Raw genomic sequence first — 57,531 nt, 5'->3', positions numbered from 1 at the left:
GCGTGCGCGCGAGCGCATCATGGCCTCGCCGCACCTGGACATGGACGCCGTCCGCCCCATCGTCCAGACCGACGGTTCGGACTCCATGAGCCTGGACAATATGCTGGAAGGCCTGCTGATGGGCGGCATTCCGCTGTTCCGTGCGCTGCGCCTGCTGGTGCCGCCGGCCTGGCAGAACGTGGACTCCACCGACAAGGACCTGCGCGCCTTCTACGAATACAACTCCATGCACATGGAGCCGTGGGACGGTCCGGCCGGCATCGTGCTGACTGATGGCCGCTACGCCGCCTGTATGCTGGACCGTAACGGCCTGCGTCCGGCGCGCTGGGTACTGACCAAGGACAATATCCTCACCATCGCCTCCGAAGTGGGCGTGTGGGACTACAAGCCGGAAGACGTGCTGCGCAAGGGCCGCGTGAAGCCGGGCCAGCTGTTTGCTGCCGACCTGGCTACCGGCGAGCTGCTGATGCCGGAAGACATCGACGCCATGCTCAAGAGCGCCAAGCCGTATCGCCAATGGATCAAGGACAGCGCCAAGTATCTGGAACTGTCGATCGAGGACGACGCCGGTATTGAAGCCATGGGCAAGGATGAGCTGACCCGCCTGCAAAAGCTGTACAACTTCAGCTATGAAGAGCGCGACCAGATCCTGCGCGTACTGGCGGAAGACGGCCAGGAAGCGGTCGGCTCCATGGGTGATGACACCCCGATGGCGGTGCTCAGCCAGAAAGTGCGTTCGCCGTTTGACTACCTGCGTCAGCAATTTGCCCAGGTGACCAACCCGCCGATCGACCCCATCCGCGAAGCGGTGGTGATGTCGCTCAACAGCGTGTTTGGCCCGGAACGCAATATGTTTGAAGAGAGCGCCGAACACGCCAAGCGTCTGGAAGTGCGCTCGCCGGTGCTGTCGCATGAAAAATTCGTGCGTGTCACTACCCGTCCGGAACCGTATCTGAAGGCCACCACCTTCGATCTGTGCTACGACCCGAGCGAAAGCTCCTTGCAGCAAGCCATCGAAAAACTGTGCCAGTACGTGATCGAAGCCGTTAACGAAGGCACGGTGATCGTGGTGCTGTCCGACCGCATCATTACCCAGGGTCGTTTGCCGATTCACGCCCTGTTTGCCACCGGTGCGGTACACCATGCGCTGATCGAAAGCGGCCTGCGCTGCAAGACCAACATCCTGCTGGAAACCGGCACCGTGCGCGACGCGCACCAGATGGCCTGTGTCATCGGTTATGGCGCGACGGCGGTTTATCCCTACCTGGCTTACCAGAGCATCATCGACCTGGTAAACAGCGGCGTGGTCAACTGCAAGATCAACGAAGCACTGCAGCACTACCGCAAGGGCATCAACAAGGGCCTGCTCAAAGTGCTGTCCAAGATGGGTATTTCCACCATCGCTTCCTATCGCGGCGCCCAGCTGTTTGAAGCCGTGGGCATCCACAAGGATGTGGTGGACCTGTGCCTGAAGGGCACGGTATCCCGCGTATCTGGTGCCAGCTTTGAAGATTTTGAAGACGACCAGCAACAACTGCTGCGCTTTGCCTTCAACCCGATGCGCCAGATTTCGCAAGGCGGCCTGCTCAAGTACGTGCACGGCGAGGAATACCACGCCTACAACCCAGACGTGGTGCAACTGCTGCAAAAGGCGGTACAGAACGACGACTACCAGGCCTACCAGCAATATGCCGACACGGTGAATACCCGTCCGGTGTCCATGCTGCGCGACCTGATGAAGGTAAAACTGGCCGACCAGCCTATCTCCGTCGACGAAGTCGAGCCGATCGAAGCCATCCTCAAGCGCTTTGACTCCGCTGGTATGTCGCTGGGCGCGCTGTCGCCGGAAGCCCACGAGGCACTGGCTACCGCCATGAACCGTCTGGGTGGCCGTTCCAACTCCGGTGAAGGTGGCGAAGATGCTTCCCGCTACGGCACCGAGAAGATGTCCAAGATCAAGCAGGTGGCCTCCGGCCGCTTTGGTGTCACCCCGCATTACCTGGTGAATGCCGAAGTGCTGCAGATCAAAGTAGCCCAGGGTGCCAAGCCGGGCGAAGGCGGCCAGCTGCCGGGCGACAAGGTCACCGGCCTGATTGCCCGTCTGCGTCACGCCAAGGAAGGCATCAGCCTGATTTCGCCGCCGCCGCACCACGACATCTACTCCATCGAAGACCTGGCGCAGCTGATTTTCGACCTGAAGCAGGTCAACCCGACCGCGCTGGTGTCGGTGAAACTGGTCGCCGAACCCGGCGTGGGCACCATTGCCGCCGGTGTGGCCAAGGCCTATGCCGACCTGATCACCATCTCCGGTTACGACGGTGGTACCGGTGCCTCGCCGCTGACCTCGGTGAAATACGCCGGCTCGCCGTGGGAACTGGGCCTGTCCGAAGCCCAACAGGTACTGCGTGCCAACGGCCTGCGTGGCCGGGTACGGGTGCAAACCGACGGTGGCCTGAAAACCGGCCTGGACGTGATCAAGGCAGCTATCCTGGGTGCGGAAAGCTTCGGCTTCGGTACTGGCCCGATGGTGGCGCTGGGCTGTAAATACCTGCGTATCTGCCACCTGAACAACTGCGCCACCGGCGTGGCCACCCAGGAAATCAAGCTGCGCTCCAAGTACTTCCTGGGCCTGCCGGAAATGGTGATGAACTACTTCCTGTTCATCGCCCGCGAAACCCGCGAATGGATGGCCAAGCTGGGTGTGCGCAGCATGGAAGAGCTGATCGGCCGCATGGACCTGATGGAACTGCTGGAAGGCGAAACAGCCAAGCAGAACAAGCTGGACCTGTCGCCGCTGTTGTCGCAAGGCACGGTGCCGGACGATGTGCCGCGCTTCTGCATCAGCGACAGCAACCCGTCCTTCGACAAGGGCGAGCTGGCCGAGCAGATTCTGGCTGATGCACTGCCTGCCATCCATAACAAGCAGATGCTGGAACTGTCCTACCCGATCGAGAACATCCATCGTTCCATCGGTGCCCGTCTGTCCGGCGAAATCGCCCGTGTACACGGCGCGGCTGGCCTGCCGTTTGGCTGCCTCAAGGTCAAGTTCAACGGCAGTGCCGGTCAGAGCTTTGGCGTATGGAACGCATCCGGCCTGCATCTGGAGCTGGAAGGCGATGCCAACGACTACGTCGGCAAGGGCATGGCCGGTGGCCGCGTCACCATCTACCCGCCGAAAAATGCGGCGTATGAAAGCGGCGAAGCCATCATCATCGGCAACACCTGCCTGTACGGCGCCACCGGTGGCCAGCTGTTTGCCGCTGGTGTGGCGGGCGAGCGTTTCGGCGTGCGTAATTCCGGCGCGCTGGCCGTGATCGAAGGCGCAGGCGACCACTGCTGCGAATACATGACCGGCGGTACCGTCATCGTGCTGGGCGAAACCGGCTACAACTTCGGTGCCGGCATGACCGGTGGCTTCGCCTTCGTCTACGACCCGGGCGAGCGCTTTGCCTACCGCTACAACAATGAACTGGTCGACATTCACCTGATCAACGGCGAAGCAATGGGCATGTACCGTGCCTTCCTGCTGGAGAAGATTGCCAAGCATGTCGAGCTGACCGGCTCCGAAACCGGTCGCGCCATGCTGCAAAACTTCGACGACTACGTGGACTACTTCTGGCTGGTGAAGCCAAAGGCCGCCACGTTGGACAGCCTGCTCAAGGATTGACGATCACGGGCGGGGCGTTTGCCCCGCCGCAATGGAAACAACAGGGTCTGCTGCCGTTTACAAGGCCGGGCCCGCAGTCAGGAAACGATCATGAGTGACGTATTCCAGTTCATGAAGCTCTCCCGCAACCCCGGCGAAAAAGTCGAAGCTGCGGTGCGCAAGATTGAGTTCAAGGAAATCTACCAGCCGCTGCATCAGGTGGATGCAGCCGAACAGGCCGGGCGCTGCCTGTCCTGTGGCAACCCTTATTGCGAATGGGAATGCCCGGTACACAATTACATTCCCAACTGGCTGAAACTGGTGGACGAAGGCAAGTTGTTTGAAGCGGCCGAAATGTCGCACAAGACCAACAGCCTGCCGGAAATCTGCGGCCGCGTTTGCCCGCAAGACCGCCTTTGCGAAGGTGCTTGCACGCTCAATCAGGGTGGTTTTGGTGCCGTCACCATTGGCAGCATCGAAAAATACATCACCGACGAAGCCTACAAGGCCGGCTGGCGTCCGGACATGTCCAAGGTGATCTGGAGCAACAAGAAAGTCGCCGTCATCGGTGCTGGCCCGGCTGGCCTTGCCTGTGCCGACGTGCTGGTACGCAACGGCGTGAAGCCGGTGGTCTACGACCGTTACGAAGAAATCGGCGGCCTGCTTACCTTCGGCATCCCGGAATTCAAGCTGGAAAAGTCCGTTGTTCAGCGCCGTCGCGAAATCATGCAAGGCATGGGCGTGGAATTCGTACTGAATACCGAAATCGGCAAGGACATCGAAATCGAAGCCCTGCTGGAACAGTACGACGCCGTATTCATGGGCATGGGTGCTTACAAGTACATGAAGGGTGGCTTTGCCGGAGAAGATCTGCCGGGCGTGCTGGAAGCGCTGCCGTATCTGGTCAACAACGTACGTCAGTGCATGGACACCCTGCCGGAAGGCGAAGCCGCTGTTTCCATGTCCGGCAAGCGCGTGGTGGTGCTGGGTGGTGGCGACACCGCCATGGACTGCAACCGCACCGCCATCCGTCAGGGTGCCAAGCGTGTCACCTGCGCCTACCGCCGTGACGAGGCAAACATGCCGGGTTCCAAGCGCGAAGTGGCCAATGCCAAGGAAGAGGGCGTGGAATTCCGCTGGAACAGCCAGCCGGTGGGCATTGAACAACTGCCCAATGGCGCGCTGGCCGTGATCCTGGCCGAAACCCGCCTGGGAGAGCCGGATGCCAAAGGACGTCGTAATGCCGAAATCGTACCGGGCAGCGAAGAGCGCATCGAGTGCGACCACGTCATCATCGCCTTCGGCTTCCAGGTGGAAGCTGCCAGCTGGTTTGACCGCGCTGGCATCAGCAGCCAGCCCAATGGCCGCACCATTGCCTCGGAAAAGTCCAAGTTCAAGTACCAGACCAGCCACGCCAAGATCTTCGCAGGCGGCGACCAGGTACGCGGCGCTGACCTCGTGGTGCGTGCCGTGTTCGAAGGCCGTCAGGCTGCAGAAGGCATGCTGAGCTACCTGCAGGTGTGGTAAGTAGGGATTGCCTGATTGCTTGAGTAATAAAGCCCGCCTACCGGCGGGCTTTTTCGTTACGCGTGCGGTAGGTGGCTGTAGCCAAGCCAGCTGTTACAATGTGTCGTTTTTGATTTTGATTTTGATTATGCAGACTGGTTTGAACACAATCTGCTCAGTCCGCGCGCATTTTGAAATGTGGCTGCCTGCAAGCCGTGTGTACACGGCGAGATGCATGACTGGCCATCATTGTTTGCCATGTATGAGGTATTCATGACTCGTTTTCTGTCGATGAGCGACGCGGCGGCCAGCAAAGGCTGGCACGCAATGGCGGTACTGTTGCTGTCCTTCATCTATGTTGCCGTATGCAGCGTGGGGCATACGGTGGCATTACGTTACGCCTTTCAAGGTGGTTTGCTGCTATTAGCACTGCCTTTGTTGCACCATAGCCTGCCCACCTTCAGGGCTGCCAGATATCCCATCATTCTGCTGGCCCTGTTCATGGCCTATGCCACAGTACATACCTTGCTGTTATCACGCTGGCCAGCCATTTCCATTGCGGAACTGCGCAGCCAACTGGGGATAGCCACCTTATGGTTCTTTATCGGCATGGTTCTGTATCGGGTATGGCGCAAGTTTTCCATTATCGACGTGGTGATTGCCGGTGGCGTAGCGCTGGCACTAGCCGAGTTCGGCCTGGAGGCCTACCAGTATTTCACCACCGGTACCTGGCCATACCGTGAAACCTTCTCGACACCCACGTATCTTGAATTCACCTTCCTGATCAACTTCGTGTTGGCCTTTGTCGTCGCCACCTTGTGCTTTGGGCATTGGGGTCGCAGCCAGGTCAGCCGCATCAGCAAACCATGGCTGCTGGCCATTCTGGCCTTGTTCGTCTTTGTCAGCCTGCATGCTGCCGCGCGTAACGGCATGATCGGCATGGTGTACCTCAGCATGTCCATGTTGCTGCTGTATTCCATTTTTCAGGGCGTGAAGCATGGTTGGGGCAAGTTATTGCTGATCTGGCTGGTGGTGCTTGGCACTCTGGGAGGGCTAGTGACCTATGCGATCAAGCAAGACAGTCGCAATCTGGCGTTTACCGAATCGGTAGCGGCTGGCTGGGACTACCAGCAGCATCCTAGCTGGACGCAGATCGGCCCCTTGCCGTTGATGTCAAACGGTGAACCGGTGGATGACTCGGCTTTCAAGCGCGTGGCCTGGATTCACAGCGGCCTGGACATGATAGCCAGCCATCCCCTTGGTTTTGGCTTCATGCGCGAAGTATTTGCCCAGGCGGCCACCAGCATGGGCATCAAGAATAATCTGGGGCATGCCCATAGTGGCTTCATCGATCTGGGGCTGGCACTGGGTGTCCCCGGCATTGTGCTGTGGCTGCTGTTCTGCGCCAGCTTGTTTGTCACTGGCTACCGGCGTTTCCGCTATCAGCAGGATGTACGCGGCCTGATGCTGATGTTGATGGTGTGCGGCTTTCTGGGGCGCATGCTCAATGAGAGCATCTTCCGCGACCATATGCTGCAGTTGTTCTTGTTTGTGGCAGGGGCTTTGCTAGCAGAGTTGAATGGCAACTTGACTAAACGTGTTGATGATTAAAACGTGGGTGTCCGTGTCATTTCCCGGACACCCGGTTCTATCCATGCATCAAGCGCGTCCGTATCTATCCTCCAGGCGCACGATATCATCTTCGCCAAGATAAGAGCCGGATTGAACTTCGATCAATTCCAGTGGAATTTTCCCCGGATTCTCCAATGCATGTACTTCGCCAACCGGAATATAGATCGATTGGTTTTCAGTAAGCAGTACCTCTTCCTTACCGCGTAACACTTTTGCTGTCCCAGAGACAACAATCCAGTGCTCTGCGCGATGGTGATGCATCTGTACTGACAGGCGTGCACCCGGCTTCACAGAAATACGTTTTACTTGATAGCGGCTGCCAGTATCCACACTGTGATAACTCCCCCAAGGACGATATACTTTGCAGTGTTGATCTGCTTCTTTCCTTGCGTGTAGTTTAAGTTCTTCAACTATCTTCTTTACATCCTGACTTTTGCCTCTACGCGTCACCAGTACAGCATCTGCCGTATTAACCACAATGAGATCATTGACCCCTTGTGTAGCCAATAACCGCCCTCCCTCACTGTATAAATAGCAGTTCTGGCTATCCTGGCTAATGACATCCCCACGTACCACATTTCCGGCAGTATCGTGTGCAGAAACTTCCCACAAGGCATCCCAGGAGCCGACATCGCTCCATCCTGCATCCAGGGGAGTAACTACTGCATTAGCTGTCTTCTCCATTACCGCATAGTCAATTGACTCTGCACGACAGGCTGTAAATGTGGCAGGATCAAGGCGCAAGAAATCATGGTCAACCGCTGCAGTGTCTATTGCCAAACGACATGCTTCTAGAATGTCGGGCGCATGCTTAGCAAGTTCATCCAGCAAAGCGGAAGCTTTGAACATGAACATGCCGCTATTCCATAAGTATGAACCACAATCCACATATTGTTGTGCTGTTGGTAAATCAGGCTTTTCAACAAAACGACTAATATTCATGCCTACTGAAGTTGCATCCAGAGGCTTGCCCATTTCAATATAGCCATAACCTGTTTCCGGATGAGTTGGGACAATTCCGAAAGTAATCAGGGTACCACTAGATGCTAAATGACGAGCATGATCAATGGCAAGTTGGAAAGCTGCGATATCCTGGATGGCATGATCTGCGGCAAGAACAAGCAATAAGGGGTCTTTACCTTGCTGTAGAGCTGCCATCGCAGCTACTGCCACCGCAGGAGCAGTATTACGGCCGACAGGTTCCAGAATGATTGAGGAGGCTTTAACATCTATCTGTCTCAATTGTTCTGCAACAATAAAGCGATGTTCTTCATTGCAAACAATAATTGGGCTTTGCAATTGGGGAACGCCAGTAAGGCGTTGCAAAGTACTCTGCAACATTGTTTTTTCGTCGCACAGGCTGAGGAATTGCTTGGGAAACAGTCCACGTGAAAGTGGCCATAGGCGGCTACCAGTACCGCCAGATAGTATAACTGGAATCATAGTAGCTCCATGCGTTTATTTTGACTTTTGCAAAATTTGATGATTCGTCTTTTTTCTATCAACATCAATAAACCAGCCCCACTTGTTAAAATATTTAATAGCGGAGCAGATATGAATGAAAAGTATTTTCTTGTTCTTGTAAGAAGATTTTGCAAATTCATGTATTATTTTGACGCTGGGGAAAAATAAAATATTCCCGGACTGTGAAATGCGTCGTGTCAAGTCTATATCTTCCATGTACATGAAGAATCGCGGATCAAAGCCTGCGTGCTGCTTTAATATATCAGTTTTAATCCCGATGAAACACCCGGATGCGCAAGGAAGGTGTATTTCACTTTCATAGTCAAACCAATGCATTTCATACTGATAATCTAATTTCTTTGCTGCCCATGGCATAAAGCGACGGAAGATCAGATTAGCAGGTGTTGGCAAAATTTTACAAAGACGCTGTATTTTTTTGTCAGGATAAATTATTTGTGGGGTTATTGCAGAAAGTTCTACTTCACCTAGTAAACGTGTTGCTAGTTGTTCTATTGCAGATGCATCGAATTCAATGTCTGGGTTTAATATAAAGTGGACGTCAGAATCTATGAGGGGGAGTGCCTTGTTATGCGCTATTCCAAATCCTGGATTGTCAGGGCTATGAATGTACAACGTATTATAAGATGAACATATCGAGGAAAGTACATCACAGGGGGAGTTATCAATGCAAATGGTTTTAATATCAATTGTTGATTTGGCAATGCACGCAAGTAGCTTGCTTACCATTTCAACTGGTGTCTTATAAAAAACAACGGATGCGGATATTTTCATGAGTATCTATCAATTTAATGAGTGGTTTGCCACATCCTGATGCGTCGGTATAAATATTTTATTTTTTCAAATGAGGATGCTAAGAAATACTCTATGCAAGATATCTTTTTATTTCTTTTTAATGTTTTGAAAACTTGCATGGCACCTTCATGCATGGCAGGGACATTTTTGCTAAGTCCAGATTCGCCAAGGGGCATTTTAAAACCACCTGCCAGTGAGGAGTTGATGAATAATCCCGGATAAGCCATGGTATTTTCAATCCAGCACTTATGATCTTCCATTCTACGCAGTGATTCGTCAAACAATATAAAATCTGACTTAAATGCCATTACTGTTGGTGTGGCAAAGTAATTTTTAAACAAAAGTTTCTTGTAATTTATTATCTTGTAGGTTGTTATTTTATCATTCAGACAATTACTTGTATTTAAATTTGGTATGTATTGATGAGCGCTAATTTTATATTTTAATTCAACTGTTAATGCATATTGAATTTCAATTTTATTTGGATGCCAGCAATCATCAGCATCAAGGAATGCAATATAATTGGATTCGGATTTTAAAATCCCAATATTCCTGGCGTGCGACACGCCCATATTTTTTTTTAACTTAATAATTTGTAATTTTGTCAGGCCACCAATTATGGTTTGAAGGTTATCTAAATAGGTTGTAGAGGTCGAGCCATCATCGACAACTACTATTTCATTAGGTAGCACTGTTTGCGAAATTACAGATTTTATTGCGCGAGAAAGAGTTTCTTCTGCATTAAAACAGGGCACTATCACCGATAGATCTGCCTTAACAACCATGATCAAATCCTTATGAAATTACTTCAATTTTAACTTGATCATGATTCTTGCAGGTATCATCATTCCAAAGAGATAGGATAGATTTTTTGTCAGGAAAAGTTCCCTTAATTTTAGACTGAGGTTATAAATTCGTATGGTATATAAATTCTTGGAAGAAGTCGCCTGATGTCGATGGCGGCGATATAAAAGAAGCTTCTTGTCAAGACGTTGGAATTTCACGTCAGGAAGTTCCCTTGCAATACGCATCCATAAGTCGTAGTCTTCTGAGAATCGGCCAAATGAATATCCACCCAACTGGTTAAGTATGTTCTTTCTTAGCATGACAGTGGGGTGTGCAATACAGCAAAAATAAGGCAGCAAATCTTTAATTTCATCATTTGATAGCCCACCGAATTCAGCCTCACTGAAAATAGTTCCACCCTCATCGATATAGGAATAGGAAGTAGATACAACGCCAATATCAGGATGATGGTCAAGGACTGCAACCTGATGCTTTAATCTTGACTTGTCAGCAATATCATCAGCATCCATCCTGGCAATGTAATTACCACGGGAAAGATGAGTGCCTAGGTTCAAGGCAAAGGGTAAGCCCTTGATCTCTGTTCGAATGATTGTGATAGCTGGGTTGTTTGAATAACGATTAATAATAATATTAAAATCATCATCACTACAGCCATTTGCAATAATTAACAGCTCAAAGTCCAGAAAGTCTTGTGCAAGAATGCTATCGACAGCCACTGGAAAATACTCATCCACCTTGTAGACAGGGAGCAGGACAGAAACATGTGGTTGCTTGTTATCAGTACTCATCTCAAGACTCATGATATTTGTTTAGTTTAATCCAGCTATCTGGTATCAAGTCCTCAGTATTAATGCTCTGATCATCAAACCATGGTTTTGGGCAGATCACGATATTATCTTGCCCATGGTCAGCTAGCCAAGCAGCCCACCAACTGAATGTACTATTTGCGATGACATGATTTTTTGCATTAGACATTAGCCAGAAATCTTCCTCTGCAGTGCCTCCTGTGACATAACTGCATTGATAACCTTGCAGTAAATCACCAAATTCAAGTTCGGTCCAGGTAATGTCATCGCTGAAAAAGAAAAACTCTGGTTCTATATATTTATTTTTAATTAATTCGATTGCTGCCTTGTAATAGTCAGTAGAGCATACGCCATGCTTGGCAAGGGCATGTGGGTTAGATAAGTAATCTCCACGGCGAATATGAATAGCTACCACGTCATCTTGTCTGATCTTTCGTAGATAGTCCTGGTAATTCTCATTCAATTCATTTTTAGGAGAGAATTCTATCTTTAATGATTCTCTGTACTTGGAGAAGTATGCAGCACTTTGCCAGTATCCAACAAGATTGACTATCTTGTTCTGTTTGATTGGTAATGCCTGGAAGGTGAATGCTTTTTCAAGCAACCAGTTGCCGAAGAAAAAGTTAAGTTTTGGAAATCGTGTCAGTAATTTAATTTGCCATAATGGGAAGTATGAATATTCTTCAATTTTTAATTCTCTTGCTGATATATTAAATCTGTCGAGTTTATACCCGCCATGTAAGGTATAGGAATCAAAAAAACGAATATCAAGAACCAGTTCCCTTCCTTGTTCTTTGGATAGTGCGTATGCTGTTGCATACTGAAAGAGCTGGTTTCCTAGTCCACCCATCAGCCTGGTAGAAATAATATTATGCATTGGATTTCTCTGTCGGCAACTGAATGTGTAGCATAAAGTCAATAGAGTCGTTATTTTTTTGTATGAGGTACAGTAGCCCAATAGCAAATAGTGCAATCATGCTGATGGAGGCAGCCTGAGAAATAAATGAATGATAATTGGGTAGTAGCTTTGAAAAAAGAAATATCAAAATACCACATGCGGTACTGATAACAATTGGTTTTGTCTGCATTTTAAAATCTAGACATTTTCCTACTCGGTAAAAGGCTGTTGTAGCAGCAATAGCCCAGGAAATGGCCATGATCCATGGTAAGCTTTGTACAGAATGGAAAAATGTATAGCAGAAAATGACCCCGACTATTCCGGATATGGCTGCTATCAAATAGGGAATTATCATCGATGATGTTTTTTTCTCTATCTGAGTTGCCTGCATTTGTACGTTTGTAAATACGCGCAAGAATTCAAAAATCATTGCAGTTTGACAGTATTCAACTGCATCACTATAACGACTATCAGTAAGCAATGTTATGAGTTTTGGTGCGACGGAAATGCCGAAAAACAACATGAAAAGATAGCTGGGAAGTAAAGCACTCTTCATGTGAAAAAATGCAAGCTTTGAATATTGCTTATTGTTCACGCTGAGCGCGTAGTAATATTTTGGATATATTACCTGGCTGCCAATTGTTTCAATAATAGCCCAAAATTGCCCTGATATGGCAAAGCCTACAATAAAGATTGCAAGTACACTTCCACCCCAAACGTAATCTACATAAAATCGATATCCGTTAGATAGAAACCACATTAAACCAGTGGATGCTGCAATAGGTAGGCAGTAATGAATGATTTCATTGCTACGTATAAATTTTTCTTTCAAATTTTGTTTTTGTGGGCGCAAATTTTTTCTAAGCAGGGACGCCGCAACCAATGCTCCAAGCAAAAGCCCGACTACTTGCCCTGCCAGCCAGGTTGAAACCTGTGCGCTGATATTCACCAGTATGACTGAGCATAGCAAGCTTGCTAGTGTAGTCAGCAGAGCGAGTGATGCGGATTGCTCCTGTTTGCCCAACATATTCATTAGCGGGATTAATGTGGCGTTCCAGGTTCCAGCCCATATCATTGTTGCAACGGCGGTGCTGACACCTGCAATCAAAAACCAGTCAGTCGCAGGATATATATGCCACCCATACCAGATAGCAGTACAAATTAACGATAGCAGTGTAAGAAAGGTAAGATATCTATTGTATTGGAACAATTTCTCCTGCAATACATTTTTCTGGTACCACTCATGAGTATGTCTATTTAGAAATTGCCCAATTGGGTTGATAAAAAAAAGACCGAAGAAAGTCGTTATGGATGTTAGCAAGCCAAGAAGACCAAACTGCTCCAGAGGAAGAAAATGTGTGGAGAGTCGAATGGTTGCCAGACCGATTAAAGCTTGACACAGTCTTGTGAAAGACAGCCAAAGGATAACAGTCTTGTTCTTAGTCAATCTAATCTTCCAATATCTTTCAGTATTTGGTTTGTGATGGTAGCGGCAAAATATTCAGCTGAAAATGGTGTGGATCTTTTACTTTTTAAGAATGATTTAATATTATCTTGGTATTTTTCAAGTTGTGTGTCGTTCAGGGAGCGCATATGTTCAAAGAGCTGCTGGTGGTTTTGGAATTTTCTCCGGTCAATATAGCAATCTTCGGGGATGTAATCCTGAATGTCCGGAGCTCCCCAGTAAACGGGTATGCAGCCTGCAAAAAAACAATCAAATATTTTCTCGGTAATATATGAGTTGTGATTTTTAAAATTTTCATAGCAAATGCAGAATTTGAAATCATTCAAAACTACTTGCTTGTTTTCTATTCGGCCATGGTATGACTTGAATGGATTTATTTTTAAAAAACTAGGTATTTTCCCATATATTTTAAATGCCTTTTTCAAAATATTGTTGCGTGGCATTGCTGGTTTATCCCAGCCAACTCCATATAATGAAAATAAATCTAAATGATTGGATTCAAACCATCTTATGGTCTTTAGTCGTTCGCTGTAAAGGTCATTTGCTTGGTGTGTAGCACTACTTTTGTTGCCAGCTATTAAACATGCGAAACCGGTTCTATTTCGAGATGGTATTACATCTTCCAGAATTATTTTGTTAGGGAAGAATATTTTCTTAATATTTTTTGATTTTATATCTGTGCGCCATGTAAAAATCATGTCTGCACCACTAGATACTAGATAATTCGCGGAATTATTTTTATGGATTTCAGGGGTTTCTAGCGCCAGTATATATTTTCGAACGTTCTTGTTATATAAAGTATTGTTAGGTCTATAGTCGTTATGGATTATAAATAATGGATCTTCGTTTTCAGGTGTCAGATAGTCTGATGTATGGATTTCGATATTATTTTCATTGAGTGTTTTTTTTAAAAGAAAATAGGGGTATGCTGCATTGTCCCTATTTATTTTGGTGTTCGATAATAAAAATAATTCATCATTGCTATGGCCTGAAATGATTAGCCCATATTTATTGCGGCCGGCAGTCGAATATTTTTCTTGCGTTACTTGGGTCATGTTCCCACCATTTGGCTTTAGAGAGATATTTTTGTGTTTCCTCATCAAGCCTATATTTGATAATCCGTGCAGGAACACCTGCGACAATTGCGTAGTCTGGTACATCTTTTGTTACAACCGAGTTCGCCCCTATCACTGCTCCGGTACCAATTTTCACACCTCTAAGTATTACCGCATCTACGCCGATCCATACATCAGGGCCGATTATGCAGATGCCCTGCGTAAGCTGGTTGTATGGATCATCGTAAAAAATTGAAGATGTGGATGGTTTTGATAAGTCGTGTTCACCTTGTCCAATAGATACATTATTGGCAATGGAAACATACTGAGCAATTTCAGATTTAGTAATGTTGCAGTTTTTTCCAATATATGTATTGGATTTTATTTTGGTGTGCTTGTCAATGCTTGTATGCTTCCCAATGGCGATGTGATTTCCATTGATTGCCCTCCAGTCGGTTTCAAATGATTGAAAGTTGACATGCTTCAATAGGCTGAAATATTGTTTCGCAATAATCCATATTAAATATTTAATGAAGGAAGTCATCACAAATCAATAGTTGTTTTTAGGAATTTAAGTTCATCATGGAGAGTGAAATGATGATTTCCTACGAATAGGCCATTTTTATCAATGTGGTCGGCATTTTCCAATGTGTCGTGAATGCTGTAATCAAACCACTTCATCACTTCATTTTTTGCGAAATTACCTGCAACGATTGGACGGACATCAATATTAGCGGCTGATAAGCGATTGACTAGCTCATTCCTGCTAATAGGTGCCTCCGGCTTCAAAGTCATTGCAAACCCAAACCAGCTGCTGCAGCCAGTTTCTTGCTGAATTTCGATCCATGGGTGATTGTGAAACAAGGACTGGAATATTTGAGCATTCTGACGACGCATGGCAATCATGCTATCCAGCTTTCTAATTTGTTCCTGACCGATGGCACCACTTAACTCCAGAGGGCGCAAATTGTATCCGGGAAGCACAAAGCGGAATGACTCTTCGAATGGATTATCGCTTTTTTCCCCGCAGACATGATTATGCTTTGGCAGATTACGCGTCCAGCCATGCGCACGCACACTTAATAGAATGTGGTACAGCTCCTCATCATCAGTGACGACAAGCCCTCCCTCCATTGTGGAAATGTGATGGCTAAAGAAACTGCTGAATGTCCCCATCAGTCCATAAGTACCTGCTTGCTTCCCTGCCAGGGTTGCCCCCATCGATTCACAGTTGTCTTCCAGCAGAATGATATTTTTGTCAGCAATGATTTTATTGATCTGAATAAAATCATTTGGGTTTCCGAGCAAGTTCACGGTCAAGATGGCTCTGGTCTTGCTGCTGATTGCGGACTCCAGCTTTTTGAGATCTATATTCAGTGTAGTCGGGTCGATATCAACAAATTTTACAGTCAGGCCATATTGTTGAAGTGGATAGTAGGTAGTGCTCCAGGAGACTGCCGGGACGATTACTTCATCACCAGCTTGCAGTGGATTTTCCTTACGGAACATCAGTGCCGCAATCATTGCCAGGTTAGCAGAGGAGCCAGAGTTAACCATTACTGCATAGCGACTACCTACCCATTCAGCAAATTGCTGTTCGAATTTGGCAACTTCTTTTCCCATGGAAAACATGCCAGAGCGAATGACTCGTTGCATGGCTTCATATTCGGCTTCATCCCAGGTTGTGCTGGCCAGTGGGTAATGCATGTTCAATTCCCTTGCTGTGTTCTTAAATAATATTGGTAGGTCTTTGACAGGCCATCGTGCAATGAAGTCTTTGCCTGCCAGCCCCAGCGATGTGCTTTGTCGACATTGGTGAGTTTGCGGTTCATACCAACCGGTTTACTCAAATCGTGTACGAAACTTCCTTGGTAGCCGACTACCGCAGCCGCAATTTGGTAATATTCATTTACGGTATGGTCATGACCCAAGCCAATGTTCATCAAGGCTGGAGATTCTTCTATACGTTCACAGAGTTGGATAAGTGCTTCTGCCAAGTCACCGGCATACATGAACTCGCGACGTGCATTACCATCCCCCCAAATTTCTACCGTCTTTTCACCTGTCAATTTTGCATGATGCAATTTGTGGAGAATGGCTGGTATCAGGTGAGACCAGCGTGGATCAAACTTGTCGAATGGTCCATATAGATTGCAGGGAATGATGGTTTTGTAATGCAATGTGCTGTCTTCTCGTGAAAGGTAGTCAGCCAGTCGCGCAACTGTTATCTTGGCAAGAGCATAGCCCTCATTGGTTGGCTCCAATTCGCCACCCAGCACATCCTCCTCAACCAGCGCTTCCATTCTGTTGCGAGGGTACATGCAAGAGCTGCCGATATTAATCAGTTTGCTTATGCCAAGTTCTGCTGCGGCCAGTAATAAATTACGGCCCATGTCCATATTTTCGACAAGAAATCGTACCGGCTCACGCATGTTTGCCTGTATACCACCAACTTTGCCTGCGGCATGAATGACGAGATCTGGTTTGTGTTGTTTCAGAAAACTCAAGGTGTCCGCATAATCAGTCAAGTCCAATTCGGCATGCCGTGGAGTCAACCATTCAAAGTCTTTAGCATTATCATGTCCCAGCAGATTGGAGCCAACCATACCGGACGAGCCAGTCAACAAAATTTTCATATCGAAATCTACTGTATATTTATCGTTCGCAACTGACTTTTACATCAAAGCCATGGTTTTTAAGTAGAGCATGTTGTCTGGCTTGTTCAAGGTCATAGTTGACCATTTCTTGGATCATTTCATCCAGAGTGGTTTCTGGAACCCACCCCAGCTTTTCTTTTGCTTTGCTTGGGTCGCCTAGCAGTGTTTCAACTTCTGCTGGACGGAAGTAGCGTCGATCTACTTCTACGATAACGTCACCAACCTTCAGTGCAGGGGCATTATTGCCTTCAATAGCAGTTACTTTTGCTATTTCATTTACACCTGTACCGATAAATTCCAGCTTGATGCCCAGCTGTGCTGCGGATTTTTGAATGAATTCACGGACGCTATACTGCAGGCCTGTAGCAATGACAAAGTCTTCTGGCTGATCTTGTTGTAGCATCATCCACTGCATTTTTACATAGTCGCGCGCATGACCCCAATCGCGCAGGGCATCCATATTGCCCATATACAGGCACTTTTCAAGCCCGTAAGCGATGTTGGCCAGGCCACGTGTGATTTTGCGAGTAACAAAGGTTTCACCACGGCGGAAGGATTCATGGTTGAACAGAATTCCGTTGCAGGCGTAAATGCCATATGCTTCGCGATAATTGATGGTTATCCAGTATGAGTACAATTTCGCAACTGCATAAGGGCTGCGTGGATAGAATGGTGTGGTTTCCTTCTGAGGAACCTCCTGTACCAAACCATATAGCTCTGACGTGGATGCCTGGTAAAAGCGAGTTTTCTTTTCAAGGCCGAGAAAGCGGATTGCTTCCAGCAGTCTCAATGTCCCCATCGCATCGACATCAGCGGTGTATTCAGGAGACTCAAAGCTGACTGCGACGTGCGATTGAGCACCCAGGTTGTAAACTTCATCAGGCTGCACTTCATTGATAATACGGATGAGGTTTGATGAGTCCGTCAGATCGCCGTAGTGCAGTTTTAGCTTCGGATTTTCTACATGCGGATCTTCAAAAATATGATCAATACGCTGGGTATTGAATAAAGAAGCACGTCGTTTTATCCCGTGAACTTCATAGCCCTTTTCGAGCAGAAACTCTGCCAAGTAAGAGCCATCTTGGCCGGTAATGCCTGTAATCAGTGCTTTTTTCGTCATTTTAAATTCTTTCCGTTATGTTCAATATCAGATTAGGGATAGGCATACATAACATGAGTTATACTGACAGTAAGTCTAGTACGTGTATTATCTGTTTTAAGCAAACAAATCAGCGTCCCATACTTCTTGTGCCTTTTCGTCTTTTCCCGAGAGGTGTGGCGTAACATGTAGTGGCCAGTTGATATTGATTTTTTGATCATTCCAGATAATGGAGCGATCAGATGCGGCATGCCAGTATTCATCAACCTTGTATTGCACTTCTGCGGTCTCGCTCAAGGTAAGGAATCCGTGGGCAAATCCTGCAGGTATCCACAGCTGCTTTTTGTTTTCTGCCGATAAGTGAATTGCAATCCACTGCAAAAATGTAGGGGAAGATTTTCTGATATCGACAGCAACATCAAAAATTTCACCTGCGGTACAGCGAACCAGTTTGGACTGGGCAAACGGTGGCAATTGATAGTGCAGGCCACGCAGCACGCCCTTGGCGGAGCGGCTGTGGTTGTCCTGAACAAATTCCACCTTGCGACCGATGGCTTCATCAAAGCGCTGCTGGTTGAAGCTTTCAAAGAAAAAACCGCGTTCATCACCAAATACGGCGGGTTCAATGATTTTGACATCCGCAATGGCGGTATCGATGATTTTCATGAATGACTTGCTTTCTTACTTCAGCAACTGCAGCAGGTACTGCCCGTAGGCATTTTTCTTTAGCGGTTGGGCCAGTTTTTCCAGCTGGGCGGCGTCTATCCAGTGTTGCACGTAGGCAATTTCTTCCAGACAGGCCACTTTCAGGCCTTGGCGGTTTTCTACGGTAGCAATGAACTGGCTGGCTTCCAGCATGGATTCGTGGGTGCCGGTATCCAGCCAGGCATAGCCACGGCCCATGGTTTGCACATCCAGCTGGCCTTGCTGCAGGTAGTGGTTGTTGACGTCGGTGATTTCCAGCTCGCCGCGCGGTGAGGGACGGATGGATTTGGCGATGTCGACCACCTGGCTGTCGTAGAAGTACAGGCCGGTGACTGCGTAATTGGATTCGGGGCTAAGCGGTTTTTCTTCGATGGACAGTGCTTTGCCCTGAGCATCGAATTCCACCACGCCATAGCGCTCCGGGTCCTGTACGTGGTAGGCGAATACGCTGGCACCGCTTTGCTTGGCATTGGCGGCTTTCAGCAGCTTGGGGAAGTCATGGCCGTGAAAGATGTTGTCGCCCAGCACCAGTGCTGAGGGGGCACCCGCCAGGAAGTCTTCACCAATGATAAAGGCCTGGGCCAGGCCGTCCGGGCTGGGTTGCACGGCGTATTGCAGCTTGATGCCCCACTGGCTGCCATCACCCAGTAGTTGTTCAAAGCGTGGCGTATCTTGCGGCGTGGAGATGATCAGAATGTCGCGAATCCCGGCCAGCATCAGGGTGCTGAGCGGGTAGTAGATCATCGGTTTGTCGTAGATGGGCAGCAATTGCTTGCTGACTGCCAGCGTGGCGGGATACAAGCGGGTGCCGCTGCCACCGGCCAGAATGATGCCTTTACGTTTCATCTGCATGCGCCCTGCATCAGGAATTGAAGATTTGCTGGAACACGTGTTCCACGCCGTTCTGCCATGCTGGCATGGTCAGGCCGAAATTGCGTTCGATTTTACTGCAATTTAGCCTGGAGTTGCCGGGGCGTTTTGCAGGGGTTGGGTAGGCGCTGCTGGGGATGGCATGCAGGTGTTCCGGCTGCAGTTGCAGTTCCACTCCGTAACGTGCTGCCAGTGTGAGCAAGTATTGGGTATAGCCATGCCAGCTGGTGCTGCCGCTGCTGGTCAGGTGGTAGGTGCCCAGCGGGGTTTTACCTGGTTCGGCTTGCCATTGCTTGATGATGTGGGCTGTGACATCGGCAATCAGCGCTGCGGGTGTGGGGGCGCCAATCTGGTCTGCCACTACATTCAGGCTGTCACGTTCGCGCGCCAGCCGCATGATGGTTTTGAGGAAGTTGCCGCCATGTGAACCCACTACCCAGCTGGTGCGCAGGATGATGTGCTGTGCACCACTGGCACGGATGGCTTGTTCGCCCTGCCATTTGCTTTGGCCGTATACCGATTGCGGGTTGCTGGCATCTTCTTCCAGATAAGCATCGGCCTTGTCGCCATCAAAAACATAGTCGGTAGAGTAATGCAGCAGCAGGGCCTGGTGTGCTGCCGACCAGTTGGCCATGGCTGCTGGTGCTGCGGCATTTACGGCATGGGCGAGCTGGGTTTCGTTCTCTGCCTTGTCTACTGCGGTATAGGCTGCCGGGTTGACGATGATGTCTGGCTGGGTTTGATCCAGTACAGTGGCAATCTCATCCGGGTGGGATAGGTCCAGTTGCTGGCGATCCAGGCAGATGCACTCACCTAGCATGGCCAGCGAGCGGCGCAGTTCGAAGCCTAGCTGGCCGTTGATGCCGGTAATCAGAATGCGGCTCATGCCTTATTCCCGTAGTGTTGCTCCAGCCATTGGCGATAATTGCCGCTGGTGACATTGCTGACCCAGTCTTGGTTGTCCAGATACCACTGTACGGTTTTGTGGATGCCGCTTTCAAAGGTTTCGGCCGGTTTCCAGCCCAGCTCGCGTTCCAACTTGCGTGCATCAATCGCGTAGCGGCGGTCGTGGCCCGGGCGATCTTGTACGTAGGTGATTTGCGCGGCATAACCGGTGCCATCGGCCTTGGGGCGCAGGGTGTCCAGAATGCTGCAGATGGTGTGGACAACCTCCAGATTGGCTTTTTCGTTCCAGCCGCCCACGTTATAGGTTTCACCCAGGCGTCCTTGTGCCAGCACGGTGCGGATGGCGCTGCAGTGGTCTTTGACATATAGCCAGTCGCGGATTTGCTGGCCATCACCGTAAATGGGCAAGGGCTTGCCAGCCAGTGCATTCAGGATGACCAGCGGAATCAGCTTTTCCGGAAAATGGTAGGGGCCGTAATTGTTGCTGCAGTTAGTGGTCAGGACTGGCAGGCCGTATGTGTGGTGCCAGGCACGGACCAGGTGATCCGATGCGGCCTTGCTGGCGGAGTAGGGGCTGTTGGGTTCGTAGCGGTTGGTTTCGCTAAACGGCGCGTCGCTGGCGGACAGGGTGCCGTACACCTCATCGGTGGAAACGTGCAGAAAACGGAAAGCAGTCTTGGTTTCGCCTTCCAGTCCATTCCAGTAGGCGCGTACCGACTCCAGCAGATTGAAGGTGCCCACTACATTGGTTTCGATGAAATCACCCGGACCGTGGATGGAGCGGTCGACATGGCTTTCTGCCGCAAAGTTGATCACCGCGCGTACCTGATGTTCCTGCAGCAGTCTGCCAACCAGCTCCCGATCGCCGATATCGCCTTGTACAAACAGGTGGCGCGGATCGTTTTCCAGGCTTGCCAAGGTTTGCAGATTGCCGGCATACGTCAGCTTGTCCAGATTGATGACTGGTTCACCATTGCCATTTAGCCAGTCGAGAACAAAGTTGGCTCCGATAAAGCCGGCACCGCCAGTGACGAGGATCATGTTTTATCTCTAATCTGGATAGGTTATGTTTTTTGCAGGCTACGACTCAACGGTAGCCATTTGGGTTTTGCTGCTGCCAGCGCCACGTATCGCGGCACATGTCTTCCAGGCTGCGGTTGGCACTCCAGCCCAAGCGCTGTGTTGCTTGCTCGGGTGATGCCCAGTACTCGGCAATATCACCGGCACGGCGCGGCGATACCTGGTACGGGACCTCCTGGCCGGTGCTGTTGATGAAGGCATTCACCATATCCAGTACCGAATAGCCTTTGCCGGTACCAAGATTGACCGTGAGCGAACCATTGTCCAGCGCTTCCAGCGCCTTTACATGGCCTTGCGCCAAGTCAACCACATGAATGTAGTCCCGAATGCCAGTCCCGTCTGGGGTGGGGTAGTCATCTCCAAAGACATTCAATTTGGGTAGTTTTCCGATGGCTACCTGGGAAATAAATGGCATCAGGTTGTTGGGAATGCCATTTGGGTCTTCGCCGATCAGGCCGCTTTCATGTGCACCTACCGGATTGAAATAGCGCAAAATGGCAATGCGCCAGTCTGGATCCGACTGTTCCAGATCACGTAGCATGTCCTCAACCATCAGTTTGCTACGGCCGTAAGGCTGCATCGGATTGAGCGGGAAATGCTCTTGTACCGGTACGGTATGAGGAATGCCGTAGACGGTTGCGGTTGAGCTGAAGATGAATTTTTTGCAGCCATGCTGTTTCATGGCTTGCAGCAGGCTGAGCGTGCCGTAGACGTTATTGTCGTAGTAGCGCAGCGGATCGGCTACGGATTCTCCTACGGCTTTAAGCCCGGCAAAGTGCATCACGGCCTTGATGGGGAAGGAAAAAGCCTGCGCAAGTGCCGCCGGATTGCGGATGTCGCCATGAATAAAGTGCAGTTTTTTCCCGGTCAGTGTTTCAATGCGCCGCAGGGCAGTTTCATGACTATTGCACAAATTATCCAATACGATTATTTCATGGTTGGCATTCAGTAGTTCTACGCAGGTATGCGAACCAATATAGCCGGCACCGCCAGTCACCAATATCATTTATCCATTCCAATAAGTAAGTGGTTTTTGCTTGGTGCAGGGCCATGGTAAAGTAGCCCACCGTGGGTAAGTACACTGTGCTCGCCTGCAAGGCCGACATTATAAAACAAAATTGCCCGGCTTCTCGTTGTACAGTCTTGCGACTGGAACGGGCAGGCCCGATTATTCCGTTTCCACGCCCATTCAGGCCTTGATGCCCCATGTTGCAGATTCTTTTGCTCGCACTGATTGCTTCTTTTACTACCGGGCTGTTGCTGATTCGGTATGCGCACTTGCACGCACGTTTCTCTACCGATGGTGACGTCACCGGCGTGCAGAAATTCCACGCCACGCCGGTGCCCCGTATTGGTGGCCTGCCCATCATGCTGGGGCTGGTCGCGGGCTGCGCACTTTCCGGCTATCTGAATACTTCGGTATGGGTATTGCTATTGTTGCTGTCTGCCTTCCCGGCATTTGCCGCAGGTTTTATTGAAGATCTCACCAAGAAAATCGGCCCCTTGCCACGTTTGTTGGCAACGTTTGTGGCGGCTGCATTGGGCTATTTTCTGCTCGGTGCCGGGCTGGCGCGGTTGGCCATTCCGGGTCTTGATCACTTGCTGGCCTCCTACTGGTGGTTATCACTGTTGCTTACCATGATTGCCGTAGGGGGCGTTGCTCATGCGGTCAACATCATCGACGGCTATAACGGTCTGTCGGGTATGGTGGCGGTATTCATCTTCCTGTCCATCATCTATGTCTGTTTCAAGGTGCATGACATCGTATTGATGAGTGTGTGCTTTGCCATGGTCGGCGCTGTGCTGGGCTTTCTGTTCTGGAACTTCCCGCGTGGACTGATGTTTGCCGGCGATGGTGGTGCCTACCTGATTGGCTTCATGATTGCCGAAATGTCGGTGCTGCTGGTGGCGCGCAATCCGGCGGTCTCGCCGTGGTTTCCCTTGCTGTGCGTGATTTACCCGGTGTTTGAAACCATCTTTTCCATTTATCGCCGCAAGTTTCTACAGGGCAGGGCGGTGGGCTACCCGGACGCTCTGCATCTGCACCAGATGATTTACAAGCGCATGGTGTTGTGGATGGTGGGCTCCAAGGAGGCACGTCACCTTACCCAGCGCAATAGCATGACCTCTCCCTATCTATGGCTGCTGACTTCCTTTTCGGTGATTCCGGCCATGCTGTTCTGGAACCATACCTGGGTGTTGATGCTGTTCTGCCTGTTGTTTGTACTGCTCTATCTTTATCTTTACCGCATGATTGTGCGCTTCAAGATCCCGCACTGGCTGGTGCTGCGCCGCCACGACTCCTGACTTTTCCTGCCGGTTTTGCCTGCCTGTAGGGGCAGGCAAAATTTCGGGCAGCCCACTTGAAACATATGCAAGCCGTCCCTATTATTAGCACTCGTCAGGGGTGAGTGCTAATTCCCGCCCCGCACTGCCATCCTGGCAGATCATTTTTGCTTTCAACAGCCAATTGTATTTAGGAGAGATCAATGGCAATTCGTCCGCTGCACGATCGTGTTGTTATCAAGCGCCTTGAGGCTGAAGAAAAAACCGCATCCGGCATCGTTCTGCCGGGCGCAGCAGCTGAAAAGCCCGACATGGGCGAGGTGCTGGCTGTCGGTAACGGCAAGGTACTGGACAATGGCGAGCGCCGTCCGCTGGAACTGAAGGTTGGCGACAAGGTCATCTTCGGCAAGTACTCCGGCCAGTCCGTCAAGGTTGACGGTGAAGAAGTCCTCGTGATGCGCGAGGAAGATGTCATGGGTATCGTCGAGTAATTCCGACCCATACACGCTTCTACGACCCTTTTATAGAATTTTGGAGATTTGAGCATGGCTGCAAAAGACGTAAAGTTTGGTGATTCCGCACGCGCCAAGATGGTGGTTGGTGTCAACATTCTGGCTGACGCCGTCAAGGTTACCCTGGGCCCGAAAGGCCGCAATGTTGTGCTGGATCGCTCCTTTGGCGCGCCGACCATCACCAAGGATGGTGTTTCCGTTGCCAAGGAAATCGAGCTGAAAGACAAGTTCGAAAACATGGGCGCGCAAATGGTGAAGGAAGTGGCTTCCAAGACTTCCGACGTAGCCGGTGACGGTACCACCACTGCGACCGTTCTGGCCCAGGCCATCGTTCAGGAAGGCATGAAGTACGTTGCTGCCGGCATGAACCCGATGGATCTGAAGCGCGGCATCGACAAGGCTGTGGTTTCTCTGGTAGGTGAAATCGCCAAGATCGCCAAGCCATGTGCCACCACCAAGGAAATCGCTCAGGTTGGCTCCATCTCCGCCAACTCCGATTCCGACATCGGTGAAATCATCGCCACCGCCATGGAAAAAGTGGGCAAGGAAGGCGTGATCACCGTTGAAGATGGCAAGAGCCTGAACAACGAGCTGGACGTGGTAGAAGGTATGCAGTTTGATCGCGGCTACCTGTCCCCGTACTTCATCAACAACCAGGAAAAGCAGATTGCCGCTCTGGACAATCCGTTCGTCCTGCTGTTCGACAAGAAGGTTTCCAACATCCGCGACCTGCTGCCGGTACTGGAGCAAGTGGCCAAGTCCGGTCGTCCGCTGCTGATCATCGCCGAAGACGTTGAAGGCGAAGCCCTGGCTACCCTGGTAGTCAACACCATCCGTGGCATCCTGAAGGTGGTTGCAGTCAAGGCTCCAGGCTTTGGCGACCGTCGCAAGGCCATGCTGCAAGATATCGCCATCCTGACCGGCGGTACCGTGATTGCTGAAGAACTGGGTCTGACCCTGGAAAAAGCCACCCTCGACATGCTGGGCCAAGCCAAGCGTATCGAAGTGGGCAAGGAAAACACCATCATCATCGACGGCGCTGGTCAGGCTGATGCCATCCAGGCTCGCGTTGGTGAAATCCGTCGCCAGATCGAAGAAGCTTCTTCCGATTACGACCGCGAAAAACTGCAAGAGCGCGTGGCCAAGCTGGCCGGCGGTGTTGCCGTGATCAAGGTTGGCGCTGCCACCGAAGTGGAAATGAAAGAGAAGAAGGCTCGCGTTGAAGACGCGCTGCACGCTACCCGCGCCGCTGTGGAAGAAGGCGTTGTGGCTGGCGGTGGCGTAGCCCTGCTGCGTGCCCGTTCTACCCTGGACAGCCTGAAAACCGACAACGTTGACCAAGATGCTGGCGTGAAGATCGTGCTGAAGGCTATCGAAGCCCCGCTGCGTCAGATCGTGAAGAACGCTGGCGACGAGCCGTCCGTTGTGGTGAACAAGGTACTGGAAGGCAAGGGTAACTTCGGTTACAACGCGGCTACCGGCGAATACGGCGACATGCTGGAAATGGGCGTGCTGGATCCGGCCAAGGTAACCCGCTCCGCTCTGCAACACGCTGCCTCCGTTGCTGGCCTGATGCTGACCACTGATTGCATGATCGCAGAACTGCCGGAAGACAAGCCGGCTGCTGGCGGCATGCCTGACATGGGCGGTATGGGTGGCATGGGCGGCATGATGTAAGCTGTCTCAGCCTCTCGCTGAACCTGAAAACCCCGCACTTGTGCGGGGTTTTTGTTTTCTGAGCATGACGGAGGTGACGCGGGCCATCTCTGGCACAATAAGACCATTCCGCTTCAGTAAGGACGCAAGATGCAATTACAGCAAATACTGGCCAGCCTGGATGAGTGGCTGGAACCATGGCGTTACAAGGACTATGCCCCCAACGGCTTGCAGGTGGAGGGGCGGGCAGAGGTACAGCGCATCGTCTGTGGCGTGACGGCTTCGCAGGCGCTGATTGATGTCGCGATTGAGCGCCAGGCAGATGCCATCCTGGTACACCACGGTTATTTCTGGAAAGGCGAAGATGCCCGCTTGGTTGGCATGAAACGCGCACGTGTGGCCAAATTGTTGCAGCATGATATCAGCCTGATCGCTTATCACCTGCCGTTGGATGCGCATCTGGAGCTAGGCAACAACGCCCGGCTGGCCGCCATGCTGGGGCTGGAAGTGGCGGGTCAGTGCGGCGACCAGGGCTTGTTGTGGCATGGCCGCTGGTCGCAGGCGGGCTCCGCCCGTGCCTTTGCCGATCATGTTGGCATGGTGTTGGGACGTGAAGCCTTGCTATTGGGCGATGAAAATCAAAGGGTAAGCCGTGTTGCCTGGTGCACAGGTGGTGCGCAGGGTTTCTTTGAAGAGGCCATTGGCCTGGGCGTCAATGCCTTTCTAACAGGCGAAGTATCCGAACAATGTTTCCATCTGGCTGCCGAATATGGCGTGGCGTTTATTGCCGCCGGTCACCACGCCACCGAGCGTTATGGCGTGCAGGCACTGGGCGAGAAGCTTTCTCATTTGCACGGCATAAGTGTTGAATTTGTCGATCTTTTCAATCCTGTTTAGACAAAACTACCCGACCTGGCTCAATTTATTTGCATAGGCGCTTCATGTCCCTACTGGTAATCAGGTAAAATCGCCTGGTTTGAAGTTTAAGCTCGGTTTCCACGTTTGAGGATGACTGTAATGAGTGAACAACAAGTCGATACGGGGCGCCGTCGGTTTCTGACGGTAGCAACCAGCGCTGTTGGGGGTGTGGCTGTTGCCGGGGTGGCGACGCCGTTTCTGATGAGTTTCTTCCCGTCTGAACGGGCAAAGGCCGCTGGTGCACCGGTTGAGGTGGATATCAGCAAGCTGGAGCCGGGCCAGAAGATCAACGTCGAGTGGCGCGGCAAGCCGGTATGGCTGCTGTCCCGCACCAAGCAGCAGCTTGCCGATCTGCCGAAGAACGACCCCAAGCTGGTGGACCCTAAGTCCGAAGAAGAGCAACAACCCAAGTACTGCCAAAACGAAGCCCGCTCCATCAAGCCGGAGCTGCTGGTTGCCGTGGGCATCTGTACCCACCTGGGCTGTTCGCCGACTTTCCGTCCTGATCTGGCTCCTGCCGATCTGGGTCCGGAATGGCTGGGTGGTTTCTACTGCCCGTGCCACGGTTCCAAGTTCGACCTGGCTGCCCGCGTGTTCAAGGGTGTGCCGGCTCCGAAGAACCTGGAAATTCCGCCGCATAAGTATCTGTCCGATACCCGCCTGCTGATTGGCGACGACAAATAAGCTGAGGGGGAAAAATGAGCAAAGGACAAAAGCTGCTGAACTGGATTGACGACCGCTTCCCGCTGTCGTCGATGCTGAAAGAGCACGTTACCGAGTATTACGCACCGAAGAACTTCAACTTCTGGTATTTCTTCGGCTCGCTGGCCATGCTGGTTCTGGTCATTCAGATCGTCACCGGCATCTTCCTCACCATGAACTACAAGCCGGATGGCACGCTGAACGGTGCCGGCATTCCGGTGGCATTCGCCTCGGTGGAATACATCATGCGTGATGTGGCAGGTGGCTGGATCATCCGCTACATGCACTCTACCGGTGCCTCCATGTTCTTCGTGGTGGTTTACCTGCACATGTTCCGTGGTTTGATCTACGGCTCGTACAAGCAGCCGCGCGAACTGGTATGGGTGTTTGGTTGCCTGATCTTCCTGTGCCTGATGGCTGAAGCCTTCATGGGTTATCTGCTGCCTTGGGGCCAGATGTCCTTCTGGGGCGCGCAGGTGATTGTGAACCTGTTCGGTTCCATCCCGGTCATCGGCCCGGACCTGTCGGTGTGGATTCGTGGTGACTTCGTGGTGTCCGATGCCACGCTGAACCGCTTCTTCGCCCTGCACGTGATTGCCGTTCCGTTGGTGCTGCTGGCACTGGTTGTAGCCCACCTGATCGCGCTGCACGAAGTGGGTTCCAACAACCCGGATGGCGTGGAAATCAAGAAACTGAAGGACGAGAAGGGCATCCCGCTGGATGGCATTCCTTTCCATCCCTACTACACCGTGAAGGATATCTTCGGTGTGGCTGTGTTCCTGATCGTGTTCTCCATCATCGTGTTCTTCCTGCCGGAAATGGGTGGCTACTTCCTGGAGCACCCGAACTTCGACCAGGCTGACCCGCTGAAGACGCCGCCGCATATCGCGCCGGTATGGTACTTCACCCCGTTCTACGCCATCTTGCGTGCCATTCCGTCCTTCCTGGGTACCCAGGTGTGGGGCGTGATCGGCATGGGTGCTGCCGTGGTGGTGATTGCCTTCCTGCCGTGGCTGGATCGCTCTCCGATCAAGTCCATCCGTTATCGCGGTCCCAAGTTCAAGTTCATGCTGGTCTTGTTCATCATCGCGTTCATTGGCCTGGGCATCTTGGGTGCCATGCCGCCGACGGCTGGTCGTACCTTGATCTCGCAGATTCTGTCCTTCGTTTACTTTGCCTTCTTCCTGGGCATGCCGTTCTACACCAAGAACGATGTTGGCACGGTGCCGGTTCCGACCCGCGTGACCGAAACCAATGGCAAGCGTCAGCTGCAGTTCCTGGTCTTGGTGGCAGTGACGGTGATCGCAGCCTATCTGTTCGCCACCAACGTGTAAGCAAGGGGAAAGGACTTATGAAAAGCAAAATCCGCCACCTGATCGCTGCAATGGCGCTGGTGTTGCCGGTAAGCGGCACGGTTTTGGCCAATGCAGGCCCAACGCTGGAAAAGGCTCCGATCGACATTCAGGACACTGAAAGTCTGCAGCGCGGCGCGCAGATCTTCAGCAACTACTGCCTGTCCTGCCATTCGGCCACCGCCATGCGTTACAACCGTCTGGAAGACATTGGCCTGACTGAAGAGCAAATCAAGGCCAATCTGTTGCCGGAAGGTGCCAAGATTGGTGATCAGATGAATGTTTCCATGGACAAGAAAGATGCCAAACTGTGGCTGGGTGCGGCTCCGCCGGATCTGTCACTGATTGCGCGTTCCCGTGGTGCAGACTATCTGTACGGCTATCTGCGCGGCTTCTACCGCGACCCGACCCGCCCGACTGGCTGGAACAACCTGCTGTTTGACAAGGTTGGCATGCCGCACGTGCTGTCGGAGATGCAGGGCGAGCAGGTTCTGAAGATCGAGAAGAATGCCGAAGGCCACGAAGAGCGCAAGCTCGAACTGGTGAAGGCAGGCAGCCTGACCAAGCTGGAAAACGGCAAGGCCAATACGGTTGAGTTTGACAAGCGCATGGCTGACCTGACCAACTATCTGGTCTTTATCGGCGAGCCGGCACAGGTCAAGCGTCATCAGATCGGTTACGTTGTACTGCTGTTCTTGGGCTTGCTGCTGCTGCCGCTGACCTACTTCCTGAAGAAGGAATACTGGAAAGACATTCACTGATTCAGTGAGCAAGGCTAAATGAAAAAGGCGGATATTTCCGCCTTTTTCCTTTTGTAATCATGGGTTTGTGATGTTGTTGTGGAAATTGCCATGCCGAAAATGGTAAAATGCCCGCTTCGATTGAAAACGATTGCCTCTGTCAAGGATATCCGCTAGCCATGATGACTCTTTATTCTGGAATTACCTGCCCCTTCAGCCAACGTTGCCGTATCGTGTTGTATGAAAAGGGAATGGATTTCGAGATCATCGATGTAGACATTCACAACAAGCCGGAAGATCTGGCTGTGATGAATCCCTACAACGAAGTGCCGGTACTGGTAGAGCGCGACCTGATCCTGCACGAGTCCAACATCATCAATGAATACATTGATGAACGTTTCCCGCATCCGCAATTGATGCCGGCTGATCCGGTGATGCGTGCCCGTGCCCGTCTGTTCCTGCACCGCTTTGAAAACGAACTGTTCTGCAATGTGAAAGTGCTGGAAGCCGGCGCTACCGGTAAGGAAGCCACCAAGGCGCGTGAAGCCATCCGTGACGGCCTGACCACCATTGCCCCGGTTTTTGCCAAGCAGAAATTCATGCTGGGCGAAGAGTTTTCCATGATCGACGTGGCCATTGCACCCTTGATGTGGCGCCTGGAGCATTACAATATCGATCTGGGCAAGCATGCTGCGCCGATTCTGAAGTACGCAGAACGCATCTTCCAGCGCCAGTCCTTCATCGACTCGCTGACCCCGTCTGAAAAGGCCATGCGCAAGTAAGGATGACCATGAGCGCCAGCACCAAGCCCTATATGCTCCGAGCCCTCTATGAGTGGTGTACGGACAATGGCCATACCCCCTTCCTGGTGGTATGGGTGGACGAGCATGCGGATGTACCGCGCGAGTACGTGAAGAACAATGAGATTGTGCTCAATATCGCAGCATCAGCCACGCAGAATTTGCGCATTGATAACGAGTGGGTGTCGTTTTCGGCGCGCTTTGCCGGTGTTTCTCGCGATATCTGGGTTCCCGTCGGCAACGTGATGTCCATCTTCGCACGTGAAACGGGTGAGGGAATGGGCTTTGAGGTGGAGCTGAGTGCTACGGCACCGGCAACACCTGTGCTGCAACCGGTGGTAGAGGCTGATACGGATGGAGATGCTCCCGAAGTGAAGGAAGATACCCCACCGCGTCCTAGTGGCCGTCCCAGCCTGCGTATTGTCAAATAAGGTGTTTGCACTACAAGAAAAGCCGGGAATCCCCGGCTTTTTTCATTCTTCCCGTACGTCCTGCCTACCTTGTTGTGGCTGGCTGACGCTATCTGCTGCCGTGCTATGCAGTAAAACTTGGTTCTTACCCTTGGCCTTGGCCTGATAGAGCGCCAAGTCAGCCAGTTGGTACAGGCTGGAAAAGCTGTCGCCATCGTTTGGATAGCAGGCAATACCACAGGAAAAGCTAGTCTGGAAGCGATGTTGTTCCGCCTTGAAGCTGAGGTCGGAGAAGCGCCGACGCAGCAGTTCCAGCCGCATCCAGCCATTGCGCTGATCTGCCGAAGGCAGCACCACAATGAACTCCTCTCCGCCCAAACGGCACACGATATCGGCCTGGCGGCAGTGGGCGCGCAGCAGCTCTGCCAGCGCGCACAGTACCGTATCACCAATGATGTGGCCGAAGCGGTCGTTGATGCTTTTGAAGTTATCCAGATCAATCAGGGCAAAGGTAAGCGGGCGCTGTTCGCGTTTAGCCCGGCTGATTTCGCGGCCCAGGGTTTCCTCAAGATAGCGGCGGTTGTACAGCCCGGTAAGCGGGTCATGAAGTGCTTGCTCGCGCAAGGTGTCCTGCAGCGTTTCAATTTCATCAATGCGGGTTTTCAACTGCAGATAAGCCTGGTGCAGTGCCTCCTCGGCCAGACGCTGGCGCGAAATATCGCGTAGCACCAGCATGCGCCCTCCTAGCGTGACCCCGCTTTCGCGGATGGGAAAGGCGCGTACTTCCAGTATCGAACGAGAACCTGGTCCATTCAGCTCCACCTGATGTGAGCCGTCATGATCCGCCACTGCCACCAGCGAGGCGATTTGCAGCTGTTGGCCACACAGTACGGCGGCAGGCTTGCCAAACAGATTGGCTGCCGCCGGGTTGATGTCCAGAACGGTCTTGTCGCGGTCAATCACCACAATGCCGTCTCCCATGGCATTAAAGGCATTCCCACGTGCAATCGGCACCACATACAGCATGCGTAGATAGAGCAGGTCAAAGGCAAAAATTGCCCCGGTGATGGCAAAACATAGCGGGGTTGGGTCCAGCCCGCGCAGCGAAATATGGCCGGACAGGTAAAGCAGATTGCCAATCCACGGCACGATGGCACCCAGCATCAAGATGAGGGACTGGCCTCGGTAGTGGGGTGGATAGAAGTGCAGAGTTCGCAGCAACAGCAAGGAGCCCAGCACCATCATCATGTAGGAATAGCCGGCCACCATCAGCCAGAATAGCGGGCCGTGATTGAAAATCAGCAGATTGTAGCCGGATGGTGAGGGCTGGAAGCTGCTCCAGATCAGCCCGTGTCGTTCATTGGTAATGGCCAGTCCCATGCTGAGCAGCGGAACACACAGCAGCAACAGGATATTGCGTGGCCGCAAGGCGAGGTCAAGCCGGTTGTAGTCGGCGGCCAGCAAAAAAAACAGCACCGGGGCGCTCAGCGTGCCCAAGTATTCCACTTTGGACCAGAAAATCTTGTCGCGCAGCAAAGGGGAGGACAGCTCCAGCATGGCGGCACCGGCCCAGAGCATGACTGCCAGCATCAGCCATGCCAGATAGCGTGCTCCAGCCACCTTGCGCCGTTCCCATGCCAGGATGCCGATGGTTGCCGCACTAAGGGCAGCAAGCCCAGAAATGGCTGAAAGGGAAGTAAAAACAAGAGACATGAGGCCCGCTATGCAAAGTGACTATGCCGAGTGCAATGTTTCAGTTTACCCCCTGTCGTTCAAGTTTCATTCACATTTTTGCGTCTCTAGGTATAATTACGGCACTCCCGAGGAGCGCTGCGAGGTCAATCCCCAGGCTCGGGCTTCTTGCAAACGGCGCTCACCTGACTAAACTCCGTGCCGATGCCGGAATAGCGGGTGAGCCGCGTTCTGGCCGGCGTGTGAAAGGACTTTGCACGATGGCTGAATTCACTGATTTTCACGTAGCTGACATCAACCTTGCTGCCTGGGGGCGCAAGGAACTGGCAATCGCCGAAACCGAAATGCCGGGCCTGATGGCATTGCGTGAAGAATATGCCCATCAGAAGCCGTTGCGTGGCGCACGCATTGCCGGTTCGCTGCACATGACCATCCAGACCGGCGTGCTGATCGAAACCCTGGTGGAGCTGGGAGCCGATGTACGCTGGGCTTCCTGCAATATCTTCTCCACGCAAGACCACGCCGCTGCGGCCATTGCCGCTGCCAATATCCCGGTGTTTGCCTTCAAGGGTGAAAGCCTGGATGAATACTGGGAGTTCTCCCACAAAATCTTCGAATGGCCGGAAGGTCAGGAAGCCAACATGATTCTGGATGACGGTGGCGATGCCACCTTGCTGCTGATGCTGGGCAGCAAGGCCGAGCAAGACCGCAGCGTCATCAGCCATCCGTCCAACGAAGAAGAAACCGCGCTGTTTGCGGCCATTGCCCGTTATCTGGAAGTGGACCCGCACTGGTATTCCAAGCGTCTGCCGCATATCAAGGGCGTGACCGAAGAAACCACCACTGGCGTGCATCGTCTGTACCAGATGCAAAAAGAAGGCCGTCTGCCGTTCCCGGCTTTCAACGTCAACGACTCGGTGACCAAGTCCAAGTTCGACAATCTGTACGGCTGCCGCGAATCGCTGGTGGATGGCATCAAGCGCGCCACCGACGTGATGATTGCCGGCAAGGTAGCCGTGGTATTGGGTTACGGTGATGTGGGCAAGGGCTGCGCCCAGAGCCTGCGTGGCCTGGGTGCCACCGTATGGGTGACCGAGGTAGACCCGATCTGCGCCCTGCAAGCGGCGATGGAAGGCTATCGCGTGGTACGCATGGATGATGTGGCGGATCAGGGCGACATCTTCGTGACCACCACCGGCAATGTCTCGGTGATCACCCATGATCACATGGTCAAGATGCGCAACAACGCCATCGTGTGCAATATTGGCCACTTCGACAGCGAAATCGAAGTCGCCAGCCTGCGCCAGTACCAGTGGGACAACATCAAGCCGCAGGTTGACCACATCATCTTCCCGGATGGAAAGCGCATCATCCTGCTGGCCGAAGGCCGCCTGGTAAACCTGGGCTGCGCCACCGGCCACCCCAGCTTCGTGATGTCCAACTCCTTCACAAACCAGGTGCTGGCACAGATGGAAATCTTCCAGCATGGTGAAAAGTACGGCAAGGAAGTGTATGTATTGCCCAAGCATCTGGACGAGAAGGTGGCCCGCCTGCACCTGAAGCGTATCGGTGCCAACCTGACCGAGCTGAGCGATGAGCAGGCTGCTTACATCAGCGTACCCAAGCAGGGCCCTTATAAGCCGGCGCACTATCGTTATTGATAGCGGGCTGTAAGGCAAACGGACAGGGCAGGGTATGATGCACCTGTCCGTTTTTCTATCTGCGGGCTATTACCGCTACGACACGCTGCAGTATAAAAATACAGCCTGCCGCTCCGAGCAGGGACAGAGACGATCATGAACGAACAGAAAAAAACCTTCAGCTTCGAGTTTTTCCCGCCCAAGACGCCGGAGGGGGTAGCCAAGCTGCGTACCACCCGCCAGCAACTGGCCCAGTTCAAGCCGCAGTTTTTCTCGGTGACTTTTGGTGCCGGCGGCACCACCCGCGACGGCACGCTGTCCACCGTGCTGGAAATCCGCAGCGAAGGCCATGCGGCAGCACCGCACCTGTCCTGCATTGGTTCTACCCGAGAAAACATTAGCGCCATCCTGAACGAATACCGTAATCATGGCATCCGTCATATCGTGGCGCTGCGTGGTGACATGCCTTCCGGCATGGTGGCCGCTGGCGAGTTCCGCTATGCCAACGAGCTGGTCGAGTTCATCCGCAGCGAACATGGCGACCATTTCCATATCGAAGTGGCGGCCTATCCGGAATTCCATCCGCAGTCCAAGTCGGCCGAAGACGACCTGAACAATTTTGTGCGCAAGGTGAAAGCCGGTGCCAATTCGGCGATGACCCAGTACTTTTTCAATGCCGATGCCTACTTCCGCTTTGTTGATGAAGCGCAGGCGCGCGGGGTGGATATTCCCATCGTGCCGGGCATCATGCCGATTGCCAACTTTGGTCAGCTGTGTCGCTTCTCGGATATGTGCGGTGCCGAAGTGCCGCGCTGGCTGCGTCAACGCATGCAGTCCTACTACGATGACACGGCGTCCATCCGTGCGCTGGGCCTGGATGTGGTGACCGAACTATGCGACCGGCTGCTGGCCAATGGTGCACCCGGCCTGCATTTCTATACTCTGAATCAGGCTGGTCTGGTGTCTACCGTGTGGCAACGGCTGGGTCTGTAGGCTTCCAACTTGTCGATAAAATAGCCCGGCATTTCCGGGCTATTTTGTTGATGGGCGGGCTGCAATCTGGTTTGTCACAACAGAAGGCGCAGCGGCGCAGGCCACCTGGTTGCGCCCCTGATTCTTGGCCTGGTAAAGCGCCCGGTCGGCATCACGCATGAGCATGTACTCGCCATCGTGCCGTTCATTCAAGGTGGCTACGCCGATACTGATCGTCACCCGGTCGCCGGTGCTGCTCTTGCGATGGGCAATGGCCAGTTGCCAGATAGCATTCCGCATGTTTTCGGCTAGCGCCCTGGCCTGTTCGCTGTTTCTGCCTGGCAACAGCACACCAAATTCCTCACCGCCAACCCGTGCGGCAAGGTCTTGCACCTCGGGTAACTGGGCCTGAATGCATTGCGCCACCTGGCGCAGGCATTGGTCACCTGCCAGATGGCCATAGCTATCGTTGAATTGCTTGAAATAGTCGATATCGATCTGCAGCACGCTCAGCGGACTGGCTTCTGTACTGGCCTGCTGAAAGTACTGGGTGAGTTGCTCATCAAAATAGCGTCGGTTGGCAATGCCGGTCAGGCCATCGCTGAATGCCATCCGTGCCAGATCTGCATTGGCATTGCGCAGTTGCTGCTGCGTGCTGCTCAGTGCCTGCAACTGCTGACGGCGGATGATGGTGTTGGCCAGGGTTTCGCCCAGTAACCGCGCTTGCTGCTGTTCCTTGCTCTGCCAGCGGCGCGGACCGCTGACCATGTCGCAGCCGAACAGGCCAACCGGTCGGCCCATGTGGTCGATACGCAGCATGAACAGGCTTTGTATTTGATGGGCTTCCAGCTCCTGGCGTTCCTGTTGTGCACTAGCCGGGATATCAGCCAGTGCATCCAGCGACAGCAGGCCGAAACGTTGCAATTGCTGCCAGGCCCAGTTGCGTTGCAGCATGCTTTGTCCCAGCAGGGTGTGGGTGGTGGGCTGGATGCCGGATGCACACCATTCATGCACGGTATTGACCAGCCAATCATCAGAAAAGCTGATCAGATAACAGCGTTCCACTTGCATGAAGCGTCCGATTTCTCCCAGCGCCATATCGGTGGCCTGATCGATATCCTGTAGTGGAATATTGATGAAGCGCGTGGAGATGGCCGCGATCAGCTGCTGAAAACTCAATAGCTGGTTGAGCTCTTTGGTGCGCTCGGTCACCAGCTCGGCCAACTGGTCACGGTGGCTGGCCAGCTCGGTTTCAATTGTCTGCCGCTCTGCCAGATGGCGGTTGATATTGCTGCTCATGCTGCGGAAGGCGCGGGCCAGCTCGCTCAGTTCATTATCGATGTGCTGTGGTGGCTGACCGGGCAGCAGTGGCGGCAGCTCCATGCCGGGTTGATAGTTGCGTACGGTATGCGCCATGTCCTGCAATGGTTTGACCAGGCGCCGGTTAAACAGCCACCACAGCAGCAAGGCCAGCCCAAAAAATTCCAGCAGGAACTGCAAGGCCGAACTGGCCACTTCCTGCCAGATGGCGTGGTAGATATGCTGGCGCGACACGGTGAGCCGCAGCGTGCCGATGGCCTCCATGCTGTGTGGTGCCAGCAGTCGCAGCCGGTATGCGCCGCTGTTCAGTTGGTCGGCCAGTTCCGGATTTTCATAGCGGAGCGACTGGCCCAGCTCGGTGCGCAGCTCAACACGCTGTACGCCGGGTATCTGGCCAATCAGGCGCAATTGCAGTTGCAGGGCGGGAATATCCACATCCCAGGCACTTTGTCCCAGTAGCGGCAGGTAAAGTCGCGACACGGTGGTCGGGATGGCATCCATTTGCTGCTGGCCATCGCGCAGAACCTGCCCTGCTTTCAGTGCGGTTACCGCCACGCCAAATAGCAGGGTATACAGCAGTAGTTGCCAGATTAGCTGGCGGGTGAGTCTGCGCGTGGGCATGGGCAAGCTCCTAGTTCAGCAAGGCGCTGAAGTCGAAGGCATAGCGCTGCAAGGCTGGGTTAGCGAATTTGCTGAACTGCTTGAAACGGATGCCCCTGAAGTCATTATTGGCGAATAACTGTAAAAAGTGCTGGGCTTGTGCGCTGGAAACCGTACTGAACACGGCAGGTCGCAGCTGCAGGCCTTCACTGGCAAAATCCTGGCCGTGCTGGTAGTCGTACAGCAGCACCAGGCCCCAGGCTCCCATCATGAAATGACCGGCAGCCAGTGCGCTCAGACGGCCATCCCGCCGCTCGCGCATGGCCTGGCGTGAATTGTTGATGGCACTGAGCAGTACCTGTTTGCCGGGCTGCTTGCCGCTACGCGTGATGGCTTCTTCCAGACCGAATGCCATCTCGTCATTGGCCGCCCAGACAATATTGATCTGCGGATAGCGCTGCAGCAGCCACAAGCCTTGTTGCAGTGCGCGTTGGCGCTCCCACTCTCCGTAAACCAACTGGGTCAGACGCGCTGATGGATGGGCGGCAAGGACGCGCCTGGCGCCATCTACCCGCTCGGTGGAGGCCGGCGTGGAGCGATCTCCTGCCATCATCAGGACATTGAGCGGGGTACCCGGTGCAAAGCGCTGGCGGGCTTCATCCAGTAGTGCCTGCATGGTGAGGCTGCCGGCCATGGTATTGTCCGGGGCCAACGATCCCAGCCAATGCCTGAGCCGCTGGCGTGGCAAACCACTGGCCTGCAACTGGGCGGGGGTAAGTTGATTGAAGATGATAAAGCAGGGGATGCCAGCCTGATCGGCCATTGACAGCATGGTAGGACCGGTAAGTTTTTCGTTGACCAGCAGCAGGTAGTCCGGCTTGCGTACGCGCTGGGTGACGGCGCGGGTCAGTGTCATCATCTGTACTGGATCCCGTTCGGCGTACAGCACTTCCAGCTGGATATCCAGTTGGCTGGCTGCTGCCTGCATCGCGCGGCTGGCACTGAGCCAGAATGCCTCGTCCGCACGCCCCGGCGAGATGAAAGTGACCGAAAATGCCCATGCCTGGCTGTGCAACATTATTGCAACAACCAGGGCAAGGTTACGGAGCTGTCGAGTCACCTGCATGCCGGGGGCCTTTGTTCATTCCTCCTGCATATTTCGGACTGCGCAGAGATTTGCTGAATGCTTGCTAGCTTAAAGACTTCTGAGCTGGCTGAGCGGCAAGGAGGTCGTGCGCTTGATTTCTTTCAGGACGAAACTGGATTTTACATCTTCCACACCTTGCTGCTGTAACAGTTCATCCATCACAAAACGTGAAAAGTGTTCCAGATCTTCAAAATAAACTTGCAACAGGTAGTCCATTTCTCCGGTCATTGCAAAGCAATTGATCACTTCCGGCCAGCGCTGGACTGCATCAATAAAGCTTTGCACATGCGTGTTGCCACGCTTCTCCAGCACCACGCGTACATAAGCCTGCAAACCCAGGCCGATTTTGGCCGGGTCCAGCAGCGCCACATACTGGCGAATGACACCAGACTCCTCCAATTGCTTGAGGCGTCTGAGACAGGGGGAAGGAGAGAGGGCTACTCTTTCCGCAAGCTCCACATTGGTCAACCTGCCATTGAGCTGCAGCTCGGACAGGATGCGCAAGTCTGTCTTATCTAGCGTAAGACTTGGCATGTAAACTCCTCTGGTTTTAATTTGTTGAAATTATATTTCTAGTTATTGTGTATCTGGGGAATGTTAGCAAGAAAATTGCCAGGCTTTTTCCCTAGAATAAAAATCCTAACCTGGACATTTTACACGGTGGCATCAGATCACTGGATAATGTCGGCAAAGATAGAGGAGATGCCTGGTGAGACACACAAAACCGTGCCGCCGGGAAACTGAAGCAGTTTCTGCCCCTGGCTGCGGGCAAACCCGCGTCTGGCGGATATGCACAAGACGGTGGTGCCCTGTGCCAAGTTGCTCCGTCACCTAGCCGGCTCACTCCTCATTTTCCGACTTGTCTTTCACTCTGCTGTCTACTGCCCGTCCGGTCATTTTCTTGCTGTCATGCATATCAGCCATAGCCAGACATGCTGTGATCCAGCGCACCTGGCTGTGATAACAAAGAGGAGAGATGGTGAAAATGGAAGCACGACTGCACAACCCGCTGGCAACCGATGGTTTTGAGTTTGTCGAATACACGGCCCCCACCGCCGCAGGTATTGCCGATTTGCGTCACTTGTTCCTTTCGCTGGGGTTTGTCGAAGTAGCCCGCCACCGTAGCAAGAACGTCAGCCTGTATCGCCAGGGTGATATCAACTTCATCCTGAATGGCGAGCCCACCCAGCCTGCCAATGAGTTTGGCAAGGTGCACGGTCCTTCCGCTTGTGCCATGGCCTGGCGGGTGAAGGATGCGGCCAAGGCGTATGAATATGCGCTGGCCCACGGTGCCAAACCCTATGTGCGCCCCATCGGCATGATGGAGCTGAATATCCCGGCAGTGGAGGGCATTGGCGGCTCGGCACTGTATTTTGTCGATCGCTATGGCCCATCGCACAATATCTACGATGTCGATTTCCTGCCGCTGGATGGCGTTGAGCAATTTCCGGCTGGTGTCGGGCTGTATGAAATCGACCACCTCACCCACAATGTCTTCCGTGGCAATATGGCGAAATGGGCCGGTTTTTACGAAAACATCGGTAATTTCCGTGAAATCCGCTATTTCGATATCGAAGGCAAGCTCACCGGCCTGGTGTCCAAGGCCATGACCAGCCCTTGCGGCAAGATTCGCATCCCCATCAACGAATCCTCCGACGACAAGAGCCAGATCGAGGAATTCCTGCGCGAATATCACGGCGAAGGCATCCAGCACATTGCGCTGGCCACGCGCGACATCTACCAGACAGTGGAAACCCTCAAGGCTGCCGGTACTCGTTTTCTCGATACCCCGGACACCTATTACGACAAGGTGGACAGCCGTGTGGCCGGCCATGGCGAAAACCTGGCCCGTCTACGCAAGAACAGCATCCTGATCGACGGCGCGCCGGTAGAGGGCGCGGGCATCCTGCTGCAGATCTTCACCGAAACCGTCATCGGGCCGATTTTCTTTGAAATTATCCAGCGTAAGGGTAATGAGGGATTTGGCGAAGGCAACTTCCGCGCCTTGTTCGAATCCATCGAAGAAGACCAGATCCGCCGTGGTGTACTGAAGACCGACTGAGCCGGACTGTGACTGTGTGGCGCACCGCCCTTGCGTAGTGCGCCGCCCTGCTAAATCGATAGCCGGTGGTGCTTGTTGCGCCACCCGGCCAAGGAATGGTCCATGCGTAAATGGATAGGATTCCCGCATCGGGAAGGGACAATCTCCCGTCAGGCCCACGCCGATTTGCCGGCTGAGGGCATTTATGAACGTGAAGTAGGGCGCAGCGGCTTTTTTGGCCCGGCCACGCATCTGCATCACAAGCACCCGCCCACCGGCTGGTCGGCTTGGGAAGGGCCGCTCAAACCACGCGCCTTCGATCTGAATGCACTGCCCAAAGACGTGGCAGCCCCCTGGTCGGCACCACTGGTGTTGCATAACAGCCAGTGCCAGTTGCGTATCTGGACCTGTAGCCAAGCGATGACCCGGCTGTACCGCAATGGTGATGGCGACGACATGTTGTTCATCCATGCCGGTAGTGGCGAGCTGTTTTGCGACTATGGCCATCTGCGCTATCGCGATGGCGATTACATCCTGATTCCGCGTTCCACCAGCTGGCGCATCGAGCCGGCGGAAACCACCACCATGCTGCTGATTGAGGCCAGCAATGGCGCTTACCAGCTGCCGGACAAAGGCATTGTTGGCCCGCATGCGCTTTTTGATGAAGCCATGCTGGATGTCCCGGCCATCGACGATGCCTTCAGGGCACAGCAAACCGAGGACGAATGGCAGGTGGTGATCAAGCGCCACAATGCGCTGTCCACCGTTACCTACCCGTTCAATCCACTGGATGCCATCGGCTGGCATGGCACGGTTGCGGTGGCGCGCATCAACTGGCGCGACATTCGCCCCTTGATGAGCCATCGTTACCACCTGCCACCATCGGCACACAGCACCTTTGTGGCCGACGGCTTCGTCATCTGCACCTTTGTGCCGCGTCCGATCGAATCCGACCCCGGTGCGCTCAAGGTGCCGTTCTATCACAACAACGATGACTACGACGAAGTCATCTTTTATCACGCTGGTGACTTTTTCAGCCGCGACAATATCAAGCCCGGCATGCTTACCTTCCACCCGGCCGGTTTCACCCATGGCCCGCACCCCAAGGCGTTTGCCAAGGCGATGAGCGAGCCGAAGAAATTCACCGACGAAGTGGCGGTGATGATAGACACCCGCAGCGCGCTAGAGCAGGGACCGGGCCTGAGTGCGGTGGAGTGGACCGGCTATGTGGATAGCTGGAAGCCCAAGGCCTGAACCAGATCACCGGGCGGCAGGCCGTACCCGCCACGCCGCCCGTCAAGGAAAGCACATCAATGAAACTTGCCACCTACCGTAATGCCACCCGCGATGGCCAGTTAATGGTTGTCAGCCGCAAACTGGACCGTGCCGTTGCCGTGCCGCAGATTGCCGCCAGCCTGCAAGCCGCACTGGATGACTGGAGCCGCTGCGAGCCTGCCTTGCAGGAAGTCTATGCCGCCCTGAACCGTGGGCCGCTCAGTGGCGAAGTACCGTTCGACCAGGCTGCTTGCCACAGCCCGCTACCGCGTGCCTATCAGTGGGCAGATGGCAGTGCCTATCTCAATCATGTGGAACTGGTGCGCAAGGCACGTGGTGCCGAAGTACCGGCCAGTTTCTACCAGGACCCGCTGATGTATCAGGGCGGTTCGGATACCTTCCTGCCGCCGCATGCCGACATTCCGTTGGCCGATGTCAGCTGGGGGCTGGATTTTGAAGGCGAAGTAGCGGTGATTACCGATGACGTGCCACTGGGCAGCCCGACTGCTGATTGTGCCGGGCATATCCGCCTGCTGCTGCTGGTGAACGATGTCACCCTGCGCAACCTGATTCCGGCCGAACTGGCCAAGGGCTTTGGTTTCTTCCAGAGCAAACCGGCTACCGCCTTCTCGCCGGTAGCGGTAACGCCGGACGAGCTGGGCCACGCCTGGCAGGACAGCAAGGTACACCTGCCACTGCGGGTGGAATACAACAGCACGCTGTATGGCCAGCCGCAGTGCGGCGTGGAAATGCAGTTCAACTTTGCCCAGCTGGTGGCGCATGTGGCGAAAACCCGCGCGCTGGCGGCTGGCTCCATTGTCGGCTCCGGTACCATTTCCAATCACGACCGTGCCACCGGCTCCTGCTGCCTGGCCGAGCAGCGCATGATCGAGATCATCGAGCAAGGCGCACCGGTCACGCCCTTCATGCAGCCTGGGGATCATGTGCGTATCGAAATGCTCGATGCTGCCGGTCAATCCATCTTCGGTCGCATTGATCAGAAAGTGATCAGCCATGACTGAACGCGTCCTGTATGGCTATTACCGCTCCAGTGCCGCTTACCGGGTACGCATTGCCCTCAATCTCAAAGGCCTGGAGTACCGCCAGCAAGCGGTCAACCTGCTGCAGGGCGAGCAACGTGATCCGGCCTATCTGGCACTCAATCCACAAGGGCTGGTACCCGCCTTGCTGGATGGCGGCCAGTTGCTAACCCAGTCGCTGGCCATCTGCGAGTATCTGGACGAGGCCTATCCGGATACGCCAGCCCTGTTGCCGACCGACCGTTTTGCCCGCGCGCGGGTGCGGGCGCTGGCGCTGAGCATTTGTGCTGACATCCATCCGCTGCATAATTCTCGCGTACTCAAGTATCTGGAAGCCGAACTGGGCCAGGGCGATGCACAGAAAACCCGATGGATCGGTCACTGGATTGCCACCGGCTTTGCCGCACTGGAGCAGCAATTGGCCAGTCAGCCGGCACGCTATGCCGTCGGGGATAGCCCAGGTTTGCTGGATGCCTGCCTGGTGCCACAGGTATTTGCTGCGCGGCGTTTCGGGCTGGATCTTGCTCCGTATCCCAATATTGTCCGCATTGATGCCGCGCTGGCCGGTTTGTCGGCCTTTGCGACTGCGCATCCGGCACAGCAAGCGGATGCCGTATCGTGATCTTGACCAGCCGGCCTTGAGCCGGCTTTTTTGCATGCAGGGCCAAAGCGGGAAATTCAGTCTGCATGATGGCTGTTTTTGAAAAATATCTTGACGCAAGTAAGCGGCTCTGATTTAATGCGTGGCTCTGATGACGCGAAAGCGTAGCAGTGATGGCCAGTTAGCTCAGTTGGTAGAGCAGCGGATTGAAAATCCGCGTGTCCGTGGTTCGATTCCGCGACTGGCCACCAGAATTCAAAAAAGCCAAGCTAAATGCTTGGCTTTTTGCATTTTGGTCTCCCTTGCTGGTGTAGTTCTGCGGCTACATGGCGACGGGTGTAAAATCGCTTGCTCCCACTACAAGCGGAGTCCTGCCGTGTACCGTTTCATTGCCTCCGATCTGGACGGCACCTTGCTGGATGAACACCACAGCGTCAATGCGCTGACCGCGCAAACCCTGCAGCAACTGGAAGCGCGTGGCCTGCGCTTTGCCCTGGCCACGGGCCGTCATTATCTGGATGTCAAAGGCATTCGCGATGCGCTGGGTATTGCCGCCTATCTGATCAGCTCCAATGGCGCGCGGGTGCATGACCCGGACAACCATCTGATCCACAGCAGCAATCTGGACCCGGCCATCGTGCGCCAGATTGCCCAGCCGGAATTTGCCGCCGGGACCGTGCTGAATTTCTATCTGGACGATGCCTGGCTGATCGACCAACCCTATCAGTACCTGCTGGATTTGCATGCCGACTCTGGCCTGCACTATCAGGTTGCCCCGCTGCATCAGCATGATGGGGTTGGTGTGGCCAAGGTTCTCTACATTGCTGACCATGCCCATTTGCTGACGGTTGAGGCCAAATTGCACCAGGCCTTGGGTGATCATGCCTATATCACCTTCTCGGCAGATAACTGCCTGGAAGTGATGGCCCCCGGCGTATCCAAGGGCCACGCGCTGCAACTGGTGCTGGATGAGCTGGCGATCGCTACTGCCGATTGCCTGGCGTTTGGCGATGGCCAGAACGATATCGAACTGCTGCAGACTGCCGGTCATCCACGGGTAATGGCCAATGCCCACCCTCGCTTGGCATCACGGCTGCCGCTGGCGCAAACCGTGGCCAGTAATGTCGAATCCGGTGTGGCCCTGCATCTGCGCCAGTTATTCGCCTTGTAAGCGTTCTCCTCCGTGCGATGAGCGCACCATGAAAAAGGGCTGCCGAGGCAGCCCTTGTCGTTTCTGGTGCACCTGATCAGCCTTGCAGGGCTTGCGCCAGCGCAGCAGCCTTGTCGCCAACAATCAAATGCCAGGTGCCAGGCTGGGTCTGCACGCAGGCCATGACACCGGCCTCGCGAGCGGCGGCTTCATTCAGGCTGGTGGCCTGTTTCAGCACTACGCGCACACGCGTGTGCGCGATGGCTTCCACCTTTTGCACTTTGTCACGGCCACCCAGTGCCGCCAGCACGGCAGCTGCCATGGCTGCGACTTGCGGATCGGCAGCGACGGCGGCTGGCGCAGCAGCTGCAATGACCGTGGCAGCAGGGCTGGCGCTGGCGGCGGCAACTGGCAGCTCGGCATCGTCACCGGCGGTTTTCAGGTAGATCTCCATATCGGTTTTCAGGTTTTCCGATTGGGGCCCGAAAATGGCCTGAATGCCGCTGCCTACCTGTACCACACCGGATGCGCCCATGGACTTGAGCTTGGCCTGGTCCACCTGCGCCGGGTTTTTCACCGCAATGCGCAGACGGGTGATGCAGGCATCCAGATTGGTGATGTTGCTGCGGCCACCAAAGGCCAGCACCAGGGCGCGGGCGCGCTGGTCTTCGCTGACTTCGCTCTGCGCTGCGTTGTCTTCATCTTCACGGCCCGGGGTTTTCAGGTTGAACTTGAGGATGACGAAGCGGAACACGCTGTAGTAGATGACGGCGTAAATCGGCCCCAGGATGAACACATACCAGGCGTTGTGCGATTTGTTGCCGATCAGGTTGAACATCAAAAAGTCGATGCCACCTTGCGAGAAGGTGAAACCCATGTGCATGTCCAGCGAGTTGGCCACAAACTGGGCCGATGCTGCCAGGCAGGCATGGATGAAGTACAGCACCGGTGCCACGAACAGGAAGGCAAATTCGATGGGCTCGGTAATGCCGGTCAGAAAGGAAGTCAGTGCGGCGGAAATCATGATGCCGCCCACTTTCACCCGGTTTTCCGGCTTGGCAGTGTGCCAGATGGCAATGGCTGCGGCCGGCAGGCCGAACATCTTGAACAGGAAGGCACCGGACAGCACGCCGGCAGTGGCATCACCGGCAAAGAAGCGGTTGATATCGCCGTGGATATGTTTGCCGCTGGCATCGACAAAGTCGCCCATTTCAAAGAAGAAGGGCACGTTCCAGATGTGATGCAGGCCAAATGGAATCAGCAGACGCTCGACAAAGCCATACACGGTGGCGGCTGTGCGCGGGTCGCTCACCGCAGCCCATTGCGAGAAGGTCTTGATGGCACCACCAATCGGCGGCCAGACAAAGGACAGCACCGCGCCCAGCACGATGGCCGCCACAGCGGTGATGATGGGCACAAAGCGCTTGCCAGCAAAAAAGCCCAGATACTGCGGCAGATTGATGCGGTAGTACTTGTTGAACATGTACGCCGCCAGACCACCGGCCAGAATGCCGCCGAACACACCGGTCTGGATGGACGGCATGCCCATGATGGTGTCGGGTTTCACGCCCATCAGCCCGGCCATTACGCCCAGCGTGGTGGTCATCACCAGGAAGCCGATGGTGGCGGCAATGGCGGCTACACCGTCGTTTTCGGTAAAGCCCAGTGCCACGCCCACGGCAAAGATCAGCGGCAGATTGCCGAAAATCACGTCACCGGCGTTTTTCATCAGCGACAGGATGGCCAGCAGCACAGTGCTCTGGGTGTGGAAGTCGGTAGCGCCAATGCCCAGCAGCAGGCCAGCGACCGGCAATACGGCTACCGGCAGCATCAGTGCCTTGCCGATTTTCTGCAGAAAAGCGAAGGATTGATCAAACATGATAGTGATTCCTGCGTAATGCTCCCGCCTGCGTCAGCAGGCGAGGAGCCAGCACCGTCCGGGCAAGCCGGACGGCAGGTTCGTCGCGCTTAGCGCGCCTGTTGTGCCAGATGGGCGCGCACTTCGGCCACCGTGCCCAGTGCCAGCACCTGTTGGGCCAGCGTACGGCATTCGTCCATGCTCCAGCGCGCCAGGGTGGCCTTGACGCTGGCCACCGCGGGGGTGCTGACCGACAGCTCAGTCACGCCCAGGCCGACCAGCACCTGCGCGGCGCGTTCGTCCGACGCCAGACCGCCACACACGCCCACCCACTTGCCGTGAGCGCGGGCGCCATCGCAGGTCATGGCAATCATGGCCAGCACGCCCGGATGCAGGGCATCAGCCTGTTTGGCCAGTTGCGGATGGCCACGGTCCATCGCCAGCACGTATTGGGTGAGGTCGTTGGTGCCGATGGAGAAGAAATCCACTTCCGGCGCAAAACGCGCAGCCAGAATGGCGGCAGACGGTACTTCCACCATGATGCCCACCTTGACGTCGGCATGGCCGCTGGCAGCTTGCTCTTCGGCCAGAATGGCCTTGGCGGCGCGCAGCTCGTCCAAGGACGCCACCATGGGGAACATGATGTGCAGGCGGGTGAGCGGAGCGGCTTGCAGAATGGCACGCAACTGGGTGCGCAGCAGGTCTGGGCGGTCCAGGCTGACGCGGATGCCGCGCAGGCCGAGGAAGGGGTTGTCTTCCTTGGGCAGGGGCAGGTAGGACAGCGGCTTGTCGCCACCTACGTCCAGCGTGCGCACTACCAGTGGGCGATCGCTGCCCAGCTCGCGGGCCACCGCGCAGTATTCGGCAGCCTGTTCGGCTTCGGACGGTGCGGTGTCGCGGTTGTCGAACAGGAATTCCGAACGCAACAGGCCCACTCCTTCGGCACCGGCTTTCACGGCGTCACGGGCATCGGCGGCATTGCGGATATTGGCCACCACTTCGATACGGCTGCCGTCGCTGGTTTGTCCCGGCTGCTGCGACATGGCCTGTTCGGCGGCGCGACGTTCGGCCAGACGGGCGATGGCGGCTTCAGCCTCGGCCTTCTCGGCAGCGGTGGGGGCGATGTTCAGGGTGCCGGCAGTGCCGTCCAGAATCACCTCGCGGCCATCTTGCAGTGCCAGTGCTGCTTGCGAAATACCGCAAATGGCCGGAATACCCAGCGAGCGGGCCAAAATGGCCACATGGCTGGTGGCACCACCGGTACGGGTGCAGAAGCCCAGTACCTTGGCCGGGTCCAGCGCGGCGGTGTCGGACGGAGCCAGGTCTTCGGCAATCAGGATGGAACCGGCGGGGACATCCAGCTCGCTCTGTTTCACCCCGGCCAGCAAGGCCAGCACGCGGCGGCCTACGTCGCGGATGTCGTTGGCGCGCTCACGCAGCAGGGCATTGTCCTGCGCTTCCAGACGGGCAGAGTAAGCACTGAAGGCGGCACGCCAGGCCCAGGCGGCGGATTTGCCATCGGCAAGGCCCGCATAGGTCAGCGCCAGCAGGTCCGGGTCTTGCAGCAGTTCCTGATGCATGGACAGGATGGCGCGCTTGGCCTGGTCTTGCAGCTGGGTCTTGATGGTTTCGATTTGCTCAGCGGCTTCTTCGGTGGCGCGGGTGAAGTTTTGCTGTTCCACCACGCCAGCGGCACCGGCTTCCGCCACGTCAAACTCTTGCAGACGGTGGTGGAAAATGCGGCCAATGGCGATGCCGGGCGAAGCACCCACGCCAGCCAGCACGCCAGCGCTGTCCTGCTGTACCGGCTGGGCAGTGGCCGGGGCGGGCGCTGCCGGGGCTTCATCCAGGCTTTCACCACAGCGGTCCAGCAATAGTTGGGATAGGTCGGTAATGGCGGCGGCGGCATCCGGCCCGGTGGCAATGATGCGTACCTGATCACCATTCACCGTGGCCAGGCCCATGATGCCAACCACCGATTTGGCATTGGCTGCCTTGTCGCCCAGTTGCAGCTGGATGTCGGCGCTAAAGTGCTTGGCGGCACTGGCAAACACGGCTGCCGGCCGTGCATGCAGACCGGCCGGGTTGGTGATGGTGATGGTGTCTGAGCTGAGGGTTTCACCTTCGGCCTGCGCGGTGGCTTCGGCTGCACCTTGCAGATCCAGCGTCATGATGATGCTTTTGCCGGCCTCGACCAGACCGCTGGCGCAGGTGAGCTTTTCCACCACTTCACCATTGGTGATGATGATTTGGGTGAGCAAGCTGGGGGCGGTGCAGGCGACCAGATCCATGTCGAAGTCGATCAAGGCTTGCCCGGCCTTAACCTGCTGGCCTTGCTCCACCAGCGGTACAAAGCCTTCACCCTTGAGCATGACGGTGTCGATGCCGATGTGGACCAGCACTTCGACACCGTTGTCCGAGGTGATGGTCAGCGCATGGTGTGCGGTATGAATATTGCTGACGATGCCGCTGACCGGGGCCAGCAGCGAGCAGGAAGTCGGATCCAGGGAAATACCGTCACCCACCATTTTGCCGGCGAATACCGGATCGGGGACGGTGTCCAGTGCGACCAGCCACCCGGAAAGGGGAGCCAGAATGTCCAGTCGTGGCGCGGGAGAGCCCATGTGAAACTCCTCAGGAGTTGATTGCAACAGTTATTTTATTACGAGCGATTGTTGGGGCTGGATTAAGCCGCAACTCGGCGCGTAAGGCAAGTGCCTAATCAGCCTGTCAAACGCAAGAATATTGTTATTGCAGGATTAAACCTGTTTTTGCCCTTGGATGTGTAGGCAGATTGCAACGCCTGTATGATGCCAATATTGTAATTTAGCTACAGCTTTGATGTGAAACTGGCTTGATGGCCGTCAACAAAATAATCCGACTGTGCTGCAGCAATGCTACAGCGGGCCCACCCGCCCGGGGCTATCTGCCGGTGATGATGGCGGCTGCTTTCTCCAGCATAGTGGCATACATGGCCGGAGCAAGCGGGAGTCATACTGCCCAAACGCAAAAAAGCGCAGCCGCCGTTAGGCGAGCTGCGCTTTGGGAACGCGGTGACTCAGTCTTGCTGGCGGGCGGGTTGATCACCCAGGAAGAACAGCGCCAGCGAGCTGGTGATCAGGAAGGCCGAATATTCCCAGCCGCCGCCCTGATTGGTAAACATCCAGCCATTGGCACCATGCACCAGTACGATGGTACCGGCCAGCAGTGGCACCAGCGCCAGCGCAACCCAGCGTGCTTTCAGTCCCAGGATCAGCAGCAGGCCACCACCTATTTCAGCGGCCATCGATAGATAGCCTACGAAGCCGGGCAGGCCCAGGCTGGAGAAAAACTGGGCGGTGCCAGCGGGGCCGAACACGAATAGTTTGGTGGCCCCGTGCGCCAGATACATCAGGCCCAGCGATACGCGCAGGATCAGGGCGGAAAGAGCGGGAGAGGTGGTATTCATGGCAAAACTCCTGTGGCGGTTAACGCCCGTGTGTGTGGTGGGGCTGTGGCAGTGAGAGCATTTGACCACGGGTAGATGGCTGAATAAATATGCTATAAATGAAGAAATTATTTACTAATAGGAAACTATATGGATAGGTTTTCTGAAATCCGCGCCTTTGTGACGGTGGCCGAACAGGGTAGTTTTGCTGCCGCCGCCGACCGGCTGGACCTGTCACGCGCCATGGTTACCAAGCTGGTGTCGGCACTGGAAGCGCGTCTTGGCGTGCGGCTGATGCATAGGACAACCCGACGGCTGTCGTTGACTGAAGCTGGTGAAACCTATCTGGCGCAGGGCGGGGCCTTGCTGGCCGAGCTGGAGGATCTGGACGCCCTGCTGTCGCAAGGCGCCAGCAAGGCCAGTGGCCGCTTGCGGGTGACGGCCCCGGTTTCCTTCGGCATGCGCTTTCTGGGGCGTGCCATTGCCGGCTTCCAGCGCCAGTATCCGCAGGTGGAAGTGGAGTTATCGCTGAATGATCGCAAGGTGGATCTGGTGGAAGAGGGTTTTGATCTCGCCATCCGGGTGTCCAATCTGGCTGATTCCAGCCTGATTGCCCGGCCGCTAGCCAAGGTCCGCGACCGCTGGTGTGCGTCACCAGATTATCTGCTGCGCCATGGCGTACCGCAGCACCCGGACGAACTGGCGCAGCATGATTGCCTGATCTACACCCTGACCAGCCAGCCCAATCTGTGGGAATACCAGGCACCGGACGGCAGTACGGGTCGGGTGCGGGTGAAGGGCAGCTTGCGCGCCAATAATGGCGATATCCTTACCGATGCCGCCATTCAGGGCATGGGGATTACCCGTCAGCCCGAATTCCTGCTGCAGCAGGCATTGGAGGCCGGGCAGCTGCAAACCATTCTGGATGATTTTCGCTTGTTGTGTCTGGATGTTTCGGCGGTTTATCCGGTGCGTCGCCACGTGCCGGGCAAGGTGCGGGTTTTTGTCGATTTTCTGGTGGACTTCTTTGCCCAGCAAAAAAACAGCCCGTCGTATGACGGGCCATAAACTGACTGAAAGTTAGGATCGGTTACTGCATCAATGCTTGGCAGGTACGGCATCCAGTTCCGGTAGTACTTCACCGTTCAGTACACGCTGCATGCGGTCCTGGTCCAGCGCCTTTTCCCAGCGGGCCACCACCACGGTGGCCACACCATTACCAATCAGGTTGGTGATGGCACGTGCCTCGGACATGAAGCGGTCCACGCCGATCAGCAGCGCCAGACCTTCTACCGGCAGCTTGCCGCCCAGTGTTGCCAAGGTGGCGGCCAGGGTGATGAAACCACCACCGGTCACGGCGGCCGCGCCCTTGGAGGTTAGTAGCAGCACACCGATGATGCCCAGCTCTTCACCCAGGCTCAGCTGCACATTGGTGGCCTGAGCAATGAAGATGGCGGCCATGGTCAGGTAAATCGACGTGCCATCCAGATTGAAGGAATAGCCGGTGGGAATCACCATGCCCACTACCGGCTTGGCGCAGCCCAGATGTTCCATTTTTTTCATCATGCCGGGCAGGGCAGATTCAGACGAAGACGTACCCAGCACCAGTACGATCTCTTCCTTGATGTAGGCCAGAAACTTGAAGATGCTGAAACCGTTGAAACGGGCAATGGTACCCAGCACGATGAAGACGAAGGCAAAGCAGGTCAGATAGACACAAGCCATCAGGAAGCCCAGTTGCTTGAGCGAGCCCACGCCGTACTTGCCAATGGTGAAGGCCATAGCACCAAACGCACCGATCGGTGCCAGCTTCATCAGCATGTTGATTACGCCGAACAGGGCGTGAGAAAACTCGTCCAGCATGGAAATGACAGTCTTGCCGCTGCTGCCCATGCGGGTAAGCGCCAGGCCGAGCAATACCGAGAACAGCAATACCTGCAGGATTTCACCAGTAGCAAATGCACCCACCACCGTATCCGGAATAATGTGCAGCAGGAAGTCCACGGTATTCATGTCCTTGGCTTCTGCCGTGTACTTGACGATTTCCTTGGCATGCAGGGTATGCGGGTCAACATTCAGGCCAGCACCCGGTTGCAGCAGGTTCACCACCACCAGGCCGATTACCAGCGCCAGCGTGGTGACAATTTCAAAATACAACAAGGACTTGACGCCGACACGACCAACTTCCTTCATGTCACCCATCTTGGCAATCCCCACCACCACGGTAGAGAAGATGATGGGGGCAATCATCATCTTGATGAGCTTGATGAAGGCATCACCCAGCGGCTTCATCTTGGCGGCGGCTTCCGGATAAAAAGCACCCATCAGTACGCCGATGGAAATGGCAACCAGCACCTGGAAGTACAGGCGCGAGTAGAGCGGAGTTCTGGCTTGCATGTCTGGTCTCTTGTTCTCGGATGTTCGGAGGTTGAGCGTTGTTCCGGACCCTGTCTGGATCCTGTTGTTGGCTACATCCTAGCAAGCGATTGGTTTTAGGCTAATTGCTGATATCCCTAAGCCGGAAGGATTGAACGGATAACCTGGCAGAAGCCAGCGAAGGCATGGCGGCGGGATGAGTTGATTACTGTACTTTGTGCCTGCTTTGACCTGTTGTGCATTTTCTGGCAACGCGAAAAAATCACAACCTTACTCAAAAGCATTCTTGATCTGGCTGCGCAAGCGGGACTGACCGGCAACCGTGGCCGTGTCATCCGGGAGTTGTGGCAATGGATGCCGTCGTTGCTTGGTGGACTGCATGTTCACTGCCAGTTAAAGGAAAATCCCATGGTTAATGTCGACTCGATCCCAGTTGAAGTGCGCGAGCGCATCCATAATGTTGCATCCGACCTGTACGCCAAAAATGGTCACCAGTCGTTTCCTGCGCTGGATGAAGTCCGCAAATGTGCCAATGTCGATATGAATGTGGCCAGCCTGGTGCTGAGGGAATGGCGCAAGATCCAGCCCGTCAGCCCCGAGCCACTGGGCAACAAGCTGCCGGCCCCGGTTGAAGACGCAGGGCTGGTGGCGATTCAGGCTGTCTGGATGCATGCCCAGCAGTTTGCAAACCAGCATCTGCGTACTGCACAAGCCGGCTGGCAGACTGAACGGGACGAGCTGGATGCCCTGCGTGCTGAGCTGGCTGATGCATTTGAGCGGCAGGCGGCCGAGCTGGAGGCCACCAGCCACCAATTGAGCATGGTATTGGCACTGAATGCACGACAACAGCAAGAGCTGGAACGGGCGGCTCCGCGCCTGGACGAGTCTGCCAGTCGCCTGGGACAGACCGAGTCGCGCCTGGTTGGGGTGGAGCGTGAGCTGGGAGAGACGCATCAGAAACTGGCACAGTCTTACGATGAGCTGCGCGCACTGCGTCAGCAATGCGATGAACTGCGCAAGGAATGCGATGTGCTGCGCAAGCAGCAAGCAGCACAGCAAGAAGAGCTGCGCGTACTGCGATCTGACAAGGAAAGTGCACAGCGTGCCGTGGCCAGCCTGCGTCAGCAACTACAGGAAGCCAAGGCCGAGCGTGCAGGTGAATCTGCCACCGCAGCACCCGCCCCGGCCGCTACTGCCACTGTTCCTGCTGCAGCAAAAGAACAAAGCGATCTTGAGGCAGCGGCATATAGTCAGTCAGTGACGGGAAGGCTCGGAACGTCGTCACGTGCAGCAGACATGATTGTTCGATCGCGCTAGAGTGCATGCTCTCCCTCCCTGTGCTTTCATTCACGCTTGGACACCAAGTTTGGATGTCATGGTCTGATCGCCAGTTTCACCCCTGCACGATTTAATGAAACTGGCGGATATACGATGCCACGCCGCTTAGCAGCATCTCGATGGAAATGGCGGTCAGCACCAGACCCATCAATCGTTCCAGCGCGGTAATTGCTTGCTCGCCCAGCAGTTTTTGCAAACGCCCAGAGAACAGAAAAACCACAGTGGTCACCAGCATGCAGATGGTGAGCGCGCCTATCCACTCCAGCATGCGCGCCGGCTCCCTGGTGGACATCAGTAACACCGTGGCCATGGCTGAGGGGCCGGCAATCAGCGGAATGGCAATCGGCACGATGAATGGCTCGCCGTGCATCTTGTCGCTGCCAAACACGCTGCCGCCCTCGCTGGGGAAAATCATCTTCAGTGCAATCAGAAACAGAATCACCCCGCCAGCTACCTGCATCGACTGATCAGTCAGGTGCATCACGTCCAGAAAATTGCGGCCGAAAAACATGAAGGTCAGCAATACCAGAAAAGCGATCAGGCATTCACGATACACCACCTTTTTACGCCGTTCCGGTTTGACTTGTTTGAGCGCGGAGATGAACAGCGGAATATTGCCTAGCGGGTCAGTAATCAGGATCAGCAGCACGGTGGCCGAGATAAATGATGTTTGCATGGTGGTGTCGACGTGTTAGTTAAAGTGATGTTCTGTCTGTAACGATAGCTATTTTTTTAATAGTTGGTTTTTAGGAAAAATGCTATTGCAGTTATGGGGTGGTTGGGTTGGCGAAATTCTGTGCGGTGATTGCGATGCTTGTCAATTGATATTGTTTGTTTTTGGTGAGTGTTATTTTTGGGAGGCTATGTAATGGCCGGAAGCAAGAGTGTAAATTTTTATATGGCGTTGGGTGTGGCTGCCAATGCTCTGTGGGGAGCTGCATTTGTTGTGCCGTATGCCTTGCATGATTTCCCCTCAGAACTGATTACTGTTTTTCGTTATATCGTATATGGTGTTATTTCGATTATTATTTTAGTGCTGCTGGGGCTGGGGGATGTAAAGATTTCCTTGCCTATTTTCATGGTGGGAAATGCAATTTCATTCTGCGGTAATGTTGGTTATTATCTTTTCTTGACCTTGGGTATCAAATACAGTGGCTTCGTTTATCCTGCGCTGATTGTTGGATTGTTACCAGTTTCTGTTATTCTGGTTGGTGCATTTTAGGACAAGATGCAGTCACTGTCTGGCTTGTTACCAGGTGTCGGCTTGATTGTTTCTGGAATTGTGTTGATTAATTATTTGAATGTGGATGGTTCTTCAAGCCTATTGCTCGATGGTAATCATGTTCGCGGTATCATTTTTTCATTGATATCTTTATTGGTGCTTACCCTGTATTGCGTTGCTAATGCCAATTTTCTTAAGTCGAATGCTGGTATTTCTTCGTTGCGCTGGGCAGGGTTGTTGGGTGTCTGCGCATTATTGCAAAGTATTCTACTTTCGGTTTTTATGCTTGTATTTGCTGGGTATGATTGGGCAGTGTTCAATAATTATCCTGCGGACAGGATAATTGCATTCATGCTTGGTATTGTTTTTTTGGGTGTCTTTGTGTCTTATCTGGCAATGTGGCTATGGAATGTGTCGTCACGCCATATTTCCAGCATCGTGGCAGGGCGAGTGCTTTGTCTGGAAACCATTTTTGCTCTGGCCTACGGTTATGCGCTTGATGCGCACCTGCCTCGCGCATTCGAGCTGCTAGGTATTTGTCTTATTGTGTTCGGCGGGTATCTTGTCCAGCGGAGCGCAGAGCGCGCAAGCATGGAAGCGTGCTCTAGCACAGCGCAATAGCTAACCGCTCAAGTGCCAAACGCGGACAGATGAACAAGGCCCGGCATGCCGGGCCTTGTTTATTAGGTATGCCGCCGAAGATTACTCGGCATCATCCCCTTCGTCGGCAGCGTTATCTGCATCCGCTGCCGGTTTCTCGCGGCGGGCGCTACCAGCCACCATCGGAATGGCAAACAGGCGGCACGGCAGGGAGCCGTTGAACAGCGGGGTACGCCGCTTCACCGACAGGTGAATCATGTCGGACAGGCGCAAGTCGCCGGTAAAGAAGTGGGCGGTCCAGCCGGCAAAGTAGGCTTTCAGCCAGTCGCCCAGCTGCGGGTACAGCTCGGCCAGCGCGTCTTGTTCGTCCATGCGCACGCCATAGGGCGGGTTGGTGACGATAAAGCCGCTGTCGGCAAACGGGCGCGCTTCCAGGATGTCCTGTGCTTGCAGCTCGATGGCATCGGCCAGGCCGGCGCGTTGCAGGTTGGCACGGGCAATCGGCAGCATGTTGCGGGCACGGTCGCTGCCTTTGATTGCCAGGTCACGTACCGGCAGCTCGGCGGCGCGGGCTTCGCTCAGCAGGGCTTCCCAAGACAAGGCGTCGAATTCGCGCAGGCGCTGGAAACCGAAGCGGCGGTTGCGGCCCGGGGCGCGCTTGAGGGCGATGTCGGCGGCTTCCACCAGGAAGGTGCCACTGCCGCACATCGGGTCCAGCAGCGGCTGGCTGCCATCGTAACCGGCAATCAGCAGAATGCCGGCGGCCAGGTTTTCCCGCAGCGGGGCTTCGCCGGTTTCTTCACGCCAGCCTCGCTTGAACAGCGGCTCGCCGCTGGTATCCAGATAAATGGTGGCATGGTCGCGGGTGAGGAAGGTGTGGATGCGCATGTCCGGGGTGCGGGTGTCTACATTGGGACGACCGGCATTGGCCTGACGGAAGCGATCGCACACGGCATCTTTCACCTTGAGCGAAACAAAATCCAGGCTGCGCAATTGTGCGCCGATGGCATCAGTTTTTACCTTGATGCTGCGCGATACGTCGAACCAGCGTGGCCAGTCGATTTGCATGGCTAGCTGGTAGATGTCACTTTCCTGCTGGTAACCACCTTCAGCCAGCTTCAGCAGCACGCGGCTGGCGGTGCGGCTGTGCAGGTTGGCCTTCATCATGATGTCGGCGTCACCATTGAATGCCACGCCGCCGTCTACCTTGCTGACATTGTTGGCACCGAGTGCATTCAGCTCGGCTACCAAGGTCATTTCCAGGCCGCGCGGGCAGGGGGAGAACAAGGCCAACTGGTTGTGGCGCAGGCCGGACAGGGCATAGACCGACTGTTCGGCGGGCTTGCCACTCCAGGCTGGCTTGGCGCTGTCGCCATGCTGGCGGCTGTCGTGCTGGCGCGGTGCGCGGGGATCGCGCTCCATGCGGCGATTATTGTCGAATGGCTTCAGGCTGCTGGGTTTATCACTCCAACTGCCACGTTCGTCGCGTGCATCACGGCGCGGGGCCTGCTCACGGCTGTCTTCGCGGCGGAAACTGCTGTCACGCGGGCCATCAGATGGCTTGCTGAACAGTTTACGCTGGCTGCTTTCCTGGCGCGGCTTGTCTTCGCGCTCAACGTGGCGCGGTGCGGCTTCCGGGGCACTGGTATCGCCACGGAAACGGTTTTCTCGCTCTGTCGTGGGGGCGGGCAGGATTTCCGGGTCGTAATGGCTGGTGGCGTCACGGCGTTCGGCTGGTTTGGAGAACAGCTTGCGCGGTGCGTTTTCTTGCGCAGGCTCGTCGCGACGGAAACGGTTTTCCCGTTCAACCGCCGGTGCGGGCAGGATTTCCGGATCGTAATGACGGGCGGCATCGTTGCGCTCGAAGCGGCGTGGAGCCTGTTCACGCGGCTGTTCGTCACGGCGGAATTGCTTGTCGCGCGGCGCGTGCTCTTCGCGGCGCTCGCTTGGCTTGGAGAACAGTTTGCGCGGGCCTTGCTCTGCTGCTGCTGCCGGAATGGTCGGCGTAGCCGCCGGCGTGTCGCGTTCCACATGATGCGGCACATGGGGCTTGTGTTCGATCTGGCGATCAGGCTGGCTATTCAACGGTTTGCGGCCCGAGGGGCCACGATCGCGCTGGTAGCTGCGCTCGCCTTCCGGGCGGCGCGATTCATGCAGATCGCCACGGTTGTCGGCTGGATGCAGACTGCGCGGAGCCGAGGCATCACGTTCGCGCGGCGGGTAAGGCTTGCGCTCGCGGTCGTCGCGGTTGAACGGTTTGCGTTCGCCATCACGCGGCTCGAAGCGGCGCGGCTCGCCATCGCGCGGCGGGTAAGGCTTGCGCTCGCGGTCGTCACGGTTGAACGGTTTGCGTTCGCCGTCACGCGGCTCGAAGCGGCGCGGCTCACCATCACGCGGCGGGTAAGGCTTGCGCTCGCGGTCGTCGCGGTTGAACGGTTTGCGTTCGC

General features: G+C 54.5%; 49 protein-coding genes, 1 tRNA gene and 1 riboswitch (1 of these 51 only partly in view). Of the genes, 24 read left to right on the top strand and 26 right to left on the bottom strand.

Annotated elements, in window-relative coordinates:
- The 3 genes from gltB to ACODR9_RS18210 form a co-directional block, all read left to right on the top strand.
- Positions 1 to 3,667: the 3' portion of a glutamate synthase large subunit gene (gene gltB, locus ACODR9_RS18220; protein WP_488811014.1), read on the top strand. Its footprint begins 782 nt before the window's first position; the window shows 3,667 of its 4,449 coding nt (coding positions 783-4,449); the start codon falls outside the window, past its left edge; its stop codon occupies positions 3,665 to 3,667.
- 90 nt (positions 3,668 to 3,757) lie between these two features.
- Positions 3,758 to 5,173 carry an FAD-dependent oxidoreductase gene (locus ACODR9_RS18215; RefSeq protein ID WP_488811012.1) on the top strand — a complete coding sequence of 472 codons (1,416 nt, stop codon included), beginning with the start codon at positions 3,758 to 3,760 and terminating at the stop codon, positions 5,171 to 5,173.
- A 252-nt stretch (positions 5,174 to 5,425) separates the two neighbouring features.
- Positions 5,426 to 6,763, top strand: a complete 1,338-nt coding sequence (locus ACODR9_RS18210; protein WP_488811010.1) for an O-antigen ligase family protein — start codon at positions 5,426 to 5,428, stop codon at positions 6,761 to 6,763.
- A 48-nt stretch (positions 6,764 to 6,811) separates the two neighbouring features.
- Here the strand turns inward: ACODR9_RS18210 and ACODR9_RS18205 are convergent, their stop codons facing one another.
- From ACODR9_RS18205 to galE, 16 genes are all read right to left on the bottom strand, one after another.
- A complete protein-coding gene (locus tag ACODR9_RS18205) occupies positions 6,812 to 8,227 on the bottom strand; it encodes a mannose-1-phosphate guanylyltransferase/mannose-6-phosphate isomerase (protein WP_488811008.1) in 1,416 nt (471 codons plus the stop codon).
- 15 nt (positions 8,228 to 8,242) lie between these two features.
- Positions 8,243 to 9,040: a glycosyltransferase family 2 protein gene (locus ACODR9_RS18200; RefSeq protein WP_488811006.1), complete on the bottom strand. Its 798-nt coding sequence runs from the start codon at positions 9,038 to 9,040 to the stop codon at positions 8,243 to 8,245.
- 14 nt (positions 9,041 to 9,054) lie between these two features.
- Positions 9,055 to 9,846, bottom strand: a complete 792-nt coding sequence (locus ACODR9_RS18195; protein ID WP_488811004.1) for a glycosyltransferase family 2 protein — start codon at positions 9,844 to 9,846, stop codon at positions 9,055 to 9,057.
- Positions 9,847 to 9,864: 18 nt separating this feature from the next.
- Complete coding sequence (locus ACODR9_RS18190) at positions 9,865 to 10,656, bottom strand: glycosyltransferase (RefSeq protein ID WP_488811002.1); 792 nt, start codon at positions 10,654 to 10,656, stop codon at positions 9,865 to 9,867.
- A 1-nt stretch (position 10,657) separates the two neighbouring features.
- The gene (locus ACODR9_RS18185) at positions 10,658 to 11,551 is read right to left on the bottom strand and encodes an alpha-1,2-fucosyltransferase (protein WP_488811000.1); all 894 of its coding nucleotides are present in this window, start codon (positions 11,549 to 11,551) and stop codon (positions 10,658 to 10,660) included.
- Positions 11,544 to 13,019 (bottom strand): lipopolysaccharide biosynthesis protein, encoded by a 1,476-nt coding sequence (locus ACODR9_RS18180; protein WP_488810998.1) that lies wholly within the window; start codon positions 13,017 to 13,019, stop codon positions 11,544 to 11,546. Before ACODR9_RS18180 ends, ACODR9_RS18185 begins: the two co-directional genes overlap by 8 nt.
- A complete protein-coding gene (locus tag ACODR9_RS18175; RefSeq protein ID WP_488810996.1) occupies positions 13,016 to 14,092 on the bottom strand; it encodes a glycosyltransferase family 10 domain-containing protein in 1,077 nt (358 codons plus the stop codon). The genes ACODR9_RS18180 and ACODR9_RS18175 overlap by 4 nt, the downstream gene beginning before the upstream one ends.
- Complete coding sequence (locus ACODR9_RS18170; RefSeq protein WP_488810994.1) at positions 14,046 to 14,636, bottom strand: CatB-related O-acetyltransferase; 591 nt, start codon at positions 14,634 to 14,636, stop codon at positions 14,046 to 14,048. The genes ACODR9_RS18175 and ACODR9_RS18170 overlap by 47 nt, the downstream gene beginning before the upstream one ends.
- Positions 14,636 to 15,799 (bottom strand): DegT/DnrJ/EryC1/StrS family aminotransferase, encoded by a 1,164-nt coding sequence (locus ACODR9_RS18165; RefSeq protein ID WP_488810992.1) that lies wholly within the window; start codon positions 15,797 to 15,799, stop codon positions 14,636 to 14,638. The genes ACODR9_RS18170 and ACODR9_RS18165 overlap by 1 nt, the downstream gene beginning before the upstream one ends.
- 2 nt (positions 15,800 to 15,801) lie before the next feature.
- Positions 15,802 to 16,728 carry a GDP-L-fucose synthase family protein gene (locus ACODR9_RS18160; protein WP_488810990.1) on the bottom strand — a complete coding sequence of 309 codons (927 nt, stop codon included), beginning with the start codon at positions 16,726 to 16,728 and terminating at the stop codon, positions 15,802 to 15,804.
- 19 nt (positions 16,729 to 16,747) lie between these two features.
- On the bottom strand, positions 16,748 to 17,869 hold the full coding sequence (gmd, locus tag ACODR9_RS18155; protein WP_488810988.1) for a GDP-mannose 4,6-dehydratase: 1,122 nt from the start codon (positions 17,867 to 17,869) through the stop codon (positions 16,748 to 16,750).
- Between the two features lie 96 nt (positions 17,870 to 17,965).
- Positions 17,966 to 18,514: a dTDP-4-dehydrorhamnose 3,5-epimerase gene (gene rfbC / locus ACODR9_RS18150; protein WP_488810986.1), complete on the bottom strand. Its 549-nt coding sequence runs from the start codon at positions 18,512 to 18,514 to the stop codon at positions 17,966 to 17,968.
- A gap of 15 nt (positions 18,515 to 18,529) precedes the next feature.
- A complete protein-coding gene (gene rfbA, locus ACODR9_RS18145; protein ID WP_488811063.1) occupies positions 18,530 to 19,399 on the bottom strand; it encodes a glucose-1-phosphate thymidylyltransferase RfbA in 870 nt (289 codons plus the stop codon).
- 16 nt (positions 19,400 to 19,415) lie between these two features.
- Positions 19,416 to 20,309, bottom strand: a complete 894-nt coding sequence (gene rfbD / locus ACODR9_RS18140; protein WP_488810984.1) for a dTDP-4-dehydrorhamnose reductase — start codon at positions 20,307 to 20,309, stop codon at positions 19,416 to 19,418.
- Positions 20,306 to 21,370, bottom strand: a complete 1,065-nt coding sequence (rfbB, locus tag ACODR9_RS18135) for a dTDP-glucose 4,6-dehydratase (protein WP_488810982.1) — start codon at positions 21,368 to 21,370, stop codon at positions 20,306 to 20,308. The genes rfbD and rfbB overlap by 4 nt, the downstream gene beginning before the upstream one ends.
- 46 nt (positions 21,371 to 21,416) lie before the next feature.
- Positions 21,417 to 22,415 carry a UDP-glucose 4-epimerase GalE gene (gene galE / locus ACODR9_RS18130; RefSeq protein WP_488810980.1) on the bottom strand — a complete coding sequence of 333 codons (999 nt, stop codon included), beginning with the start codon at positions 22,413 to 22,415 and terminating at the stop codon, positions 21,417 to 21,419.
- A gap of 200 nt (positions 22,416 to 22,615) precedes the next feature.
- On the opposite strand from galE, the gene ACODR9_RS18125 reads away from it, so the two are divergent.
- The 9 genes from ACODR9_RS18125 (at position 22,616) to ACODR9_RS18085 (ending at position 30,806) form a co-directional block, all read left to right on the top strand.
- Positions 22,616 to 23,716, top strand: coding sequence for an MraY family glycosyltransferase (locus ACODR9_RS18125; protein ID WP_488810978.1), 1,101 nt, complete (start codon positions 22,616 to 22,618; stop codon positions 23,714 to 23,716).
- Positions 23,717 to 23,898: 182 nt separating this feature from the next.
- The gene (gene groES / locus ACODR9_RS18120) at positions 23,899 to 24,186 is read left to right on the top strand and encodes a co-chaperone GroES (protein ID WP_045846653.1); all 288 of its coding nucleotides are present in this window, start codon (positions 23,899 to 23,901) and stop codon (positions 24,184 to 24,186) included.
- Positions 24,187 to 24,240: 54 nt separating this feature from the next.
- Positions 24,241 to 25,884, top strand: coding sequence for a chaperonin GroEL (gene groL / locus ACODR9_RS18115; RefSeq protein WP_488810975.1), 1,644 nt, complete (start codon positions 24,241 to 24,243; stop codon positions 25,882 to 25,884).
- Positions 25,885 to 26,013: 129 nt separating this feature from the next.
- The gene (locus ACODR9_RS18110; protein WP_488810973.1) at positions 26,014 to 26,760 is read left to right on the top strand and encodes a Nif3-like dinuclear metal center hexameric protein; all 747 of its coding nucleotides are present in this window, start codon (positions 26,014 to 26,016) and stop codon (positions 26,758 to 26,760) included.
- A gap of 120 nt (positions 26,761 to 26,880) precedes the next feature.
- Positions 26,881 to 27,465 carry a ubiquinol-cytochrome c reductase iron-sulfur subunit gene (gene petA, locus ACODR9_RS18105; protein ID WP_488810971.1) on the top strand — a complete coding sequence of 195 codons (585 nt, stop codon included), beginning with the start codon at positions 26,881 to 26,883 and terminating at the stop codon, positions 27,463 to 27,465.
- A gap of 14 nt (positions 27,466 to 27,479) precedes the next feature.
- A complete protein-coding gene (locus ACODR9_RS18100) occupies positions 27,480 to 28,817 on the top strand; it encodes a cytochrome b (protein ID WP_488810969.1) in 1,338 nt (445 codons plus the stop codon).
- 17 nt (positions 28,818 to 28,834) lie between these two features.
- Positions 28,835 to 29,596 carry a cytochrome c1 gene (locus ACODR9_RS18095; protein WP_488810967.1) on the top strand — a complete coding sequence of 254 codons (762 nt, stop codon included), beginning with the start codon at positions 28,835 to 28,837 and terminating at the stop codon, positions 29,594 to 29,596.
- Between the two features lie 158 nt (positions 29,597 to 29,754).
- Positions 29,755 to 30,357 carry a glutathione S-transferase N-terminal domain-containing protein gene (locus tag ACODR9_RS18090; protein WP_159874917.1) on the top strand — a complete coding sequence of 201 codons (603 nt, stop codon included), beginning with the start codon at positions 29,755 to 29,757 and terminating at the stop codon, positions 30,355 to 30,357.
- Between the two features lie 8 nt (positions 30,358 to 30,365).
- Positions 30,366 to 30,806: a ClpXP protease specificity-enhancing factor gene (locus ACODR9_RS18085; protein WP_488810964.1), complete on the top strand. Its 441-nt coding sequence runs from the start codon at positions 30,366 to 30,368 to the stop codon at positions 30,804 to 30,806.
- A gap of 42 nt (positions 30,807 to 30,848) precedes the next feature.
- Here the strand turns inward: ACODR9_RS18085 and ACODR9_RS18080 are convergent, their stop codons facing one another.
- A complete protein-coding gene (locus ACODR9_RS18080; RefSeq protein ID WP_488810962.1) occupies positions 30,849 to 32,498 on the bottom strand; it encodes a histidine kinase N-terminal 7TM domain-containing diguanylate cyclase in 1,650 nt (549 codons plus the stop codon).
- A gap of 104 nt (positions 32,499 to 32,602) precedes the next feature.
- A riboswitch (S-adenosyl-L-homocysteine riboswitch) is annotated at positions 32,603 to 32,667 on the top strand.
- Between the two features lie 70 nt (positions 32,668 to 32,737).
- On the opposite strand from ACODR9_RS18080, the gene ahcY reads away from it, so the two are divergent.
- Together ahcY and metF are read left to right on the top strand one after the other, a co-directional pair.
- Positions 32,738 to 34,138, top strand: coding sequence for an adenosylhomocysteinase (ahcY, locus tag ACODR9_RS18075; protein WP_488810960.1), 1,401 nt, complete (start codon positions 32,738 to 32,740; stop codon positions 34,136 to 34,138).
- A 135-nt stretch (positions 34,139 to 34,273) separates the two neighbouring features.
- On the top strand, positions 34,274 to 35,110 hold the full coding sequence (gene metF / locus ACODR9_RS18070; protein ID WP_488810958.1) for a methylenetetrahydrofolate reductase [NAD(P)H]: 837 nt from the start codon (positions 34,274 to 34,276) through the stop codon (positions 35,108 to 35,110).
- A gap of 39 nt (positions 35,111 to 35,149) precedes the next feature.
- On the opposite strand, the gene ACODR9_RS18065 is transcribed toward metF, so the two are convergent.
- The 3 genes from ACODR9_RS18065 to ACODR9_RS18055 all read right to left on the bottom strand — a co-directional run bounded on the left by ACODR9_RS18065 (position 35,150) and on the right by ACODR9_RS18055 (position 38,690).
- On the bottom strand, positions 35,150 to 37,030 hold the full coding sequence (locus ACODR9_RS18065; protein WP_488810956.1) for a sensor domain-containing diguanylate cyclase: 1,881 nt from the start codon (positions 37,028 to 37,030) through the stop codon (positions 35,150 to 35,152).
- A 10-nt stretch (positions 37,031 to 37,040) separates the two neighbouring features.
- The gene (locus ACODR9_RS18060) at positions 37,041 to 38,087 is read right to left on the bottom strand and encodes an ABC transporter substrate-binding protein (RefSeq protein WP_488810954.1); all 1,047 of its coding nucleotides are present in this window, start codon (positions 38,085 to 38,087) and stop codon (positions 37,041 to 37,043) included.
- Between the two features lie 117 nt (positions 38,088 to 38,204).
- Positions 38,205 to 38,690, bottom strand: a complete 486-nt coding sequence (locus tag ACODR9_RS18055) for an Lrp/AsnC family transcriptional regulator (protein WP_089085887.1) — start codon at positions 38,688 to 38,690, stop codon at positions 38,205 to 38,207.
- Positions 38,691 to 39,135: 445 nt separating this feature from the next.
- Between ACODR9_RS18055 and hppD the strand changes: the two genes are divergently transcribed.
- The 6 genes from hppD to ACODR9_RS18025 all read left to right on the top strand — a co-directional run bounded on the left by hppD (position 39,136) and on the right by ACODR9_RS18025 (position 44,284).
- Positions 39,136 to 40,218, top strand: a complete 1,083-nt coding sequence (gene hppD / locus ACODR9_RS18050) for a 4-hydroxyphenylpyruvate dioxygenase (RefSeq protein ID WP_488810952.1) — start codon at positions 39,136 to 39,138, stop codon at positions 40,216 to 40,218.
- A gap of 102 nt (positions 40,219 to 40,320) precedes the next feature.
- Positions 40,321 to 41,451: a homogentisate 1,2-dioxygenase gene (locus tag ACODR9_RS18045; protein WP_488810950.1), complete on the top strand. Its 1,131-nt coding sequence runs from the start codon at positions 40,321 to 40,323 to the stop codon at positions 41,449 to 41,451.
- A 59-nt stretch (positions 41,452 to 41,510) separates the two neighbouring features.
- Positions 41,511 to 42,494, top strand: a complete 984-nt coding sequence (locus tag ACODR9_RS18040; protein WP_488810948.1) for a fumarylacetoacetate hydrolase family protein — start codon at positions 41,511 to 41,513, stop codon at positions 42,492 to 42,494.
- A complete protein-coding gene (gene maiA, locus ACODR9_RS18035) occupies positions 42,487 to 43,134 on the top strand; it encodes a maleylacetoacetate isomerase (protein ID WP_488810946.1) in 648 nt (215 codons plus the stop codon). Before ACODR9_RS18040 ends, maiA begins: the two co-directional genes overlap by 8 nt.
- A gap of 154 nt (positions 43,135 to 43,288) precedes the next feature.
- A tRNA-Phe gene (locus ACODR9_RS18030) sits at positions 43,289 to 43,364 on the top strand.
- Positions 43,365 to 43,489: 125 nt separating this feature from the next.
- Positions 43,490 to 44,284, top strand: a complete 795-nt coding sequence (locus ACODR9_RS18025) for a Cof-type HAD-IIB family hydrolase (RefSeq protein ID WP_488810944.1) — start codon at positions 43,490 to 43,492, stop codon at positions 44,282 to 44,284.
- A 76-nt stretch (positions 44,285 to 44,360) separates the two neighbouring features.
- On the opposite strand, the gene ptsG is transcribed toward ACODR9_RS18025, so the two are convergent.
- The 3 genes from ptsG to ACODR9_RS18010 form a co-directional block, all read right to left on the bottom strand.
- Positions 44,361 to 46,142, bottom strand: coding sequence for a PTS glucose transporter subunit IIBC (gene ptsG, locus ACODR9_RS18020; protein ID WP_488810942.1), 1,782 nt, complete (start codon positions 46,140 to 46,142; stop codon positions 44,361 to 44,363).
- A gap of 89 nt (positions 46,143 to 46,231) precedes the next feature.
- On the bottom strand, positions 46,232 to 48,745 hold the full coding sequence (ptsP, locus tag ACODR9_RS18015; protein WP_488810940.1) for a phosphoenolpyruvate--protein phosphotransferase: 2,514 nt from the start codon (positions 48,743 to 48,745) through the stop codon (positions 46,232 to 46,234).
- 434 nt (positions 48,746 to 49,179) lie between these two features.
- Positions 49,180 to 49,569 carry a DoxX family protein gene (locus ACODR9_RS18010; protein ID WP_488810938.1) on the bottom strand — a complete coding sequence of 130 codons (390 nt, stop codon included), beginning with the start codon at positions 49,567 to 49,569 and terminating at the stop codon, positions 49,180 to 49,182.
- 129 nt (positions 49,570 to 49,698) lie between these two features.
- On the opposite strand from ACODR9_RS18010, the gene ACODR9_RS18005 reads away from it, so the two are divergent.
- Entirely contained in the window at positions 49,699 to 50,616 is a 918-nt protein-coding gene (locus tag ACODR9_RS18005) for a LysR family transcriptional regulator (RefSeq protein WP_488810936.1), read from the top strand.
- A gap of 30 nt (positions 50,617 to 50,646) precedes the next feature.
- On the opposite strand, the gene ACODR9_RS18000 is transcribed toward ACODR9_RS18005, so the two are convergent.
- Positions 50,647 to 51,945, bottom strand: a complete 1,299-nt coding sequence (locus tag ACODR9_RS18000) for a dicarboxylate/amino acid:cation symporter (RefSeq protein ID WP_488810934.1) — start codon at positions 51,943 to 51,945, stop codon at positions 50,647 to 50,649.
- A gap of 387 nt (positions 51,946 to 52,332) precedes the next feature.
- Here ACODR9_RS18000 and ACODR9_RS17995 point away from each other — a divergent pair, with 387 nt between their 5' ends.
- The gene (locus ACODR9_RS17995; RefSeq protein ID WP_488810932.1) at positions 52,333 to 53,241 is read left to right on the top strand and encodes a DNA-binding protein; all 909 of its coding nucleotides are present in this window, start codon (positions 52,333 to 52,335) and stop codon (positions 53,239 to 53,241) included.
- Between the two features lie 91 nt (positions 53,242 to 53,332).
- Here ACODR9_RS17995 and ACODR9_RS17990 read toward each other — a convergent pair whose 3' ends face one another.
- Positions 53,333 to 53,938, bottom strand: a complete 606-nt coding sequence (locus ACODR9_RS17990; RefSeq protein WP_103526307.1) for a MarC family protein — start codon at positions 53,936 to 53,938, stop codon at positions 53,333 to 53,335.
- A 192-nt stretch (positions 53,939 to 54,130) separates the two neighbouring features.
- On the opposite strand from ACODR9_RS17990, the gene ACODR9_RS17985 reads away from it, so the two are divergent.
- Both ACODR9_RS17985 and ACODR9_RS17980 read left to right on the top strand, forming a co-directional pair.
- Entirely contained in the window at positions 54,131 to 54,484 is a 354-nt protein-coding gene (locus ACODR9_RS17985; RefSeq protein ID WP_488810930.1) for a hypothetical protein, read from the top strand.
- Between the two features lie 6 nt (positions 54,485 to 54,490).
- Positions 54,491 to 55,105 carry a hypothetical protein gene (locus ACODR9_RS17980; RefSeq protein WP_488810928.1) on the top strand — a complete coding sequence of 205 codons (615 nt, stop codon included), beginning with the start codon at positions 54,491 to 54,493 and terminating at the stop codon, positions 55,103 to 55,105.
- 81 nt (positions 55,106 to 55,186) lie between these two features.
- Here the strand turns inward: ACODR9_RS17980 and ACODR9_RS17975 are convergent.
- A partial coding sequence (locus tag ACODR9_RS17975; protein WP_488810926.1) for a THUMP domain-containing class I SAM-dependent RNA methyltransferase occupies positions 55,187 to 57,531 on the bottom strand: 2,345 nt, incomplete at its 5' end.

Source organism: Aquitalea sp. FG25 (assembly GCF_057809375.1).
Note: the sequence above shows the minus strand (reverse complement) of the source record. Positions and strands in the feature narration are given on the sequence as shown.

What these genes read in the sequence shown, in the direction of transcription:
- ACODR9_RS18215 (WP_488811012.1), top strand. Translation starts at nt 3,758, where the DNA reads ATGAGTGACGTATTCCAGTTCATGAAGCTCTCCCGCAACCCCGGCGAA.
- ACODR9_RS18210 (WP_488811010.1), top strand. Translation starts at nt 5,426, where the DNA reads ATGACTCGTTTTCTGTCGATGAGCGACGCGGCGGCCAGCAAAGGCTGG.
- ACODR9_RS18205 (WP_488811008.1), bottom strand. Translation starts at nt 8,227, where the DNA reads ATGATTCCAGTTATACTATCTGGCGGTACTGGTAGCCGCCTATGGCCA.
- ACODR9_RS18200 (WP_488811006.1), bottom strand. Translation starts at nt 9,040, where the DNA reads ATGAAAATATCCGCATCCGTTGTTTTTTATAAGACACCAGTTGAAATG.
- ACODR9_RS18195 (WP_488811004.1), bottom strand. Translation starts at nt 9,846, where the DNA reads ATGGTTGTTAAGGCAGATCTATCGGTGATAGTGCCCTGTTTTAATGCA.
- ACODR9_RS18190 (WP_488811002.1), bottom strand. Translation starts at nt 10,656, where the DNA reads ATGAGTACTGATAACAAGCAACCACATGTTTCTGTCCTGCTCCCTGTC.
- ACODR9_RS18185 (WP_488811000.1), bottom strand. Translation starts at nt 11,551, where the DNA reads ATGCATAATATTATTTCTACCAGGCTGATGGGTGGACTAGGAAACCAG.
- ACODR9_RS18175 (WP_488810996.1), bottom strand. Translation starts at nt 14,092, where the DNA reads ATGACCCAAGTAACGCAAGAAAAATATTCGACTGCCGGCCGCAATAAA.
- ACODR9_RS18170 (WP_488810994.1), bottom strand. Translation starts at nt 14,636, where the DNA reads ATGACTTCCTTCATTAAATATTTAATATGGATTATTGCGAAACAATAT.
- ACODR9_RS18165 (WP_488810992.1), bottom strand. Translation starts at nt 15,799, where the DNA reads ATGCATTACCCACTGGCCAGCACAACCTGGGATGAAGCCGAATATGAA.
- ACODR9_RS18160 (WP_488810990.1), bottom strand. Translation starts at nt 16,728, where the DNA reads ATGAAAATTTTGTTGACTGGCTCGTCCGGTATGGTTGGCTCCAATCTG.
- gmd (WP_488810988.1), bottom strand. Translation starts at nt 17,869, where the DNA reads ATGACGAAAAAAGCACTGATTACAGGCATTACCGGCCAAGATGGCTCT.
- rfbC (WP_488810986.1), bottom strand. Translation starts at nt 18,514, where the DNA reads ATGAAAATCATCGATACCGCCATTGCGGATGTCAAAATCATTGAACCC.
- rfbA (WP_488811063.1), bottom strand. Translation starts at nt 19,399, where the DNA reads ATGAAACGTAAAGGCATCATTCTGGCCGGTGGCAGCGGCACCCGCTTG.
- rfbD (WP_488810984.1), bottom strand. Translation starts at nt 20,309, where the DNA reads ATGAGCCGCATTCTGATTACCGGCATCAACGGCCAGCTAGGCTTCGAA.
- rfbB (WP_488810982.1), bottom strand. Translation starts at nt 21,370, where the DNA reads ATGATCCTCGTCACTGGCGGTGCCGGCTTTATCGGAGCCAACTTTGTT.
- galE (WP_488810980.1), bottom strand. Translation starts at nt 22,415, where the DNA reads ATGATATTGGTGACTGGCGGTGCCGGCTATATTGGTTCGCATACCTGC.
- ACODR9_RS18125 (WP_488810978.1), top strand. Translation starts at nt 22,616, where the DNA reads ATGTTGCAGATTCTTTTGCTCGCACTGATTGCTTCTTTTACTACCGGG.
- groES (WP_045846653.1), top strand. Translation starts at nt 23,899, where the DNA reads ATGGCAATTCGTCCGCTGCACGATCGTGTTGTTATCAAGCGCCTTGAG.
- groL (WP_488810975.1), top strand. Translation starts at nt 24,241, where the DNA reads ATGGCTGCAAAAGACGTAAAGTTTGGTGATTCCGCACGCGCCAAGATG.
- ACODR9_RS18110 (WP_488810973.1), top strand. Translation starts at nt 26,014, where the DNA reads ATGCAATTACAGCAAATACTGGCCAGCCTGGATGAGTGGCTGGAACCA.
- petA (WP_488810971.1), top strand. Translation starts at nt 26,881, where the DNA reads ATGAGTGAACAACAAGTCGATACGGGGCGCCGTCGGTTTCTGACGGTA.
- ACODR9_RS18100 (WP_488810969.1), top strand. Translation starts at nt 27,480, where the DNA reads ATGAGCAAAGGACAAAAGCTGCTGAACTGGATTGACGACCGCTTCCCG.
- ACODR9_RS18095 (WP_488810967.1), top strand. Translation starts at nt 28,835, where the DNA reads ATGAAAAGCAAAATCCGCCACCTGATCGCTGCAATGGCGCTGGTGTTG.
- ACODR9_RS18090 (WP_159874917.1), top strand. Translation starts at nt 29,755, where the DNA reads ATGATGACTCTTTATTCTGGAATTACCTGCCCCTTCAGCCAACGTTGC.
- ACODR9_RS18085 (WP_488810964.1), top strand. Translation starts at nt 30,366, where the DNA reads ATGAGCGCCAGCACCAAGCCCTATATGCTCCGAGCCCTCTATGAGTGG.
- ACODR9_RS18080 (WP_488810962.1), bottom strand. Translation starts at nt 32,498, where the DNA reads ATGTCTCTTGTTTTTACTTCCCTTTCAGCCATTTCTGGGCTTGCTGCC.
- ahcY (WP_488810960.1), top strand. Translation starts at nt 32,738, where the DNA reads ATGGCTGAATTCACTGATTTTCACGTAGCTGACATCAACCTTGCTGCC.
- metF (WP_488810958.1), top strand. Translation starts at nt 34,274, where the DNA reads ATGAACGAACAGAAAAAAACCTTCAGCTTCGAGTTTTTCCCGCCCAAG.
- ACODR9_RS18065 (WP_488810956.1), bottom strand. Translation starts at nt 37,030, where the DNA reads ATGCCCACGCGCAGACTCACCCGCCAGCTAATCTGGCAACTACTGCTG.
- ACODR9_RS18060 (WP_488810954.1), bottom strand. Translation starts at nt 38,087, where the DNA reads ATGTTGCACAGCCAGGCATGGGCATTTTCGGTCACTTTCATCTCGCCG.
- ACODR9_RS18055 (WP_089085887.1), bottom strand. Translation starts at nt 38,690, where the DNA reads ATGCCAAGTCTTACGCTAGATAAGACAGACTTGCGCATCCTGTCCGAG.
- ACODR9_RS18045 (WP_488810950.1), top strand. Translation starts at nt 40,321, where the DNA reads ATGCGTAAATGGATAGGATTCCCGCATCGGGAAGGGACAATCTCCCGT.
- ACODR9_RS18040 (WP_488810948.1), top strand. Translation starts at nt 41,511, where the DNA reads ATGAAACTTGCCACCTACCGTAATGCCACCCGCGATGGCCAGTTAATG.
- maiA (WP_488810946.1), top strand. Translation starts at nt 42,487, where the DNA reads ATGACTGAACGCGTCCTGTATGGCTATTACCGCTCCAGTGCCGCTTAC.
- ptsG (WP_488810942.1), bottom strand. Translation starts at nt 46,142, where the DNA reads ATGTTTGATCAATCCTTCGCTTTTCTGCAGAAAATCGGCAAGGCACTG.
- ptsP (WP_488810940.1), bottom strand. Translation starts at nt 48,745, where the DNA reads ATGGGCTCTCCCGCGCCACGACTGGACATTCTGGCTCCCCTTTCCGGG.
- ACODR9_RS18010 (WP_488810938.1), bottom strand. Translation starts at nt 49,569, where the DNA reads ATGAATACCACCTCTCCCGCTCTTTCCGCCCTGATCCTGCGCGTATCG.
- ACODR9_RS18005 (WP_488810936.1), top strand. Translation starts at nt 49,699, where the DNA reads ATGGATAGGTTTTCTGAAATCCGCGCCTTTGTGACGGTGGCCGAACAG.
- ACODR9_RS18000 (WP_488810934.1), bottom strand. Translation starts at nt 51,945, where the DNA reads ATGCAAGCCAGAACTCCGCTCTACTCGCGCCTGTACTTCCAGGTGCTG.
- ACODR9_RS17995 (WP_488810932.1), top strand. Translation starts at nt 52,333, where the DNA reads ATGGTTAATGTCGACTCGATCCCAGTTGAAGTGCGCGAGCGCATCCAT.
- ACODR9_RS17990 (WP_103526307.1), bottom strand. Translation starts at nt 53,938, where the DNA reads ATGCAAACATCATTTATCTCGGCCACCGTGCTGCTGATCCTGATTACT.
- ACODR9_RS17985 (WP_488810930.1), top strand. Translation starts at nt 54,131, where the DNA reads ATGGCCGGAAGCAAGAGTGTAAATTTTTATATGGCGTTGGGTGTGGCT.
- ACODR9_RS17980 (WP_488810928.1), top strand. Translation starts at nt 54,491, where the DNA reads ATGCAGTCACTGTCTGGCTTGTTACCAGGTGTCGGCTTGATTGTTTCT.